This window comes from Pseudoalteromonas sp. A601 (genome assembly GCF_002165575.1).
Lineage (GTDB): Bacteria > Pseudomonadota > Gammaproteobacteria > Enterobacterales > Alteromonadaceae > Pseudoalteromonas.
The window spans coordinates 1-57671 of record NZ_MXQF01000013.1 but is presented as its reverse complement, the minus strand read 5'-3'; the positions used below and the strand labels follow the sequence as shown (position 1 = coordinate 57671).

At 37.0% G+C, this 57671-nt stretch carries 36 protein-coding genes; 11 read left to right on the top strand and 25 right to left on the bottom strand.

Features of this window, described 5'->3' with window-relative positions; genetic code table 11:
• Positions 1-215 precede the first annotated feature (215 nt).
• The 7 genes from B5G52_RS12480 to B5G52_RS12445 form a co-directional block, all read right to left on the bottom strand.
• Complete coding sequence (locus tag B5G52_RS12480) at positions 216-2324, bottom strand: multiheme c-type cytochrome (protein ID WP_087532978.1); 2109 nt, start codon at positions 2322-2324, stop codon at positions 216-218.
• 18 nt (positions 2325-2342) lie between these two features.
• Positions 2343-4109 carry a sulfatase gene (locus B5G52_RS12475; protein ID WP_087532977.1) on the bottom strand — a complete coding sequence of 589 codons (1767 nt, stop codon included), beginning with the start codon at positions 4107-4109 and terminating at the stop codon, positions 2343-2345.
• A 394-nt stretch (positions 4110-4503) separates the two neighbouring features.
• Positions 4504-5682 carry a hypothetical protein gene (locus B5G52_RS12465; protein ID WP_087533043.1) on the bottom strand — a complete coding sequence of 393 codons (1179 nt, stop codon included), beginning with the start codon at positions 5680-5682 and terminating at the stop codon, positions 4504-4506.
• Positions 5683-5700: 18 nt separating this feature from the next.
• Positions 5701-6633 carry a hypothetical protein gene (locus B5G52_RS12460; protein WP_087532975.1) on the bottom strand — a complete coding sequence of 311 codons (933 nt, stop codon included), beginning with the start codon at positions 6631-6633 and terminating at the stop codon, positions 5701-5703.
• Positions 6634-7062: 429 nt separating this feature from the next.
• Entirely contained in the window at positions 7063-7701 is a 639-nt protein-coding gene (locus B5G52_RS12455) for an RpiB/LacA/LacB family sugar-phosphate isomerase (RefSeq protein ID WP_087533042.1), read from the bottom strand.
• Positions 7702-7941: 240 nt separating this feature from the next.
• A complete protein-coding gene (locus B5G52_RS12450) occupies positions 7942-8211 on the bottom strand; it encodes a hypothetical protein (protein WP_087532974.1) in 270 nt (89 codons plus the stop codon).
• Positions 8212-8484: 273 nt separating this feature from the next.
• Complete coding sequence (locus tag B5G52_RS12445; RefSeq protein WP_087532973.1) at positions 8485-8709, bottom strand: helix-turn-helix domain-containing protein; 225 nt, start codon at positions 8707-8709, stop codon at positions 8485-8487.
• 97 nt (positions 8710-8806) lie between these two features.
• Between B5G52_RS12445 and B5G52_RS12440 the strand changes: the two genes are divergently transcribed.
• The 4 genes from B5G52_RS12440 (at position 8807) to B5G52_RS12425 (ending at position 14865) form a co-directional block, all read left to right on the top strand.
• Positions 8807-9316: a hypothetical protein gene (locus B5G52_RS12440; RefSeq protein ID WP_087532972.1), complete on the top strand. Its 510-nt coding sequence runs from the start codon at positions 8807-8809 to the stop codon at positions 9314-9316.
• Entirely contained in the window at positions 9313-10734 is a 1422-nt protein-coding gene (locus B5G52_RS12435; RefSeq protein WP_087532971.1) for a DEAD/DEAH box helicase, read from the top strand. Before B5G52_RS12440 ends, B5G52_RS12435 begins: the two co-directional genes overlap by 4 nt.
• Before the next feature lie 2621 nt (positions 10735-13355).
• A complete protein-coding gene (locus B5G52_RS12430; protein WP_087532970.1) occupies positions 13356-13631 on the top strand; it encodes a helix-turn-helix transcriptional regulator in 276 nt (91 codons plus the stop codon).
• Positions 13612-14865 (top strand): type II toxin-antitoxin system HipA family toxin, encoded by a 1254-nt coding sequence (locus tag B5G52_RS12425; RefSeq protein ID WP_254911199.1) that lies wholly within the window; start codon positions 13612-13614, stop codon positions 14863-14865. Before B5G52_RS12430 ends, B5G52_RS12425 begins: the two co-directional genes overlap by 20 nt.
• Positions 14866-15043: 178 nt before the next feature.
• On the opposite strand, the gene B5G52_RS12420 is transcribed toward B5G52_RS12425, so the two are convergent.
• From B5G52_RS12420 to B5G52_RS12395, 6 genes are all read right to left on the bottom strand, one after another.
• Positions 15044-15460 (bottom strand): VOC family protein, encoded by a 417-nt coding sequence (locus B5G52_RS12420; protein ID WP_087532968.1) that lies wholly within the window; start codon positions 15458-15460, stop codon positions 15044-15046.
• Positions 15461-15708: 248 nt separating this feature from the next.
• Entirely contained in the window at positions 15709-17199 is a 1491-nt protein-coding gene (locus B5G52_RS12415; protein ID WP_087532967.1) for a sulfatase, read from the bottom strand.
• Between the two features lie 100 nt (positions 17200-17299).
• Positions 17300-18763 carry a sulfatase gene (locus B5G52_RS12410; protein WP_087532966.1) on the bottom strand — a complete coding sequence of 488 codons (1464 nt, stop codon included), beginning with the start codon at positions 18761-18763 and terminating at the stop codon, positions 17300-17302.
• Positions 18764-18867: 104 nt separating this feature from the next.
• Positions 18868-20424 carry a BNR-4 repeat-containing protein gene (locus B5G52_RS12405; RefSeq protein ID WP_254911198.1) on the bottom strand — a complete coding sequence of 519 codons (1557 nt, stop codon included), beginning with the start codon at positions 20422-20424 and terminating at the stop codon, positions 18868-18870.
• A gap of 277 nt (positions 20425-20701) precedes the next feature.
• Positions 20702-23266: a heparinase II/III family protein gene (locus B5G52_RS12400; protein ID WP_087532964.1), complete on the bottom strand. Its 2565-nt coding sequence runs from the start codon at positions 23264-23266 to the stop codon at positions 20702-20704.
• 52 nt (positions 23267-23318) lie between these two features.
• On the bottom strand, positions 23319-24536 hold the full coding sequence (locus tag B5G52_RS12395) for a glycoside hydrolase family 88 protein (RefSeq protein ID WP_087532963.1): 1218 nt from the start codon (positions 24534-24536) through the stop codon (positions 23319-23321).
• A 410-nt stretch (positions 24537-24946) separates the two neighbouring features.
• On the opposite strand from B5G52_RS12395, the gene B5G52_RS12390 reads away from it, so the two are divergent.
• Both B5G52_RS12390 and B5G52_RS12385 read left to right on the top strand, forming a co-directional pair.
• On the top strand, positions 24947-25708 hold the full coding sequence (locus tag B5G52_RS12390; protein WP_087532962.1) for a hypothetical protein: 762 nt from the start codon (positions 24947-24949) through the stop codon (positions 25706-25708).
• A gap of 144 nt (positions 25709-25852) precedes the next feature.
• On the top strand, positions 25853-26512 hold the full coding sequence (locus tag B5G52_RS12385) for a hypothetical protein (RefSeq protein WP_087532961.1): 660 nt from the start codon (positions 25853-25855) through the stop codon (positions 26510-26512).
• 130 nt (positions 26513-26642) lie between these two features.
• On the opposite strand, the gene B5G52_RS12380 is transcribed toward B5G52_RS12385, so the two are convergent.
• The 5 genes from B5G52_RS12380 to B5G52_RS12360 form a co-directional block, all read right to left on the bottom strand.
• On the bottom strand, positions 26643-29555 hold the full coding sequence (locus B5G52_RS12380) for an alpha-L-rhamnosidase (protein ID WP_087532960.1): 2913 nt from the start codon (positions 29553-29555) through the stop codon (positions 26643-26645).
• A gap of 48 nt (positions 29556-29603) precedes the next feature.
• Positions 29604-30473, bottom strand: a complete 870-nt coding sequence (locus B5G52_RS12375; RefSeq protein WP_087532959.1) for a hypothetical protein — start codon at positions 30471-30473, stop codon at positions 29604-29606.
• Positions 30474-30658: 185 nt separating this feature from the next.
• Positions 30659-33478: an alpha-L-rhamnosidase gene (locus B5G52_RS12370; RefSeq protein ID WP_087532958.1), complete on the bottom strand. Its 2820-nt coding sequence runs from the start codon at positions 33476-33478 to the stop codon at positions 30659-30661.
• Between the two features lie 145 nt (positions 33479-33623).
• A complete protein-coding gene (locus B5G52_RS12365) occupies positions 33624-34877 on the bottom strand; it encodes a glycoside hydrolase family 105 protein (protein WP_087532957.1) in 1254 nt (417 codons plus the stop codon).
• Between the two features lie 299 nt (positions 34878-35176).
• Positions 35177-36583: a sulfatase-like hydrolase/transferase gene (locus tag B5G52_RS12360; protein WP_087532956.1), complete on the bottom strand. Its 1407-nt coding sequence runs from the start codon at positions 36581-36583 to the stop codon at positions 35177-35179.
• A gap of 636 nt (positions 36584-37219) precedes the next feature.
• On the opposite strand from B5G52_RS12360, the gene B5G52_RS12355 reads away from it, so the two are divergent.
• Together B5G52_RS12355 and B5G52_RS12350 are read left to right on the top strand one after the other, a co-directional pair.
• A complete protein-coding gene (locus tag B5G52_RS12355; RefSeq protein ID WP_087532955.1) occupies positions 37220-39028 on the top strand; it encodes a glycoside hydrolase 43 family protein in 1809 nt (602 codons plus the stop codon).
• A gap of 304 nt (positions 39029-39332) precedes the next feature.
• The gene (locus B5G52_RS12350) at positions 39333-42431 is read left to right on the top strand and encodes a metallophosphoesterase (RefSeq protein WP_254911197.1); all 3099 of its coding nucleotides are present in this window, start codon (positions 39333-39335) and stop codon (positions 42429-42431) included.
• 57 nt (positions 42432-42488) lie between these two features.
• On the opposite strand, the gene B5G52_RS12345 is transcribed toward B5G52_RS12350, so the two are convergent.
• From B5G52_RS12345 to B5G52_RS12320, 6 genes are all read right to left on the bottom strand, one after another.
• Positions 42489-45320 (bottom strand): TonB-dependent receptor, encoded by a 2832-nt coding sequence (locus B5G52_RS12345; RefSeq protein WP_087532954.1) that lies wholly within the window; start codon positions 45318-45320, stop codon positions 42489-42491.
• Positions 45321-45354: 34 nt separating this feature from the next.
• Positions 45355-46350, bottom strand: coding sequence for a FecR family protein (locus B5G52_RS12340; RefSeq protein WP_176372543.1), 996 nt, complete (start codon positions 46348-46350; stop codon positions 45355-45357).
• 16 nt (positions 46351-46366) lie between these two features.
• Positions 46367-46870: an RNA polymerase sigma factor gene (locus B5G52_RS12335; RefSeq protein WP_087532952.1), complete on the bottom strand. Its 504-nt coding sequence runs from the start codon at positions 46868-46870 to the stop codon at positions 46367-46369.
• 460 nt (positions 46871-47330) lie between these two features.
• A complete protein-coding gene (locus B5G52_RS12330) occupies positions 47331-48398 on the bottom strand; it encodes a replication initiation protein (RefSeq protein WP_087532951.1) in 1068 nt (355 codons plus the stop codon).
• Between the two features lie 1827 nt (positions 48399-50225).
• Entirely contained in the window at positions 50226-51632 is a 1407-nt protein-coding gene (locus B5G52_RS12325) for a HAMP domain-containing sensor histidine kinase (RefSeq protein ID WP_087532950.1), read from the bottom strand.
• Positions 51632-52306, bottom strand: a complete 675-nt coding sequence (locus B5G52_RS12320; protein WP_058429029.1) for a response regulator transcription factor — start codon at positions 52304-52306, stop codon at positions 51632-51634. The genes B5G52_RS12325 and B5G52_RS12320 overlap by 1 nt, the downstream gene beginning before the upstream one ends.
• Positions 52307-52478: 172 nt before the next feature.
• Between B5G52_RS12320 and B5G52_RS12315 the strand changes: the two genes are divergently transcribed.
• The 3 genes from B5G52_RS12315 to B5G52_RS12305 are packed head-to-tail and all read left to right on the top strand — an operon-like array spanning position 52479 to position 56464.
• Positions 52479-54434: an LTA synthase family protein gene (locus B5G52_RS12315; protein ID WP_087532949.1), complete on the top strand. Its 1956-nt coding sequence runs from the start codon at positions 52479-52481 to the stop codon at positions 54432-54434.
• Positions 54435-54436: 2 nt separating this feature from the next.
• Positions 54437-56065 (top strand): phosphoethanolamine transferase, encoded by a 1629-nt coding sequence (locus B5G52_RS12310; protein WP_087532948.1) that lies wholly within the window; start codon positions 54437-54439, stop codon positions 56063-56065.
• 12 nt (positions 56066-56077) lie between these two features.
• A complete protein-coding gene (locus tag B5G52_RS12305) occupies positions 56078-56464 on the top strand; it encodes a diacylglycerol kinase (RefSeq protein WP_087532947.1) in 387 nt (128 codons plus the stop codon).
• Between the two features lie 432 nt (positions 56465-56896).
• Here the strand turns inward: B5G52_RS12305 and B5G52_RS12300 are convergent, their stop codons facing one another.
• On the bottom strand, positions 56897-57502 hold the full coding sequence (locus B5G52_RS12300; RefSeq protein WP_087532946.1) for a short chain dehydrogenase: 606 nt from the start codon (positions 57500-57502) through the stop codon (positions 56897-56899).
• Positions 57503-57671 lie beyond the last annotated feature (169 nt).

The following is a 57671-nucleotide window of genomic DNA, read 5'->3' as shown; positions in this document are numbered from 1 at the left end:
GGGCATTTATTTACTTATTTAACAGTTTCTGAGGTGTTACCAACTTAATTAACAGGCCGAGTCATGGCATATACATCAAAGAGCCAACTAGCCGGGCATAGAAGAACAAGTATTGAAAAGTTATTAGTTTAAAATAGCGCTGTGCGAAACATCTAAATCTGGAAATTAAGGTCATCCCCGATAAAACAATCTTTTCGCACAGTCGATAGGTAATGTTATTCGCTCTTTCTTAGTTTATTTTCAAAACTAAATTTGAGCTCAATAAACTGTTCTGAGTTATTATAATTTTTTAAATTACTTTTTAATTCATTAAGCGCTTTTGAAGTGAAACCGGCATTATCTAAGGCAAGGTAATATAAATAAGCATACTGTACATTATCACTTTGTAGTTCCATTGCTCTTTTAAAGTAACTAACCGCTTCGACCTTTTTATTACTCCTGATTTGCGCCATTCCGTTTGCATAATTCAACGCAGCCGAGCGAGGTAAAGCTGTTAATCCTTGTTCAAGTACTTCATTCACTTTGTCGGCATAACCTTGGCGGAAATATATATCAGATAAATTTATATAATTAGGAGCGAAGTAAGGATCTACTGCAATGCCTTTTTGCAATGAATTAATTGCAGAGCTAACATCCTGCTTATTGAGTGCTAACATGCTCTGATTGATGTGGCCTTCTCCACGCCATGAATTAATTTTATTAGACTGCGCGAGTTCAACAATTGCGTGGCTCAATTCATCTGATAGATTGTTATAGTGGCTTAAGTTTTGTGCAGCAGCAACTCGGACAGCTTTAAATTTATCACCTAATAATTCACTATAACTTTTTAGGCGCTCTACCTCAGGTAACATATATCCTATTTTAGCTATGGCTAACCTGATCAAAGGTAACGGTGAGTTTACCCACTTTGTTATAGTCGAATCATTTAATTCTGAGCCAGAATTCGCTAGATATGTAATAGCGCTAGCTCTGTCTATTTCGCTCAATGAAATATCATTAATCAGTTCTAAATGGATATTCAAGGGCACCCTATTAGCTGATCGAAGTTCTAACATAGCACGCTGACTATTAGACAGTTCTGGAGCTTTACCGTGCCACTTTTCTAAACTGCTCTTAGCCCATTCGTTAGTTTTATCATCATGGCACTGAGTGCATGCATTAGGTGTATCATAATCAATAGAAATATCAGGGCGAGGAATTTTAAAACTATGGTCTCGCCTATCGTCCACGCCCATATAGCGGTTAGTGGGCATATGACAATTAACGCACTGACTGCCCACTGATGTTTCTTTATGGCGATGATGCTTTGGCGCATTATATTCACTACTTTTGTGACATTGAAGACAAAGGCCATTCGTTTGCGATTTAACTTTCATAGTATGTTTATCATGGCAATCAACACAATTTACACCTGCCTGATACATTTTACTTTGTTTGAAAGAGCCAAATACATAAACTTCTTCTTTAATTTGTCCGTCAGGGTAATACAAATTAGGTTCTAAAAAAGAAGGACTAAACTGGTCTAAAAAACCTTTTTTGTTGTTAAAACCATCTGTAAGTGGACTGCGTAATGAATGACAGGCATAACATGTTTCCATAAAGCTATTGTCACGCTCTTCACCATGCCAAGTAGCAATGTTGTTATTCCCTGTTATTTTCCAACCAGATGTATCTGTGGGTTTTACTCTATTTGACTTTGCTAAGGGGTTTGTTTTGTGATCTTCAGATATATCAGCATGACAAGAAGCACATCCCACATTTATGTTTGAAAAGTGCGTATCAAACACATCTTTTTCTACGTCATAATTACGCTTTAAATTATCGGAATGGCAATCTGCACACATCCCGTTCCAATTTTGTAAGGGCTGTAACCAATGCAGACGATCATTAGGCTTTACGTCTTCGTTTTCATAATTTGCATACCAGCGCTGCCCACCCTTTTTAGCCTCTCGGCTATCCCATGCGAAAGGAAAAACTTGGTATTTCCCCTGCTCTACTTCAATAAGGTATTGCTGAAGTGGGGTAAAACCAAATACATAGCTTACTTTATAAGTCTGCTTTGTATTGTTCTCAGTTAAATCGATTAAAAACTCATTATCTTTAGTGTAAAACAATGCTTTTTGAGAAAAATGTTCAACAATTGCACCACTAAAGTCACCTAATACTTTATCTGACGTGGCTTGCGCCATTGCGCCGGCATGGTGAGACTGCTGCCAATCAGACACCTCCTTGCTATGACATGAAGAACACTCCTCATTAGCAATAGAAAAAAAGCTGCCCATCAAAAGCGTTACAACTACTATAATCTTGAGTATTTTTATCATTTTTTTCTACTTAAAACACTAATGATGTGAGTTAATAATTGGGTCATAATCGTATATAGTACTCTCGCTTTCGCTAAAACCTATTCTATGAGCAACGGCTTTAACAGATTTTGCTCGCTCCAATTTAAAAGGTCCTTTGTATAATTGCCAAAGCTCAGGTGTATTGGTGTTGCTTAATTGATAAGAAATCACCGCACCAGGCGTTGGACTACTTAAATGCATTATGCCATTACTAAATTTAAATTGTGGCTTTGCGGTTTCTGGCTGTAACTCACTTCCTGCCCAGAGTTTTTGAATAAGTTGAGCTTCAGGAAGGCTTGGATCATCGTTTATTTCATTTAACCAACGGTCCATTTCATCACTAAGCTCAGAAACCACTTCTTTATAGCTAGGGTCGGTAATAATATTATTTAGCTCATGGGGGTCATTGTTTAAATCAAATAATTCTTCAGGGTCTTTTTTATCTCTAAACCATAAAGCTTGTGCCGGTGTAAGTTGATCTGCATCTCGTAAACGCAATAGCTCTTGCATGGTAGGTATTTTTTCACGATAAGCCACTGGCAAATAATAGCTTTGCTCTGGTCGGTAGTTTCGAATGTATTTGAAACGTTCATTTCTTACGGCACGAATAACATCTGTAAAGCCATCAAATCTATCCGCCGCAGCATGAATATACTCTCGTTTGGCAGCTTGTTGTTTGCCTAAAAAGTTTCTACCTTGCATGTGTGTAGGTTTATCTATACTAGCTAAGTTCAAAAGTGTTGGCGCAAAATCAACAAAACTGACAAGTTGATCATCTTTTTCTCCTGCGTTTTTAGCATTGGGATAACGAATTATAAAAGGCACCTTGAGGCCACTGTCGTACACTAATCGTTTTTGTCGTGGTAAGGGGCCACCGTGATCTGAATAAAACATAATAATTGTATTATCGTACAAACCATCGTCTTTTAACTGCTGCAATACGGCTGCAATCTGATTATCTGTCTCTGCTAAGTTATTGTACATTTTCCATAAATCACGTCTGACGATTGGCGTATCTGGTAAATAAGGAGGGATAGGAAAATCAAGATCTTTGGCCACTAGAACCGGTGTGTCTGCTTCAGATGATTTTACCGCATGGTGTTGAGGCAATTGGGCAATCTTTTTCCTATCATCAGAAAAATAATGACGTGATTCTATTTTTCTAAAGCCATAAGGTTCAAATAACCCAGACTCATGAGTCGTTGTAAAGTTGACCACTGCATAAAATGGTTGTCCAGCTTTGCGATTACGCCAGTGGGCGTAAGGACCGCTTTCATCCCATGCGCCTTTTGGTGCCTGAAATTGATAATCTGTTTTTAAGTTATTCGTCGTGTAATAACCATGTTCACGCAGATATTGACTTAACATCTTTGCACTGGCTGGTGGTACCGCTTCATACTTTGGTAAACCAGTTTCTTCTGTATTTGACGTTGTACGCATATTATTCGCGCCAACAGATGAAGGATACATACCAAGGGCTATTGCAGCTCTACTCGGAGCGCATACACCCGAGGTTGAGTAAACATTCGTATAAGTTACCCCTTGATTGGCAAGTTCAGTGATTGTTGGCGTCTTTATAGTTTTATCACCATACGGCTCAATAATAGGGCTCATATCTTCTAACACTAGCCATAAGATATTTGGCTTAGTAGCGCTGCTTTTCTTACTGTCGTTCTCTTTTTTTGCCTCTGCAAATACAGTATTTGCACAAAATAAAAGTACCCCAGCCATAATAACTTTATAACTAAACTGAATGCGACTCACAGGCGAACTACCTCCTAATGTTTAAAAAAGCAAAACCATTGGATTAATAAAATGGCTATGCACTTTCGATAAATTACTCCATATTTATATTAAATATGTAACAATTCGCTCTCACAACAGTCACAATATATCATTTTCAATCAAATTCAATTGAAACTATGGCGTAACAGTAAATATCGCCACCTTAAATAAGTATTGTCTCTATTTATGTTTAAGAATCGTTTTAGCCCTTTTTTGTGCCAAAACTCCTCGCAAAACCAGACTATTATTATGCTTGATCAAGGTGAATCGATGGTAATGTTGCAAAAACAAGCGCAAGCATTACCTGATTGGAGTAAAATGGTATTTCGATTTGCGCCGCGCACAACAAATCACGGCAACAATATATACGTCATTAATTAATTCTGCTAAGTACTAGCGCACGCCATCTGCCTCTGGCATATGCGGTCCCTCCGTTTTCAGGAACTTTACCATTGGTGACGGCTTTAGAAGAAACGCTTATTATATCTCCTGAAGTTAGTTCAACCCTTTGCATGCTAAAGTATATTTCTTGGTAATCATTACTCGTTTCAGGGTTAGTAAACTCGCCAATCACTTTGTCGTTTATTGAAACAATATATGTCGACTCGCCGTCTATTTCTGCCAATGTTACTAAGTTAAGAATATAGCTTCCGGCTTCTTTGGCTTGCACAATATATTCTGCACGCGCAAATTTATTTCTGTAAGCAGTTTTCACCGCATTTATAGCCAAAGCATTCTCTGCTTTATGTTGGTAATAGGGAATTTCACCCGTATTTTCTATCTTAAAGTCGTCTATGGCGTGTAAAATCCGCGTGTAATCCGATATCTTAAACAGTTGTGTTTTTTCTTGTAATGGCTTGGGGTTGCTGAGTGTTTCTGATTTATCTTTATCCGCAGGTATGTAACTCTTATCTTTAGTTAAGAGCAGTTTGTCGAGCTCAAAACCATCTTCACGCATTGATACCATAATGTTATGAACACCTTTATGGGGTATATCAATATAAATGGTATTGGGTGTACCGCAATGATTTGTTTCAATTCGCTGTGCAGAAGACCATGTCCAAGCATGTTTACCCTCACATAATTGCAAGCGCTGCGATGATTCTGGCCATTGCCCATTTATGCCTAAATGCACACCATTATCTTCACTTCCAGTGCTGTATGCTCTTGCCCAAGCGTAATATCTTCCGGGCGTTTCAAAATAAACCGGATAACTAAGCACAGCCATTGTGCCGGCATTGTTTGTGAAGTTATCGTTTCTAACTAGCGTTTCATGATGATTGCTACGGGTGTCGGGAAGTATTTCAATATAAGCCCCGTTACTTGCATCATGGTAATGAGCTTGGTCTGCATCAGCAAAATTATGAGTAGCTGTATTTTTTGAAAACACCAACCACCGCCTCTTATCATCTAGGTGTTGGGCTGAAAAATTTTCTGCTTCAATCACCACGAAGCCTGAATCTTCATGATAAACCTGCCCCGCATTAATATTTGTTGCTGACGCTGCAAAACTAGCGATTACTATTGGTAAATTAAAAAGCTTAGATTTCATGTTTGAGAGTCCCATGCTTTAGCCTTTACTAATCGTATCTAACAGTAATACTTCTTTTATTTCTTTTGGCGTTGAATGTTTATTGCCGCCATTGTCAGCACCTGTTATCCACCAATAAATCATTCCTGCATCCGAGCAATCAAATTTATTAGTCTGAAATGGCACAACACCGTCCTTCTCAGCATAGGCCATCATTTCCCAAATAAAGGCAATACCACTGTCTGGATGATTTTTGGCCCAATCCCAATCAGCTATAGGCCCTTGGAGTCCAACGTTTTGATCTCCTATTTGGTGTTCTTTTACTCCAAAGTCTAAAATTTGCTGCCAAGTGAAAAAGTCACCACTGTTATCATTTGCAGGGTGATGCGAAACAACATGAACATGTTGCACCTTACTTTTTTGTGCAGCTTCCAACGCATAACCTATAAGATCAGGTTCGCCCGCTTCAATTATCCAAAGCGGATTCTCAATAGACGATGCGTTGATTGCATCAACTAAGTCTTGTGTTGCCCCTACTTGATCAACCCTGCAGTTATAAAAATCACGTAAATTATTAAATGGTCCAAATAAACCAATACCTCTGCGACTTAGTTCGTCTAGTTTATTTTGTCGACGCATTTCATTTTCGGCATCAATTTGATATCGAGCTTTGTTTCTAAAAGGGTCTAAATCACAAGAGTGAGATAAATGAACGAGTCGGCTAGATAAGCCCGTATCTTGTAAAAGTGCCAACATGACAGGTGTTGCACCAATATCATCTGGATCAGGAGAGTTCCCATCTATTACTATGGCCAAGCGGCCCTTAGGGGGGTTCAGTGCTTCAAATTTGACTTTTATCGTTTGCTTGGGAGAATCTTCTTTTGTTTCACCCTCCAAAAGTGTTGCGTTATGACTACATGCTACGCTTAAAAGAGTGCTTAAAATAATAAAAGGTAGTAAAAGTTTTTTCATATTAATTTCTCTATCTTGATAAAAGTCGGTAATTTGTAATAGCTATTTTACTGACCTAAATTGAACCAATATGATTGTAATTGAATATTAACAAATTAACAAACTGTCAATATTCATCTTTTGATCACCATCTTAACTGGCCAGCTTCCTTAAGCCCAAATTGCACCAATGAAAATAACTGCGTAATGCAGACTAAGAAGCTTGAGGCAAGTGATTTTGATTTAACAACAAAAAGGTGGGGAGAATATGCAGGTGTTATTAAGTGATTCGATAAGGAAAGTAATTGCCAATGAAGCAAAGACATACCACCATCTGAAATCAGTAAAGACTGGATAAGTGATCAAAAGCGCTGTAAATAAAAATAGCCCTTAAGTTAGTACCAACTCAAGGGCCATTATTTACCGTCAGCAATTAAATGCCAACCGGTTATTAAGCTAATAAAGACTTAACGTAATCAATTAGGTCTTGGTCTTGGCCATTCTCAAATAAACACGCTTGGAACCGCTCACCAGATACTGCGGTTTTAACCAGTTCTTGATCAAGGTTCTTCAATGAATCAACATAGCTGCGATTCACTAAAGCAGACTTCACTTGAGTTAGAATTGATGCATTCTGAACCTGAGGCTCTCTACGTTCAACAGGGTAACCTGCTCCACGCTCACCTGTCAGAGCTTTTTCAAAGATATAGCGCGCATTTAACTCAGCGCCCCAACCAAACCCTTTAGCAAACGGCAGTGCTAATGCGTTACCATTATTAACTTGATTAAACAAAAAGGCATCTGAAGGGTCAATACAATAGCCACAGAAAACACCATCATGAGCATTTAAAGACATCATTGCACCTTGACCAGTTCCACATCCTGCGAATACAAAATCAACGGCTTTAGCATTAATTAAAATCCCTGCCATAATACCTAAATGTACATATGTCAGGTGATGATCGTTTTCGCTATTCATCCCCACGTTAAAAACACTATGCTCTAACGGTAAGGCAACACTTTCAAGTTCGTTTAAAATTATTGGATTTTTAGCCGCTTGGCTATTTTCAAACATTAACGCTATTTTCATGACTGATTTTACACCTTTGTGAGTGAATATGATTTTAAGTGTATCATTAGTTTCTAAAGAAATTAACATATAAAGGACGAAGAAAAACTCATTAAAGCGTTTATCTTATTTTAACCCCTTATTTCTTGAAGCTATAGAAGCAGTTGTAATGAGGATCTGTAAAACACTTAATGCTTGTGTTCGCTAAAGAAAAATTAGCTTTTATGTCATTCAAAATATGCTTCTTAAATAGTTTTTTATCTAAATAAATGAATGACGTTTGCAAATTAGAATTAAACACAGTACGGCCTCTGGGGAAGTTGTAGTAGTCTGTATTGAGCTGACACAGAATTTTGAACGCCCTCGACTTAAAGCAAATTGCTCATATAGTAGATTTTCTTCCCATTCGATTTGGTGTTGCAAAGAACTATCAACAAAGCCAAGTAGGTCAGGTTTTAAATCTATGGCATTTTGAGTTTTATAAACTAATGTGTTTTCAACAAACCAAAAGATACCAACTTTGCTATTCATGAAGAGCTCCTAAATTTATATCTCCCAACACTACTCGGAAAAATACGGTTTAGAGCCCTATTTGGCAACTTTCTTACACACCCCAATGAAAGGAGCATATAAAGTAATCAAGTGCAGCAATTTATATAACAGCACTAAATTTACATTCGTATCTATATCAATGCCATGCACTCATACGACATCTTTATATGACATTACATGTAAATTATTTGATATCTAGAAAATAATAATAAACCCATTCTTAGGTTGTCATGAGTGGTATAAAATCAATTTTCAAGTCCCTGAACGCTCGATAAATAACTCATCAGTTGAGACTTCAAGAATTTGTGCAAAACGCTTAACTTCTATATCGGTAACTCTTCTAACATTAGATTCTATTTTGGCTAATGTACTCCGCGTTATCTCCCATTGTTCTATCTGACATTTAGCGACTAGAACCTCTTGTGTCCACAACTTATCTTCTCTAATTCGCTTTATATTCTTTCCAATAATATTCATAACATCATTTGCTCCGAATGCGGAGCTTGATTGTTACAAAAAAAAACCTTATTATTGCTCCGAAATAGGAGCAACTCAATTTTGTTTAGAGGTTATTTTGAAAATAGATCTTAGTGTTGCAAAAATTATAAATGCGCCAAATTTTGATAATTTTACAACCAGTGAAGTCCGCTCATCTTATATTACTTTAAAGAATGACCCCTCCTTAGATCCTATAGTGGTGAGAAAAAAGTTATATGCTGAACTTCTAAAGCTTGTAAAAAAAGGTTGGCTAGTTAAGAAAAATACAAATAAAAAAGGTCAAACCCGTTTTAGTAAAACGAAATCATTTGATGTTCAGTACCTCAATTCCATACAAAAAGCACCACCAGTGAAAGCAAGCTTCAACGAAAAAGCACATAACACTTTAGTTGCAAAATTGAATCACTATAAAGCAGAACTATTATTGAATATCGGCGAGTCAGAAGCTTTCAAAGAGCTTTATTCCGAGCACCCTGAGTTAGTTGAAGATATACAGCCTCTGTTTAATACAGCTAAAGATAATAATAGCAGAATACTTGGAAAGATAAGGGCTATAGAGGAATTAATGAAGCAAAATAAACTATGAAATTAAGAAAATGGCAAGCTGAATGTATTGAACTAGCGTTAACTAAATATATCAACGGTGCAAGACACTTTTTAGCGTTAGCAACCCCTGGTTCGGGGAAGACGGTAATGGCTTCAGAACTAGCCAACCAATTGCTGAAAAATAACCTTATTGATTTAGTTATATGTTTTTCTCCTTCTACCCTGGTTGCTAAAGACTTTGCTGAAAGCTTACAAGAGATAACGCAGATGCAATTTGATGGAAAAATGGGGGCTAAGGGAAACTCTCTAACATATCAAAATTTACAATATTTTGATGACTCATTTTGGCAATTATTCAACCGATTTAGGGTGTTCGTTATTTTTGATGAAATTCATCACTGTGCTGGCTCTAACCTTGGAAACTCTAATGCTTGGGGAGAACAGATAATATTAAACATTCAAAATAAGGCTAAATATACATTAGCATTAACAGGAACTCCTTGGCGTTCAGATGAAGCTCCAATTGCTCTTTCTAGCTATGTGCAGTCAACTAATAAAATTTCATGCGATTATATATATGGGCTTTCTGATGCTCTAAGAGATAATGTTTGCCGAATACCACAGATTATCGCTGTGGATAACAGCAATATCTCAGTCGTGAATGGTGATGAGACCAAAACATTCAGTAGCTTTAAAAGTTTACTTAGTCAATCAACTGTTCCCTATAAACACATTATCAATAACGAAAATGTTATTAAATATATAATTTATTCAGCTCATAAAAAATTAAAAAGTATACGAACTTTTAACCCTGATGCTGCAGGGTTCATTGTGGCATCATCTGTCGATCACGCTACAAAAATAGCTGCAGTAATGCAAGCATGCTTTAATGAAAAAAGTGTAGTAGTGACTTACAGAGAAAGTAACTCAATGGGTATTATTCAACAATTTAGACATTCCGCAAGTAGGTGGATTATTTCAGTTGGGATGATTAGTGAAGGTACTAATATTCCACGATTACAGATTTGCTGCCATTTAACTAATATTAAAACAGAAATGCACTTCAGGCAGGTTTTAGGTCGGATTTTGAGAATAACAGACTCAACAAACCAAGAGGCTATAATGTATGTGCCCGCGGAACCTAAACTTTTGGAGTATATTTATCGTGTTAAACAGGATGTACCTTTTGAAGCTGATGTAGTCAAGTTTGAAACTATGAAACCAGAAGTAAATAATGACACAAAAGATGGAGTAGTAACTATTTTATCTAGTGATATTAGAATGGGGATTTTAGAAACACCGCCTAAGCTAATTGCTCTAAATGCTGACGATATAACTTTTGAGCAGCCTAAAGAAGTACCAGAAAAGCATTTAACAACCTCTTATGAACAGGTAGTAAATATATTTGGTCGCTTTAAGCAAGAAGCTATTGCACTAGGCTTAATTGAATTAAGATGATAATTGACGAAATATCTCGGCTGAATTTTATAGCCTCCTCATTTCTATCAATAATACCGCAGAACGCACAATAACTTACTTAAGACCAGATCTGTGTTTGATATACCATCTTCGTTTATAGATACAAAACAGCAAGCCCATGTTAACCAAATATATTTTATTACTTTAGGATAAAACATTTAAGGTGTTAATTCCAAAACGAAAATGTTAACGCAGTAACTTAGTTTCTTTATGTATAGATTGAATCCGCTCGACTTTTTGTTTTCTTCTCAAAGTGACACAGAATAGCAGTATGGTGTTCCCTCATTTTTTGAGCAATACTTTTGAAATACTATCAATTGCATGTTTTCATTCAATATGAGTATTCCTAATTAGCTCAAATAAGGGTTAATTTAGGGCTAATTTAGGGTCAATTTGGTACTCGAAGTATTAATTGGCCCAAAGTTCAAATTAGCCTCTTAAGCCATGAGTAAAAAAAAGGTCAATTTAAGGCTAATTTAGGGTCAATTTGGTACTCGACGCATTACTTGGCTTAAAGTTCAAATTAGCCTCTTAAGCCATGAGTAAAAAAGGGTCAATTTAGGGTTAGTTTAGGGTCAATTTGGTACTCGAAGTATTACTTGGCTTAAAGTTCAAATTAGCCTCTTAAGCCACGAGTAAAAAAGGGTCAATTTAGGGCTGTTTAGTTCCCCTTGTGTAATTGAGATCAAAAACATCGCATATCTGGCGGGAGCAGTATCGTCACATCAACAGGAAATACAAACTACAACCTATGACTGCTGATACATTACTTCTAGTGATATTGTCTTTTCGGCACACATTTCAGTCAGTATTGTTATGTTTTTACCCAAACCAAGTCACAGGCAACGAAGAAACAATATCAGCTAGGTTACTGCCCCTATTAATTGGGGGCAGTTTTAGTAAAAAAACCCCAATGTGCGCTTGTAAAAAAATGCACTTTAGATATTACCCCTATTAATTGGGGGCAGTTTAGGGAAAAACGCACCAACTATGGGCAGTTTTTCTTTATTTATATTACCCAGTTCTGCTCACACGCAATGAAGAAAAAGGCCTTTAAGTTAACTACCCCTATTAATTGGGGGCAGTTTTAGTAAAAAAACCCCAATGTGCGCTTGTAAAAAAATGCACTTTAGATATTACCCCTATTAATTGGGGGCAGTTTAGGGAAAAACGCACCAACTATGGGCAGTTTTTCTTTATTTATATTACCCAGTTCTGCTCACACGCAATGAAGAAAAAGGCCTTTAAGTTAACTACCCCTATTAATTGGGGGCAGTTTTAGTAAAAAAACCCCAATGTGCGCTTGTAAAAAAATGCACTTTAGATATTACCCCTATTAATTGGGGGCAGTTTAGGGAAAAACGCACCAACTATGGGCAGTTTTTTTAAAAATAAAGCACGTCAAAAACAACATTATGCAAACAATAAATTATGCCCCTATTAATTGGGGGCAGTTTCAATACTTTTTCCCTGTTGGGGCATTTTGTGGAAAGTGCCCCCAATTAGATTTGTGTGCACTTTATGCTTTTTTAATCCCGCTGATTAGGCGCGAATGTACAGCCCTCAATTTAACCCTCTAAAATTTATCACCTCTTGACGTCTGTCAGAAAATATAAACCTCAGAACAAAATGGAGAATCCAAAGTCCACCAAAGTACCTCAAATCGAACAGCATCTATTGAAGCTAAAAGAGGGAGTCGTTGCTAAGATTGAATCATAGATTGATGAATACTGGATAAGATACAAAGTTGCAGAATAATACGATGTGGAAGTTTGAATAGCTGGTCTCAATTAAAATTTGAGCCCACCCTTGTGAAGGTTTCAACCATAATTAAATCAAGCTCAAATATTCAAGCGATGCATTTAACCCCTGATAAGCCGTAATATAATATCTACCATAAAGCGAAATTTATATATCGAGTCGGCCTTCACCTTCGACCTTTCCTGTTTATCTTATTGATATGTGATTATGTGCACAATACTGATCAATTAAGCATAAAAGTAACAAGCGCGGGACCATAAATCCAAGATGGTTAGCTTCTGGGGATGCGCTATAGAGTAAGTGAATACCTGTACTGAGCAACATTCTCGTGAGAAGCAACTATTCTTGTCTGTAATACGCAAATACAACCCAGATAAAGAAATGGAATTTATATATGCTCGATAGCCTATGTATCGCTTTATAAAAATTGATATATGTTAAAACTTACACATGAAGACTACGACTTAAATAAGGTTCCCCCCTGATGTGGTAACCGCCTAAATTATATACAAATATTATGGCTAACTAATTCCGGATATTGAATAACAAGTGAGGAACACCCGCGAACTTTTTAAGCCGACATTTCAACTTAGCTCAATGTTAGACTCCTAGCTTGTATACCAGAAAGGCGTCAGCCTTAATATCTGTTACCATGATAGCAAATAAAAATTAAAAACCTTTTAAAATGTTACTACTGTAGCAACACAAAAACATAACGTTAGCTCTATCATTTATGCTATAAAACAACGCCAGCCACAACCGAAGCTGCTACAGTGATAGCAATAAAATCAATATTTGTGCTATAATCGACAAGATAATAGCAATTTTTAGAGGACTGTATGTTATCCCTTTATACCGCTTATGACTTGCAGATGGATCTCAAAGAGTTTATCAAATCAGCTCGAAAAAAGGATAAACTCAGTGTTCAAAAGCTGGCTGATCTCTCTGGCGTACCTTACGCGACAATCCGCAAGTTTGAATCATCTGGCAACATCTCATTGCGTCAGTTCCTCATGCTTTATGAAACAGTCGGTGACTTGAAAAAAGTGAAAGAGCTAACAAAGCCCTCTGAGCCTGAATTTAAATCAGTAGAGGATGTGCTCAAACATGCTTGAATCAGCACTAACCGTAAAACGAACGCTTAGCACAGGTGAAAAAGTACTTGTTGGCAAGCTCGTTGAAAATAGAAAGCAAAGCTTTTTTCAATTTGATGAGGATTATTTAGGTGCTCACCCAACCTCTCTAGCTCCATTTAATTTAAAGGCAGATACAAGCCTGCAAGCTGCGCCTAGAGAGCCACATTACGGCATTCATGGGGTTTTTGGGGATAGTCTCCCAGATGGTTGGGGTCTTTATCTCATGGATCGTGTATTTAGACAGAACAACCATAACCCAAAGGAAGTGACCGCGTTAGAGCGTTTGGCTTACCTAGGTGACAGATGCATGGGTGCGTTGAGCTATGAGCCAGAATTAGATTTACTTGATGAGTCCAAGGAGTCAATTGATATCATTACCCTTGGCCGCGCTGCGATTGAAGAGTTTGAAGGCACCGAGTCAGCTCTGCTTGAGCACTTAATGAATACTGGTGGTTCGGGTGGTGCTAGGCCCAAAATGAACATAACACGTTTATCAAATGGGGAATATTCAACATTAGATGACGCACCAGGTACAAAGCTTATCGTTAAGCTGACGTCTGAAAAGTTTGACTTGAAGCATTCTGAATCATTAGTCGAATATTGCTACATGCAGATGGCCCGTAATGTCGGCATTGAGGTTCCTGATTTTAATTTGATTGATACGGGTAGTGGACGATTTTGGCTAGAGCAGGAACGATTCGATTGCACCGAGCAAGGCGGTCGAGTCCATATGATTTCTGCGTGTGGGTTGTTAGATGCACCGTTTCGAGAGCCTTCTCTGGACTATATTGATTTGGTTAAAGCTACGCGCATCATGTGCAGTGTCACTGAATCTCAGAAGCTCATTAAACGCTGCTTGTTTAATTACCTGACTGTTAACCAAGATGATCACTCCAAGAACTTCAGTTTTCTTGCCAGTGACGCCGATAACTGGACGTTATCGCCTTTCTACGACATTGTTTACAGTCCTAATCCTTACAAAGAGCATATGACGGCATTTGGTGGTAATGGCCACACACCCAAGAGCGCACTTGATCAGTTAGCGGCTCAGTCGGGGTTATCTTCAAAGAAAGCAATTTTGCTTATGGCTGAAGAAATATTTGAAACATTACGTTCGTTTAGCCATGAAGCCAAACATCTAGGCTTGTCACCTAATCTAATCAAGGAGATTGATCAGGATATGGTAAAAAAATATAAAACGCTGCAAGTTTAATTTTGTCTGACCTATGCAACTGAGTCAGTCGCATTTAATCATTCCACAGTGTGGAATGATTAATTTTATCTCTACACTTCAATAACTTTAAAATTATAATCATCGATATAGGTGATTATATGTATTCCAAACAACTATCACGACAAAACTGTCCGAAAATACCACTCAGATATTAGGCTCAAGACTTAAATAGCTCGTCATCACTCTCAAATGACTTAAACTCTAAAGGGTTTCCACTATAATCGAGCACAAACATTGTTTTTTGCTGACCGCTTTTGCCCTCATATCTAATTTGAGGTTTTATAATGAACTTCACCTTTGCTTTCTCCAGCCTTTCTGCCAGCTCATCAAATTGAGCTGAAGTAAGTATGCAACCAAAATGTGGAATTGGCACCGATACTCCGTCAACTTTTCCACAATAGTCGAGCTCTTTATCTACAACACCCACATGTGCAGATAATTGATTTCCATACAAATCAAAATCAACCCAGCTATCAGTCGACCTTCCCTCTGGACACCCTAATACTTTTATGTAGAAGTCTTTTGTACTAGCAATATCTTTAACTTTAAAAGCATAATGAAAGCAGTTACTCACTTTAATTCACCTTATATTCTAATTTTAAGTTTTTCAGGTTTCCAGCAACCCTATTCGAGGGTTAAGAATTGTTTATCTAAATGTTGAGAAACACAAACAGCTGGTTGTTACTGCGCAACTTTACCGCTTGGTGCCCATATACCCTAGCTTATACCGTATCAAAAGGAGCCTTGCTAGTAACCAATAATCTGGGCCAAGCAACAAAGAGGATATAAAAGCACTATATCAACTTGCCCCTTCGGTTGTTTTTATTTTTTATTTTCCCAATGCTCGATTACATAGTAATCCTCTGGCTTTAATATATTTTGATGCTCTTTACTCACACTGGTTCTCAGTGGCGGTCTATTTTGATCTAACTTAAATAATGGTGCACTTATGATAGGCAGGTTTCCAAGTCGCTCATCCAAGATATCACCCTGCTCTGCCATCCAGCTGAATAATTGTGTTTTTAGCCGTTGTTTTACGTTTTGTAATTGAGGGTCATTAATTAAGTTTATTTGCTCAAATGGATCGTTGTCTAAATCATATAACTCTTCAAAAGATTCATCTTTATGCTTCATAGCACCTTGGAGAATAAACACATTAATATTAGGGTTATCGGTTAAGTTTTTATCCAAAACTTCAAGTGCGTTAAAATTACGAATGTACTTATAGCGTTTATCACGGATCATACGAGATGGAAAAATATGCGCGTTGATAATATTTTGATTAGTTCGTATGCCGTATACATACTGATGAATTGGAGCATCATTACCTTCAAGAATAGGTAAGAAGCTTTTCCCATCCATACTTGAGTCTTGCTTGCCACCAGCAATATCCATAAAGGTAGGCAATACATCTGTATAGTGGATCAATTGCCCTGAAGTAGACCCAGGTTTAATAACCCGCGGCCATCGTGCTACAAATGGTATATTTAAACCGATGTCTTTAACTGTAAATTTACCAGATACCCCATGATCTGCGCTGTATATAAATAAGGTGTTGTCTGTTAAGTATTTATCAACCATTTTTAAGACGTGTTCGATTTGCGTATTATCCTCAGCAATACTGCGATAATAGCCTGCTCTTTTCTTAATATAGGCTTTATCTGATTTAAGGTGACTATCAAATGGGTGAAACTTAATATCTTTTACTTCTGGGTTCTTTACATCAAAGTACTTGCCATGCGGATACTTAGAGGTAATAAACATAACAAATGGTTTTGTAGCAGATTTAAAGTAGCGTTCAATATTTTCAAGTGGAATATAGTCTCGCGGAACACCTTCTTTTGGTACTGGTTCCCACTCCTGATCCCAATCATACACACTGGCTGGCTTTACGTGGCTTTTACCCGCTAATACAACTTGGTAACCTAACTCTCTCATTTGCTTAGTAACAGAGGAAATATCTGGCTTAGTTGGAGTATGGTTTGCAAATGCACCATTCTTTAAAGGGTATTTACCAGTAAAAAGTTGCGTTCTACTTGGCGCGCATATGGCTTGTGCTGTAAATGCTCGATTAAACAGCATCCCCTCTTGTGCCAACTTATCAATGGCTGGTGTATGAACTTTCTCGTTACCATATACACCGTAATCTGTAATGTCTTGGTCATCAGCCAAGTAAAAAATGATATTTGGCTTACTGTTGTTCTCGATATTAGTGCTTTGAGCAACTGTAGTGTTCGCATGTACTTTAGTTGTATTTATTAGCATTAATACTAATAAACTAACCAAACTTATTACTGTTGATGATTGTTTCATGTTCAACTCTAGTTATTTTATGGTATAGAAATAAAATTTGATTTAACTCTTATATTACCGTTGCCTAGGAGATTCACTAGACAACGGTAGCATCAAGCCATTAGTTAGTTTTGCAATTACGTAGCGTTATACAAGCTGTTAACTGCTCTCTTAACGCGGCAGCTTGTTTTTGATAACGCGGGTCATTAACGACGTTATTTATTTCGTGAGGATCTTCTGAGTGATCGTATAGCATTTCCTCAACCTTGTTATCTTCTGTGATATAAGACGAGAAAATATAATTATCTGTGATGATAGAGTCCCCTGTTTTAAAGCGGCTATATACTTGTTTTTTATGTACACGATCTGGCTGTTTTAGGACATCAACAAAGCTTTCCCCATCAATTTTTATTGATGGATTGATATTAGCTATTTCTGTGATAGTAGGGAAAATATCAATGAGCTCAACTAATGCATTAGTTTTTTGATTTTTCACTGCATGTGGCGAAGAAACAATCATAGGTATACGTAATGACGTGTCCAGCAAAGTGTGCTTAGTCCAAAAATTATGCTCGCCAAGCTGAAAACCATGATCACTGAGCAACATGATTGTTGTGTTATCGCGTAAACCAAGATCATCTATTTTATCAACAATGTCACCCACTAATGCATCAATGTAACTGACTGAAGCATAATAGCCTTGAATTGAAGAAAGGTGGAATGCATCACTATTATACTCATAATCTTTAAAGTGATAGGTGTGAATCTCACCTGAGCCACGTAAAGAACTAGGCGCTAAATGAGGACGCTCACGAAAGAAAAAGGGAGTGAATTTTTCTTTTGGGTGCAAATCGTAATACTTTTTCGGTGCATAAAAAGGTAAATGTGGTCTGATAAAACCCACACTCATAAAAAACGGTTGTTGTTCTGCTGATAACCGCGTTAGAGCTTGTAATGCTTTTTGCTTAACTTTTCCATCTGGGTATGCTTCATCAGGCACATCAGCGGTTTCATACCAAGGACCATTTTTTAGCCATTCAACGTGAGCATTTTCTTTGATATAGTTTTTCGAATCTGGGTTTAACATTGTTGCATGAGGCATACCAGATACCTGTATTTTTTCACTCCAGCTCACTGTTGCTAAATCTTTAGCATTATGAAAAATCTTACCCAAACCAATTGTATGGTAGCCAGACTCTCTTAAAACTTGCGGCAGTGATTTTGAATTAGGCGCATCTTTCTCTGCCATCGCTTTATAGTCGATGAAACGGTTTTTTGTTGGTCTTAAGCCAGTCAACATACTTGCTCGAGATGCTCCACACACTGGTACATTGCTATATGCATAGTCAAACGTAACCCCCTCTTTCGCCAAAGCATCAATATTGGGGGTATACGCTTTTTCATCTCCATATGCGCCAAGCACCGGTCTAAGGTCGTCAATCACTATCATCACAATATTTTGTTTTTCTGTATTTTTGGTTGTTCTGACTTCCTCAGTTGCTGCGCCTTTAGAACTAATACACAACGAGCTCATAAGCAGTATAAAGCTGTAAACTAGCTTGCTATTTTTAAAAATAATTTTCATAGTAATTATCCTTTAATATTTTAATCTGCAACACTGTCGTCTTATACAAGCAAAGGGAATGAATACAACTCATACGTCCTCTGCAAATAAAGAGTATGTATTAATTAGCGTGGACGAAACTGACCATCACGCCATAGATACAGACGCTGTGCACTGCCTTTTTTAACGTTGAGTAAAACAGCCACTCCTTGACCATTGCTGGCTTTTACAATTTCCATTTCGATTCTTGATTTAGCTAGATTTAAGTAAGTTTGGTCAATGCGCCAACGTTGAGCATCAGCACTTTTTGCAATAGCAAAAACTGCTTTACCTTGCCGGTCTTTATAAGTGACAGCCGCTGTATAGCTATTAGGTTCTTTAGTTAATATTTCTAGCTTTCCTATGTTTGATATCGTGTTGTTTTCACTGTCAACTAAGGTTCTGTTAGCAGTGCCAGGCATGGGTTTACTATGCTCCCATTGACCATCTTTAAAGACTGTCATTCGCCATTCTCTGTAGTCTTTAGTTCGCGCTTGATAAGCAACAGCTGGAACTTTGTCAGCCAGAATAAGAGGGGCTGTAGTAAAGGGAGTCTCTTCTCTTTGCGTAGAATCAAAGGCAAGTGTTTTTTGATTTGCGACTTCTAACGTAATTGGTAATGTTAACTTTTCGTTTTCGGCGTTATAAAATGTGTCAGTTGTAGTATCCAGCTTCATATAATAAGCGTTAATACGACTATACGTTGACTTGTCATGCACCTCTAAGAAGTTGCATTCATGCCATAAAGAACTGATCACTATTTCCGTATCCGACACTTTCATGGGATTAATATAAAAGGTGTCTACATTAATAGGGTTTTCTACCTGCGGGGTTGGTATAGTGATAACGACGGGAGGCTCAAAAGTTTGCTCACCATTTTTCATTTTGTAATATACCCATGGCGATTTATGCGTGCCCGCTCGAGTAAATAGATAAATATCACCATTAGCCATTTTTTCACTCGCGGTATATGAAGCGAACGGTGTGATGTCATTCACGTATACAAACTTACTGATATCATTTGGTTTTTCTGACATTACATGCAGCATCCTACCGCCAGCATGCGGCGTATCAATTGACAACGGATTTAACCCGTCCTCTCTTTCACCGCCATGTCCCCCATAAATAATATGAAAGTGCCCCTTGCTATCCTGTTCAATAATTGGCCGACCGTGGCTATCAATTTTTCTATCGCCCTTGGAGAGTGTACTTTCTGCCGCTTTATAAGGTCCATCCCATCGATGCGTTTTCAGATCATAGCTGGCAATATATGGGTCTGTTAAATGTCCTTGATAGGTAATAAATACTTTATCACCAATTACATCACGCCATCCTGTATGCGGGTTTCCTTGTAAGTTATCGGTAAAGTACCCGTCGGGGAGCTTTGGTAGTGATGACGGTAGTACTTTTTTTGGCCCAAGATCTTCTTGAGGTAATTCGTATATCTGATGGAATGTTTTACCTTCGGTATAGTTATCATAAATAGCTTGATACTCAGGGTAAGCCCCATATAAGTACTGATCAATTCTCCAGCGCCAATATTCACTACTTTGCGGATCATTCGGGTCAACTTGATTTTCTAATGTTGAAAACACGTTATCAGTTACTGAGTATTTTTTTATTAATTCAGATCTTTCACTCATAAACGATTTCTCGGTAGTCGCTACCGAATTGGATGAGCAAGCAGACGTAAGAAGACCGGCTGTCAGCATTAAATTTAAAATGATGGTTTTTTTACTCAGCTTAAAAGCTTTATGAGGTGCTAATAATTGCATAGTGTGTCTCGGTGTGTTTGTATCGAAGCTGAATCGCAGAGCGTAATAAATAAAGTACTCGATAGCGATTCATTTAGTGGTGGCTTATTCTTAACGATATGAACAAACCACACTGTTTGATTTTTAAATAAGAAGTATCTGGCTGTTACAGTTCCAAATAACCTGACTTTTCGTACGATGTATTAAGCGTATGTTCTTTATACTGCAAGCTCTTACCGTGCCCGATGTACATATCGACAAGTTTGTTTTGCTCATCCGTAGTTATAACAGCAAATTTGCCTTGGAAATGAATCCCTAAACTATTGTCTTCATATTTATCGTTGATATTTTCCTGAACAATGATGTACTGCGTCAACGACTTGTTATTTATTGTTGCGCTTACTTTCATGCCTTTAAATACACCTTTTGAGTAAAGTCGTTCAACAGACGTTAACGCATAATCCTCACCTTCGGTAATCGATTCATACGCAACCACAAATGGGTTACTCCACGTTTGGCCTTGGTGGCGCATTACAAACGTTGGCAATGGTTTTTTATTATAAGATGCCGACGCGCCGTAAGCTTGCGGAGCATTAACAGTAGTAAGCTCTACATCTAGCCCTGCTGGGATCAATGCGCGCATTACAATTGATTTATCCCCTAGTTTAGACGCTGTAAATGTTGCCTCATACTGCTGTGAAGACGTTTTAGCTGTTTTAACATCTTCAAAGTAATGCCACCCTGGATGTTGATAGTCTTTATGCTTAACCCAAGGGGTTTTAGCAGCAGCTTGATAACGTTCAGCGTCTGATTGTAGATTTACTTTTTTAGAGTCTGACGTTATATCAACTTTGTCGCCAATGTTGTGATACACATAATCATGAAACTCATCGTTATAACTACTTTTAGCTCTAAATATGTCAAGGTAATACCCTTTGGTATCTGAAAGCTTTATTAAAGCTAAAGTACGTTGGTGATCAGCCGGTGCTATTTTATTAAATTCATCATAAAACGATGACATATTAAATGAGTACTTATCTGACACCCCTTCTTCACCGGCAGCAGGCTCCATAGCGATAGACTGCACGCGGTTAATACCTAAGTTGATCCAATCACCGCTAGAGGCAGATGCACCATTACTTATCACTGAGTTATGTGCGGCAAATAAACGATAATAATTTTCATGAATTGGTGTTCTGTAAGTGCCTTTACCACCATCAACGCCAAGTACGTGACCTTGACCATATAACTCCATATCCATACCTGAGGCATGACCATGAATATACGAACCACCAGCAACAAACGCCATTAGGCTATCTTTTACAGGATTTTGCTTACTGATATTTCGTTGAATATTCATTCCCGCATATTCTAAACGCTTTGTTCTGGGGCGTGGTGGTGCTACGTCTACTTCTTGGCTGCTTTGTATTTCTTTGGTAAACCATAATAACTGTAATGGCGTGTAATACGGGCTCGCGCCATAAGAACGCTTATGCAGATGCCCACGATCATATACGCCAGCATTTATGCTTGAAGCGAGGTAATTACTAAAGTCATTTATCTGTTTTTCGTTGTTATTTAATTTTGCTAACAACAATGACATTTCTAAAGCAGAATACTCTGGTTTATAAGTACGGTGACCATCACCAATATAGGGGTATTCATTATTAGGATATTGAAGATCATAATATGATGTAAATGCCGCAGGAATATTGGTATATTTTTGTCCCAATTTTAGTGTAGGGTCATAGCGGTCAAGTAAAGTCATTAAATACACCGAAAACGCTGCAACATGTTTTGAATACTGAAAAGACTCCGGCCAGATATCACCTTCATTTTCAAACTTTCTTGCAACCGTATTTAACGAAGCTTGATGCTTTGTATCCACATGTGTGTAATACGGCAGGTTTTTAGCAATTTTATTTGGATCATCTAACGCTAGGATATTATGCACTAAGCTTGATGATTCTAGTACAGGCCAATTCGAGTCTAATAACCCTTTGTTAAGTGCCAACCACACATAAGTTTCAAAAACCTGTTGTGCTTGCATGAAATCAAACGTTACTAGGTTATCTGATTGCAGATCGTAAACCTTCCCCCCTGACTTCAGATACGGATAAACAAAATCATAAATAATCGGTAATTGAGCACCAATAACACGTGCTTCATAAAGGTGATCACCCGGGAACATCCAACTTGAGTTCATTGCGCCTTCTTTATGAACTTTCATTAGCATTAATGCGTTGGTATATGTATTAAGTATGTCAGCACCACAGGCGGCGTATTTATCTTCCTGAGTTATATAATACATCACACCACAATCAACACCGTCTTGCAGCGCTTTAATAACCAGCTGTAACTGCTCTTTAGTGCCACCATTTTTAACTCTAAAAAGTGGTAACGTAGGTGCTTGCGACTGATCTTTATTCCAAATTAGTGGTAATTCTTCAAGTGGTTTTAGACGTTGCTCTTTGTTAAGTGCAGCGATTGGCTCGACACGATGTTTAAGCTCTTCAAATAATGACTTAGCCCAAGGTTCTGTTTTAATTTTATTTAAAATTTCTGGACGTTCAGATTTTTTAACCCAAATTGAAGGGCGTTCTACTTCTGTAGCCGACGCTCTAAATACGATGAGTGTTATAAAAAGGATAAAACAAGTTGCGACTGCGTTAGAGCCCCAAAAAGTACGCACTGGTATTTCCCGTTTTATTTTGCTGTTGATTACAAACATTGTCGGTAATTCCTAAATTATTGTGTGTTTATTGTTGCAAGGGTATTTAAAATTAGATTATATTTTTACAGCGATTAAGCGCTTCTAAAAAATAATAATCGCCATAATTTAACGCGGCATTTAGCTCTTTACCGGCGGGGTAATTACCCGTAGCTTGTTTAAGTAAGAAGTAACCATTTTCACCTTTTTCAGCTAAGTACTCTGGTGAGCTTAAGCTTCGTAACATTGTCATCGCGGCTTTGCGATAACGTGTAGCTTCTTCTTTTTCAACATAGGTGGCCAACTCAAGTAGTCCACTTGCAAGAAGAGATGCAGCTGACGAATCGCGATAGTTATGAATTTCAGGATCATCTGGTGCGTTATAATCAAAATACGGAACTAGATCTTCAGGCATATTCTTATGTGTAAGGATATAGTTAACAATATTTCGTGCATGGTTTAAAAATTTTTCATCTTTTGTGTAGCGATAAACCATTGTATAGCCATAAGCACCCCATGCTTGGCCTCGAGACCAAGATGAGTCATCAGTAATGCCTTGAAAGGTTTGTTTTGAAACTGGTAGCCCTGTATCTCGGCTGTAATTAACTAGGTGGTATGAGCTGAAATCATCCCTAAAATGATGTTTCATCGTCACTGTGGCATGACTTACAGCAGCGTTATAATAGGTTTTGTCCCCTGTCGCAATTGACGCATTAAATAACAATTCTAAATTCATCATGTTATCGATAATGACCGGAAACTCCCAAACACCCCAACTCCATGAGAATGTAGCACCAATTTTGGGGTTGTAACGCTCCATCAATGTTTGAGCTGTACTAACTAAAATAGGAGTATAACTTTTATTACCCGTTAGTCTTACCCCATTACCAAAGCTGTTATTCATAATAAAACCCACATCATGAGTTTTACGATTAAAACGCATATCTTCTAATGCACTCGTCCACTCTACGGCGGTGTTTAGCCAGCTTTGATCTTGATTGTGCTCATACATATACCAAAAGCTGCCTGCGACAAAGCCACTTGTCCATCCCATTGGAGTAATGAAATTGACTTTACCGTCACTAAAAGAGGTAGGGATTTTATTTGGGTTTGTGTACGCTTGTCTGAAATCGTCCAATTGCAATTGGGCTTTATCAAGTGTGGCACGACAAAACTGAACATTTTCATTTAAAAGAGTACCTTGCTTACTATTCGTTTCAACCGCATCACATACCGGTAATGCAAATAAAACAGCAGCAGCCAAAGCACTTTTAGTTGTTATTTTTCTCATTAAACCCTCTTTTAAAAATCAGCCACTACATAATGATGTAGCAGACGCGCCTTACATTGACGCCTGTTCACCTGTTGCATATCGACTGAACAAAACATTCACAATGACTGATATTGACCCACTTTGATTGATAATGTCAAATAATAAATTATTTTGCTACATTTTACTTACACATTTATTCTTTTCTACTTAATTGAAGGGCTAAATATTATGAAAGGAAGCTTATTAAACTATAGGGCTTAATTTGTTTTCTCAGGCTTAAAGTAGTAACAGGGATCAAAAAATTTTAAAAGCATCTATTAAAAAGCAACTGTTTTACCAAAAAAATATCATTGATAATCACAGTGTTATATTTATAATGCTCCCCCGCCTGCTTCAGGTTGTCAGTATTTTATAAAGGAGTAAGTAGCTTGACTGTTAAACAAGCTTTAGTTTTTGAGAGTTTAATTAATGATATTACTCTTGATGAGGGAAAAGAAATAATCGAGAAAATTTTCAAAGCTAACTCTCAGCAGATAAATGCTTTTTTTGAAAAACTTCCGGTTTTTAGGGCCTCATATCAGCGAGCAAAAGACTATCAACATATTCTCAGACAAAAAGGGATCATCACAACACTAACAACACCAAACACTTCGCCGAATAGTGTAACAATTGAGCAATTGTATAAAATCATGCTTGAATTAAAGAAAGGGCAAGAAATAATTGAAAGTAAATTAGAAGAACAAAATAAAACTATTAATTCTATGAAGATAAGAAGCTTTCCTGAAACTAGTAAAAGTCTTGGTCAAGCTTTAGATTCAATCAAAATTCCCAGTTCTGAAAGCATAACTGGAAAGATGATGGAAAATTTATCACCAGCAAAATTAAAGGTAAAACCTTTTAAGCTTAGTTACCCAAAAAAGTCCATAGAATTCAACTGGTGGGCCTTACTTTTTGGCGCTAGTTACGTTTGTGGTTACGGTAAACTAAAAAAAGGTATTTGTTTAGCCGCAATATCAGGTGTTCTACCTTTATTTGCAGTAATCGTTGCTCTCTATTGCGGATTTACAGCTAACAGGACACTCCCCGTGAAACAAGCCCCATTTAATTGGAGGCATGTGGCATTAAGTGTTACGACTAGCCTTATAACAGCTTTATTTTCTTACGGTTTAATCAAACAACTTTCATCATAGATGTAACTATAACAAGCATTGGAGATATTTATTTTGTTATGCACAGTAGCCTCATTCTTATTATACGGTATTTTAAACTGTAGTGATTCAGGAGCTAATATAACTCGAACTGCCCATATATCAGAAGAGAAAGTAATCAATTTCATGAACAGATTTTCTGATCAAATGAAAATGCAACCCAAACATCAAAAACGCAGTGAAGATGAAAACCGAGAATTATTATCAAAATATTTAATAGACGCACAAAATTATTCTGAAATTTCAATTGGTACTTCATTAGCTTTAATCAGCTCAGATCATTGCCTTGGTAGCTTTGATGTGAATTACGAACTTCATTACAAAATTATGGTATTTTTTAAAAACGTAGGATTATTTAACCATAAGCAAGCTTTAGAATACGGAGTTATTGATGAGGAATCCTATGACCTGCTTAATTCGATAGCTTCAGGAGCCTGCCCTGCCACTTATTCTGAGCTTGCTCCCCTTAACGAAATAATATCCGTTTTAGGCGAAAGCTTTGTACTTTCAAATACCACTATGTCTGATAACTCTCTAGCTACAAGAGAAGAAGAAACTATTGGCACAGGAAATTGGCGTACAATGATGGAGATGTTAACCAAAGCGAGAAAAAATAAATTAATCAAGGTAAAAGATAATACAAATAAAAAACACGAATTTTTATGGTATGAGTACTTCGAAGAAGAATTTAACTTTAGCATTAACGTCACAAATAAATACTCTGAAATAATGAATAAAGTAGAACCCACGAGGGAATCTATTGAAGATTATTGGGCTCATATTTAAAAATCAACGCATACCTTATAAGAACGATGGATGTAGCTTGATTTATTGACAATCCGTGAGAAATTACGAATTCAGGTGTGACTCCTAAGCAATACCTAGCGCCATCTATGATGGCGCTAGGTTGTACTCATTAAATAAAATTACCTTTAATTTCATAGTTACCAGGTGGTAATAAGTCAGTACTTTGTACATTCATGGAATCATTACGAATAATACTGATGTTTTTTATGTCTGGAAGTACCAATGACGCCTCAGTATTTTTTGGCACAGTTAAATACATACTAAGTTGCTGATTTTTTATCGACCAACTAACTGCAATTTCACCTTGAGGGGTTGGGTGACTACCGCTAACCTCTGACAGTTTAGTAGTAAACTGCGGCTCAACTTTAAAATGTTTAAAGCCAGGCTGAGTTTGTTCAATACCTAGCATTCCACGATAAAACCAACTAGCAATAGCGCCGTAAGCATAGTGATTAAGCGAATTCATTTTCTCACCATTAAAACCAGTTTCTAGCGAATAAGAATCCCAACGCTCCCAGGTGGTAGTAGCGCCGTTTTTTATCGAATAAAACCATGAGGGATAGCTTTCTTTAAATAAAATCTCATACATGAGATCGCTATGACCAAATTTTTGTAATACTGGCGCTAATAGTGGCGTACCTAAGAATCCAGTGCGTAAGTGGCGGTCGCTCTTGTCAATTAAAGTAACCAACTGTTCAACCGCTTGATTTTGTTCTTCAACAGCAAACAGATCAAAAGCGAGGGGCAGCAAATAACTGGTTTGTGTTGTTTTAGGTGATATTTTTTTTGTTGGGCCTTGTCTTTCACTGCCATTATTGTAGATCGGCGGTTTGATAATATTGGTGCGAAGTAACAAGTTTTCATCAAAGAAGTAATCTCGAAACTTGCGTTTAATATTATTGAACAAAACGTCATATTGATCAGCATCAGTGTGGTAACCTAGAATGCGAGCCGTTTTAGCAACAATATCTGCTGAATAGGCGTAATAAGCCGTTGCAATTAAATCTCTGTGAGTGTCGCCACCATTATTACCATCACTGGTGAAAGGTTGTAGCCAGTCTCCATGGCTACTCATGGTAGAAATATGCTGATAACTGTTAAATGTATGATAACCCAACCAACGTTTCATCATGATGTAGTTTTCTGCAAGAATAGTTTTGTCGCCAGTAAATTGATAAAGCTCCCAAGGTACAATCGTTGCAGCATCGCCCCATGCAGAACCTGTTAAACTGGTCAAAAAATTACGAAAAGGAACAAAGTTTGGAACCATACCATCAATACTTTGTTCTTCACGAACACTTTCAAGCCATGCGGCCCAAAATCCATAAACGTCGGCTTTATACATCGATGTCTGAGCAAATACTTGCGCATCACCTGTCCAACCTAAACGTTCATCACGCTGTGGGCAATCGGTTGGTATATCTAAAAAGTTACCACGTAATCCCCACGATACATTATCTGACAGCTGATTTAGATTAGCGTTAGTACTGGTGAAATTATCGTAAACGTCAAAATTAGAATGCAATACTTTACCTTTAATCCAATCAAGGGAAGGTGGTTTGGTTTGATCGTATCCAGATAACTCAACAAACTGATAACCATGAAAAGTAAAGGTTGGCTGATAACGGATCACGCCTGTTTTACTCGGAGTATAAAGATCGGTCGCTTTCGCTGAGCGTAAGTTAGTTACGGCAAACTCACCTTTATCAATAGCTTCTGCAAAACGTAATTTGACTTGCTGATTTTTAATGACAGGAATATTGATTTCTGGCACTCCCACCATATTTTGCCCCATATCAAAAATTGTTATGCCATTTTTCTGGCTAACAATTTTTACTGCTGGAATAGTTAACGTTTCACGAACCGTAGAATGACGCTTAGGCTTCAATAACACATGCTGTTCAAGTGGTTCCGTAATAACCTTTTGCCATTTATCTGCATCTTGATTTTTATCAAAGTCAGCGCTGTGCCAATTAGTTAGTTCAAAATTAGCATCATAAATTTCCCCATCATAATTACTCGCTTCGCGAATTGGGCCTTGGTCAGTCGATTGCCAATCTTTATTTGATGCAACGATTTGTTGAGTGCCATCTGTAAATGTGACTTCTAATTGCGCCAATAGGCGCATAGGTAACATATACTGCTGCTCTGTTGGGTGGAATATTCTTCCGCTGTGCCAACCTTCAGCAACAATTGCAGCTAATGTATTTTCACCTATTTTTAAATGTGATGTCACATCATAAGTGAGTGTTTCGATACGTTTGTGATAAGGAGTCCAACCGGGAGTCATCACATCATTACTAATGGCTTTACCATTTATAAAAGGTTTAAATACACCTTTTGATGTGATGTATAACCGTGCTTGATAGATGTCTTTATCTAAACTAAAACCCTTGCGTAAGTAGTGTGGTCGGTAGTATTTATTATTAGGTGCGGGGAAACGCCCACCTTTGACGGTTCGATTAAACACACTATCTTCATCAAACTCATTAGCATCTGGATGGCCTATCCATTTTGCTTGCCAGTCATCATTATTCAATAGACCTATTTCAAGGTGGTTAACCTCACTCCATTTAGAAGCTTGATCATTTTCATCCCACATTTTTACTCGCCAATAAACCTTTTGACGAGACAATAAGTTTTTACCTTGATAGCTTATCCAAGCGCTATTGTCTGAGACAACCTTTTCGCTATCCCAAATAACTTGGGTATCAAGAAATTTAGCTGAAGTCGCAACCTGAATTTGATAAGCAGATTGAAACTGAGCTTTGCCGTACTGGGGTATTTTCCAACTAAAACGTGGCCGTTGTTCATAATAACCAAGTGGATTGACAAACCCTTCCCCCACTTTTAACTGTATCGGAGCAGCTACTTGCGCTACAACTTTGCTAGATTCTGATTCAGTAGAGTGCTGATTATGTTCTGCACAACCTGCTAAAAATATAAAAACAGAAAATAGACTTACATGAACTTTAATTGCCCTATTAACAAAACTACTTAATGATCTTATCAATTTTCTCATGGTGATATTCCTCTAAGATACGTTATATAAGCATTACTTTATAAGTGCTTATCGCATTGTTACACCGGTAGCAAAAAGCATAATGTCATCTGTTACTTCGCTACGACCAACATATATCCCCCAGCGGAAACCTATTTCTTCTGTACGTGGCCATTGGCCATTACCAACTTTATTGCCATCAATATAAACTTCGTAATCTATACCGTTATCCCTTACTCGCACATCAAAGCCTTTACCATTCATATTTTTAGCTACTATGTACTTGTTATTTCCTATCTCAGGCTGCTCTTTTCGCGGTACATACCAAATATTTCCGTGTTCATCTAAGCGGATCATCACAGACCAGTGGTCGACATTATTTCCTTTAGCTTGAAATATTGAGCACATGTGCGGTAGTGCACATCCAGCTGACTTTATAATAGTGAAACGCCCTTCCCACTCTCGCCATACGCCGTCTTGTGGCGCCCACTTATCGGTCACGCTAAAGCTTTCTATGCGTGCTGCATTTTCACGTTGATTTCGAAGATTTTCTTCATCTTTAAATAAGCGGAAAACTTGTGTATTACCGTCTTCTTGGTACCAACGAGTCCAACGTTCGAACTCATTACGACGAATTGACGCATGGCCAACAGTATGAATCGCTAAATTGTCTTGGATGATTGAGTTATTCGCATAAGGACCAACTTCAACAAGAGCGTTATTTACATCAATTTTAGAGCCTTTAAACCCCTTATTAGTATTAGTGTGATGTGGTCTTAACGCGTCACTGTCTTTAACCATTTGCCAATTTGGATCATCACCCAATTGTGTGTACAACGCAGAAGCTTTACTCTCTAATTGCACATTTTGATTTTGCGCATTACAAGCACAGAGCGTTAATACTGCTGTCATTGAAATTAATACTGTACGGATAATCATTGTTTATTACCTTTATAGTTTGTGTGTTAAATTAGTCTTTAGGCTTTGTACTGTTGATAATTAATAAATACATTGCAGTGTATGGGAGCTAACAAATTTAGATACCCAGATAGCGATATCAATGCGATTTGAGAATCCATCCACAGCACACTGGTATCAACGTCGACTTGGTGTGTTAGTAATAACTAACGGCTAAATTCAAAAGTGTATTCACCCGCCTCAAAAAGCGCCTTTGGCTTATTAGGAAGTGTTACGTAAGCACTGCTGTTATTAGGAATTTCAAAGCTCCACTTAATAACATTTTCTTTTTGAGCCCATTTACTTTTTATCTTGCCGTAACCAGACTCGTAAGTAACATCAACCCATTCAAGCTCTTTTGGGAAGACAGGGCGTAATTCAAAGGTTTGATAGCCTGGTTCATTATCTAAAGGCCGAATCCCACCTAGTCCTTCGTAAAACCAACCATCGTAGCCACTGTGAAATGGGTGGTTCAATGAACGCCCTGGTGCATTTCTTCGCTCGGGGTCAAGATCAGGATCTATAACGCCTTTTCGCTCCCACAAGGTAGTAGCATTCAGCTTATCGAATTGATATGAGTAACCGGGGTAGCCTTTCGCTGTGAAAATATTAAATGCAGTATCGCCATAACCATAATCGCTCAGAGCTAAATACAAATAAGTTTGCCCTAGAGCACCAACGGAACCATGCCCATTCCACTTTTCAACAACATCTTTATTAAGGGCGTCTGCAATTGATCGGCGTAGCAGAGCTGGCGCAATACCAAAACGAATCGCCATTGCATCCGCTGTTTGACTGCCATAATGTCCTGTTTCAGTGTTATAAAACTCTTTATTAAACTGCTTGCTTATCGATTGGAATAGGTTGGAGTAGTATTGTTCTTTTTGAGGCTCATTAAGTAATTCTGCAATTTTACTCATCAAATCTGAACCATGAGCGAGTAACGCTGAACTAGTAATAGTTGGTGACGTATGTTGGGGGTTACAACGCTTTCTGCCCATTCCGGGCTTAAGAACTGGGTCGCACCAATCTCCATATCCAATACGAAGTAAACCATTATCTAATTTAGTTTCAGCTAACTCCATATATTCAACTAAACTATTAAACTGCGCTTTTAGAACTTGTAAATCACCGTGGTGGCGGTAATGTTCCCAAGCAATCATGATTTCAGCTACAGCCCAATCAAAATTACCACCGTGAGTTCTCTTACCCGGCACAACAGCAGGAGCTTGAAAAGTGGCCGTTTTAAAATCGCCCAAATATTTCTGCCAAAAATTACCCATGTTGTAATTGTAATTTCCAGTAATAAGAGCTGCATGTGCATCCCCCGTCCAACCAGCACGCTCGCGAATAGGACAATCCATTGGTACTGCCATTAAATTGCTTTCGTAGGTCCATAACGCTAAATCATGAATACGATTGATCAATTCATTTGAGCTTTCAAAAGTACCTGCTATTTTTACATCGCTTCTTACTAAATGAGCGGTGATTGCGTCAATAGTGGGCGCTTTTTCAAGCCCTGTAATTTCTAAATAGCGAAAGCCATGCCAAGTGAATTCAGGAGTCCACGTTGATGCATCTTCACCCGATGCAATATATCCATCCACTTGCTTTAATAATGGCGCGCTCCCCCCTGTTTTTTGGCTAATATTGCCCTCAATATCGGCCCACTCAGCATATCTAAAATAAATAGCCTGCCCTTCTCGTAATCCTAATTTATCAAGATCAAATGTCGGCACGCCAGTAAAGTTTTGCCCAAAATCTAACACCCAAACGTTTGGTTTAGGTTGAAATATTTTTCGTACAGCCATGCTTTTTACTGGGCGAATAGCTGGTAAAAGTTGCGGTTCGAGCTTTTCTGTAGGCCACTGTGCGAGTGCTTTAACTGGTACCCAGCCTGATAGGTTTTCAGTATTTACATTCCAATCGTTAACCACTTTATTAGCATCATACAATTCGCCAGAAAAAACGCCCTCTTTCACAACGGCTGAAGGGTGGCTTAGCCAATTTTCATTAGATGCTACTAACTGTGTAGAACCATCATCATAGGTAAGCTCTAATTGAGCTATAAATTTAGGCTGACCATAAGAGAGGGTTTTTGATGGCTTATCCTTTGACCCGTCAGGGTTTTTCCAGCGACTAAAAGCAATATTTTCATCATACCAGCCACTCCCTAGGTGAACTGCGATTGTATTCTTACCAAATAAAAGGAAATTCGAAACTTCATCAGTGTTGTATAAAATACGTTTATCGAAATCTGTTTGACCTGGGTCCATAATGCGATCTGAAACCCTCAAACCATTAAGATAAACTTCGTAATATCCCGCAGCAGTACTATGAAGCTTAGCTTTAACTACGCTTTTATCTTGCTGGGTTGCAAATGTATGACGAAATAAACTTGCTGTAGCTTGTGCGTTTACTTGCTCTACAACTAGCTTTTGTGTTTCAGCTTTTTGTTTTGGTAATTTTTGTAACCCTTCTTTGTGTGTGCCTGTTGCATAAAGTCCCCACTGTTTAACATTTTCCGTTAATGGTGTGGTTATTTGTTTTTTTACTTGCAACCACTTGGCTTGCCAATCACTTTGCTCAAGCAGCCCCATTTCCCACTTACTAGCCTTACTCCATTGACTTGCATGCTCTGTATCTGGCTGCCATACTCTTACACGCCAATAAACCTCATCATTAGTATTTAACTTAGCGCCTTGATACGCAATATTAAGTGATTGTTTCGATTGAACCTTACCGCTATCCCATAGCAATGCTTTTGAACTGAACTGGCTGTCTAGGCTTACCTGAACTTGATAATGAGATTGGTTTCTAATATTTGAATGCCATGACAACCTTGGATTAGTGTTATGGACATTTAAAGGGCTCGCTTTACTTTCCACTAATAAGTTATCAGGTTGAGCTAATGAACGCTCTTTATCTTGCGGCGCATTACATGCCGATAATAGTATTATTAAAAAGAGAGAGAAAATTTTTTTCATTACTTCGTACTCCCGATAGGGTCTTCTTCACAGTACGTAAAGCCTACGGATAAAAAAATTCCTATTAATAAAATTTTATTAATAGGAATAAAAACTTAATCCTCTGAAGAGGTAAAGTGAAGGGAATTACTTTTTAAAGAAGAGTTTAGTCTTCCCATTTAACCATTTCAGATGCCGCTAAAAGCACAGCACCAACACCATATAATTGTGAATCGGTCTTTTTAACAGGATCTGGGGACTTACCAACATGCTGCACCCAGTTAACACGACCATTTGGTTCTACAGCGTCTTCAATGGCATGCCAGCCTTTTTCTACAATTTCTTTTGATCTTGCATCAGTCAAAATTCCATTGTTTACACCCCACGCTAGGCCAAAGGTAATAAATCCTGTTGCACTAACTTCTGGAGTTTTTACAATATCAGGATCCATCAGCGATGCAGGCCAATATCCGTTCTCACGTTGTAGTTTCATTAAACCTGCTGCATTCTTTTTATATAATTCAATATAGCGGTCTCTTGAGGGGTGGCCTGCAGGTAAATCATCTATAATGAGTGGAATAGCAGCAAAAACCCAACCATTACCGCGTCCCCAAAATACAGGCTTACCGTTTTCACTTTTCATGTCAAAGTAACGACTATCCCGGAAAAATAAGCCATATTTGTCAGAAAACAAATAATCAGCACTTGCCCAAAATTCCTTATCTGCATATTCAAAGTATTTTGGATCACCAGTTACATTACTTAATTTTAACCACGTTCTTGGTGCCATATATAAGGCATCAGCCCAGCACCAACGGTCTTGACAATTACCTTCGAAATGAGAGCCATTTTGAGTAGTACTGGTTTCATCAAGCATTTCTAAACCAACTTTAGGTGGGTTAGCTAAGATCTTGTCGAATAATTCTTGAGTCGGCTTATAAGCGTCTTTATTACCTGTTTGCTCGGTTAACCATAAGTATGTTTGGCCAATTGTATGGTCATCTGCGTGATAAGGGCGATCCAGAAGCAATTCATAGTTTTGCTCTTTCGCCATTTCTTCAATGTATCGTAAGTAGTCTTTATTACTTGTTGTTTCAGCCCAACGAGTTAAACCTATATAAAATGATGCTTGAATCCAAAATTTAGGGTTCTCTGACTTAGCGCGGTGAGATTCAGGTATATAAGATAAATTGCCAAGTTGCTCTAATTGCCAGTTTGCCGCACGATCTGCGACGTCTCTTGCAGATACAACAATAGAGCCAGCTTCTAGAGTTGCTGAAGGTTGTACCGTTGAAACCGCTTCTGTTTTAGCTTTTACAGCAGAATCTCCAGCCTGAGCAGCCTTATTTGACTCCCCACATCCAGTTAACAGTAGACTGACAGCAAGTGGTATCAGTGCTAACTTAAACTTTTTATTCATATTAAAATCCTAATTATTATTGTGTGTTCATCACGAAAGCTGTCAGCCTTACGTATTGAAGTGTTGTTGAGTGATAAATCACCAGTGGTTATCACTGCACTAACCCTTATTAACGCTTAGGGTAATTATTTATAAAAATTTAACTTATTTGCAGCAACAATAAATCAATGTGATTTAAAATGCAACATTATGAGCGAAAAAGATTGAAGCGAGTTGAGCGGCTGCTTGCTGGTAGTTTAAGGTAGTTGTGACGCACTATGTATTGTGCGCCACAATAGTATTTAATATAAGATTGTTAATTAATCTTTATATTTTTCAAAAAGCTCGAAGAACTCTTTTGTCATCGATTTATAATTTGATGCTAGGTTTTTTGATTCACTCGGATCTTTAATAATGTTGTAAAGCTCAACATCTGAGTCAACACCATAACGCACAGCTTTAAAGTCTCCTTTACGTGCTGCTTGGAAAGTATCACCAATAACACCTGAGTTTGGATCACCCACTTGTTTAGCAAACTCCCAATATAAAACTCTTTCAGGTTGTGACTCTGGCGAATCTTGTAATAACCCTTTTATTGATACACCATTAGTTTTAACGCGAGGAACCAGATTAAGATCAACGCCAGTAATATCAGCTAAAGTAGGTAAAACATCTGCAAACAACCATGGTGTTTCATCTACACGAGGTTTTTTAATTTTATCCGGCCATTGAACTAACATAGGTACATGTATACCGCCATCATACAGGTCGCGTTTTTGCCCTTTATACGGTGCCGCAGCTTTAAGTGCCTTAGGATCAGCACCACCTTCATCATGCGGCCCATTGTCAGATGTAAATACAATCAGTGTATTATCTAGAATTCCTTTTTTTTCTAGTGCTTTAGTTATCTGTCCAATGTAATCGTCTAACGCGCTGACCATACCAGCTAAAACAGCATTTGGCTTTTCTACCGGCTCAGGATAGTAAGCGGCATATTTGTCGCTCGGTTCACCTGTAGACATGCCCGTATATGGTTTTTCTTTGAAAGAATATTGTTTGCTGTATTTCTCAGGTACCGCTAGTTCAGCATGCGGAGAAGAGAAAGTTAACATAACAAAAAACGGGTTTTCACGATCTTGCTCAATATAGTCAATCGCTTCATCAGCAAACAACTCCTGAGCATATGCTCCTTTTTTGCCACCCTCATTTTCTGTAATGCGTACTTTTTTTCCATCACGCCACAAAATTTGCGGGTACTGTCTATGACCTTCTAAAATTGAATACATACCGTACCAAGTATCAAACCCCATCGCCAGCGGATCGGTTACGCCCATTTGAGAGCCAATAGAGTATTTACCGAATAGGGCTGTGTCATAACCTGCATGCTTTAAAACATGCGCAACCGTAATGTCACTTTCGACTAATTGCACCGTATTCGAGTTATTAGTCATATAGCGGCCATCTCGACCTGTAAAAAGTGAAACTCGAGAAGGTGAACATACCGTATTACCGGCATAAGCCTGATTAAATCGAATACCTTTATTCGCTATATTATCTAAATTAGGTGTTTTGATTGGCGTGTTGCCATAAGCACCGACCTGATTAAAACCAAGATCATCAGTCAAAATAAATATGACATTAGGCTTTTCTGATGCAATAACTGGTTTCGTTAAACTTAAGAGTAGAAAACCAAGAACCCCAGCTAATTTGTGTGTGTTTTTTATCATTTTTTCCTCTACCTGCGTTTGCAAAATAAGAATGTAGATAAAGAAGTGATTTCCCTACTCTTCTTTTCACATTTAAATATGTGCGTTAACCCCCTGCACTTATTGAGCATTTTTATTCGAAGCTTTTTAATAATCCTCAAACTAGCATTAGCTACCCAATCACTCTACGGTGCTAAGATAAATAAACCAAATAGCATATGCATCACTCTTGTAACTATAAAACAATCACAAAAGATTAGTATTGAGCGATATTGACGATTTTCACACAAAAAACACAATAATGACAAGTAATATTAACTAAATGCTCTCCTCATCTTATGAAAAAGTTAAATAAGTCATTATATAACAATAGGTAAATGTAACTCATGATATAAATAGGAACCAACCAGTGAACTATTTCATATTAATTCCTCTTATATCTATACAGCTTAATTATTCAAATCACACAGATCTATATTATCCATTTCGTATTATTAGTAAAAAAACCAAACTAAAGAGCTCTATTCTAAGTTCAAATTAAGTCTAACTATGACATTTCATAAACTGAGTCACTATAAAAGAGAGGTTGACTTAGGTTTTCATCAAAACTAATCTAATTAACTCAAAATTAATCATCAACACACAATAAGTAAAAATATGAAACTAACGCCACGGAAAATAAAACTGAGTACACTAGCTCTCACTCTCGCAACAATCTTAAGTGGTTGTAATTCTCAAGTATCCAATCAACAAACCAAGGCGCCTGAAAAAGTACTTCAGCCAGCACAAGTCGGTAGCTTTGGTGATCAAGGTGATGGCACCTATATTAACCCTATCTTAAATGCTGATTACCCTGACTCTGATATAGAGCAAGTTGGTGATACGTATTACATGATCACTTCTAAACAGCATATGTCACCGGGTATGCCTATTTTAGAATCTAAAGATATGGTGAACTGGACCAACGTGGGTCATGCATTCCCCAAACTATCTTGGGCTCCAGAGTACAATTGGGACCGTATGAACGGTTATTCATTTGGTACTTGGGCTGGCGATATCGCGTATCATGAAGGAAAGTGGTACGTATACCAAATTGATTATCAACATGGATTAATGGTCACAACTGCAGACGACATCGCGGGTCCCTGGAGTGAACCAATTATGATGCTACCTAAAGCTGATGTGTTAGATGACCCAGCTGTTTTTTGGGATAAAGAAACAGGAAAAGCCTATGTGATCATCAATACAGGTGCAAAACAAAAATCTGAAGATAATGAAATTGAAGGCAATGAAAACCGTATTTATGAAATGAGCTGGGACGGAACAAAAATTCTTGATGAAGGGAAGCTAGTTTATACAGGTATGGGAGCTGAAGCAGCCAAAATTTATAAAATTGACGGAACTTGGTACATTTTTATGGCTCAATGGACCATGGGTGATAAATCGACTAAGCCAGGGGTTAAAAACCCTAAAAACGATAGAAAACAACTTGTTCTTCGCTCTAAAGAAAGTATTTATGGTCCTTATGAGGTAAAAACCGTTTTAGAGAAAGGAACTGAGTTTAATCATCGCAGTGCGAGTCAAGGTGGCTTGATGCAAGCCCCTGATAAATCGTGGTGGTATATGCATCAACTTATTCAAAATGACGATATTCCTTTTCAAGGCAGACCACAAGCACTTGAACCTGTTACATGGGTAGATGGGTGGCCTATTATTGGTGTTGATGAAGATAATGACGGTATCGGCGAGCCTGTTAAACGTTATAAAAAGCCTATCAATGGTTACCCGATCACAGCGCCAAAAAGTGACGATGATTTTTCATCAGCAAAATTAGGCCCACAATGGGAATGGAACCATAATCCAAGGGATAGTCATTGGTCTTTAACAGAGCGTCCAGGTTGGTTGCGCCTCAAAGCGAGTAAGGTATTACCAAATAAGCAAGGGCATGGCCCAAAAATCAATGAATGGACCAATAATGATGGCTCTGATGGTGATTTTTGGAGAGCAAGCAATACTGTTAGCCAAAGAATGATGGGGATCACAACAGGCACAGCTGTTGCTAAATTTGATATATCAGGTATGAAACCAAATCAATTAGCTGGCTTTGTTCGATATGGTGGGGTTTTTAATCTTCTAGGTGTTGAAATGGATGAGCATGGCAAGAAGCACTTGTTTTACATGAATGGCATGAGTGAAAAAACCATAGGGCCAGAATTAACCAGCGATACATTATTTGTTCGAACATCTAACGCTCGAAATCAGGCTACTTATGAATACAGCTTTGATGGAAAGAGCTTTAAAGCATTTGGACCAACATTCACTATAGCTTTTGGTAAATGGACTGGTGACCGTTTAGGTTTCTTCTCATGGAATGAAAAAGAGGATGCTGGTTACATAGATGTTGATTGGTTTAAATATGATTACGATGGCCCTAAAGCGGCATCTTCACAAATATTTAAAAATTAATAAATTTCATTGCTCCCTTTGTTTTTCAGAGGGAGCTACTTCAACTTTTAATCTCTTTCCTACCCAAAAATGTATTTTCCACATTGTGGAATGCACTATTACTACCGTGTCATAAATCTAATTTTTCCCTTTCCTAATTTTTTAATCGTGACTAAAAATCAACTTTTCTTTATATGACTATTATTTCATTTATATGAAATTAAAGAAGAAAAATAAAAAATATAATTTGTCCACCTAAATGAGTTTTCGAGGTCGAGTTGTGTAGTTGAGAAATTTATCTCTTCACTTTTATCAAGGAAACGTAATGAAACTACATAAGTTTACCCTCACTTTAGCCGCTGCAGCAGTGCTATCTGCCTGTAGCTTTGACGATAATAAAGACGAAATTAACAGCCTAGAACAGCAAGTTGCTCAATTAGAAGAAAGCCTCGCCGCTGTTAATGCAGAAAACTCTTTAAGCGATGAACAAGCATCAGATATGTTATCTCAAATTAATTCTTTAACAGCTCAGTTAGATGGTTTAACACATCTGCCTGACGAAGAAGTTGAAGCGTTAAAATCAGAGCTAAACTTATTAGCAACGCAATTAAGTGAAAGTAATGAGCTAACTCAATTAGAAAGTGAATTAATACAAAAAAATATTGCTGAACTTACATTAAAGTTAAACAACAGCATTACAGCGTCAGATGAAGATGTGACCGCATTAAAAGAAGAAATTGCTGCGTTAACAGATCAACTAAGTTCGCTTACAACAAATTCAGATGCTGACATAGATGCCCTTCAAGCTAAAATTGACTCATTAACATCAATCATTGAACAGCTTACTAAGCAAAAACCAGTTTTAGGGCTTAATAGCACATCGGGCGCTAATATCTTACCTGAAGAGAGCGATAAAGTTTGGCGCTTTGCTATTTTTCCAGATACCCAAGGTCGTGATGATGACAATATGAAAGCCTATGTGTGCGTGGACAAAAATGGCAATGATGTTAGCGTAGATGGTAGCCCAATATGTGAGTGGCTTGGTGTTGACTTTAACGGTGATGGTTTCTACGATGCAGGTACTGAAAGCCAAGCAGACAGTGTCAAACCAGGTGATTGGGATGAAGATGGCATTAGCTATTTAGTCAATGTAGAAGATCCTCTCCAACCTTACATTGAAACTGACAGTGCAGGTGCAGCAATCGTTGTTAGCCCTGAAGATAGAAAAGACTTTGGACCGGATTGGAAAATATTGCCTGTACCACTAGTGGAAGCTGTAGCTGATAAAATGATAGAACTAGATGTTGACCTTGTTTTAGCAACGGGTGATATCACTGAATACAGAGCAGAATCAGATTATGTTCAATGGATGGATAAAGTAGCTTCGCCATTACAAGATGCAGGAATTGACCTATTCCCAGTGCGAGGAAATCACGAGATTGTTAATGGACGTAATTGGCCTGCATGGTTCAAAAATACTCAAGAGTGGGAACGTCAATCTGTAAACAACGTTTACAATGATATCAATCCATATGAAGGTAAAAACCAAGTAGATTTTGATCAGGGTTATGCATTATACCAAGCTTATACTGGTAAAATTATTCAAGGTTACTTAGATCAGGGTGTTATTACTGGCTACCCTGAGTTAGAAGATCTGGTTTATTATTTTGTTAAAGATAATACGCTATTTATTGGACTAGATTTTTACTTTGCAGATATCCATAACAGCACTTTTAAAGGCACATGGTTAACTTTATATAAATGGCTACAAGAAGTAATTACTGCAAATGCTGAAAACGTAGATCACATTGTAGCGTTTGGCCATGAACCTCTTTCAACTAAAAAGCGCCCACAAACTTACCAAGTAGAACAATATGAAGCATATGAAGCGACTGAAAGAGCACTCCAAGCAGCCGCAGATCTTGCTCAAGCAAACTATGACGCAGCAGTGAGCAGTAATGTTGAACAAGCAGAGTTAACTCGCTTATCTGCAATTTTAGAAGAAGCCGTCAGTGCACTAGAAGAAAACCAAGAACCTAATGTTGACGGTTATGATATTGGACAATTAGGTTACTTGTTACTTCAAGATGACTCTGCACCAGGATTAGCAAATGACGTATTAACTCTATTTAATGACTATCAAGTGACTTATATTTCAGGACACGATCACCAATATACACGTAGCCTTATTCATACTGATAAAGCACACAAAGATACTTCCAATGGTTTCACACAAATTGTTGGTGGAAGCGCATCATGGAAGTCATATGAAAACCTTTATGGTAGTCAAGAAGAGTATGAAACAAGCTTATATATTGATAACTTTGTTCGTGAAGATACTGTTCAGAGTTATGTGAATAGCAATGGGTTGAAATATGCAGAGTCAACCAATGGATTAGCTGCAGGTATCTCTTTTGTAGTCGTTGAAATAAACGGCCGTCAAATGAAAACAACTAACTATTATGCTAATCATAATTTATCTGAAGTAGATATGAACCTAGGCGCTCATTACGATAAAGACACAAACCAATGGTGTCATTATGAGGGTGACTTCATGGTGAAAGGCTCTGTAGAAACCACCAAAGTATGTGAAGACATACAATGGGTAGCGGTAGATGAAGCCTCATATACAAAAGATGCAACTAAGCGCGTTGTTGAGCCTAATGAAAACTACTTTTTACACAGTAAAGCCCCTTCTGAGGAAGGCTACATTGGCACTGAAGCAACCATCATTGATGGCTACAATATGACGTACAATACCTCATATGCTGCAAACATTGATCGCGTGGAAATGTTGAGAGAGCTTGTAACTCTTAGCTGGTTTAGTGATACAAGTGACGTGACATTATCTGATATTTTATATATCAGCGGTAACCAAAACCAAGATGGTACTAAATTTAACGAGTTTGGCTCTATAGATCCAGCCGCACCAGAGTCACTTACTTATATTAACCGCAGTGGATGTGAAGTATTAAACGCTACACATGTCTCACGTGATGGTGTACTTAATAAAGGCCGTGATTTAGAAGCTTCGTTAAGTGGTGATACCAGCACCAGTGACTATCAAGCTGGCTGTAGTAATAGCGACTCATGGAACAATAGATATAATGACGATAAACTAGATTTTGCAGATGCAATGGCTATCAGTATCGTGGCACCACAAGGTAAAGATTTAGAAACATTAACTGTTGGCCGATATGACAGTGAAATCAACCAATGGGTTCCAGCATTTAGCCCTGAATGCTACGTTGAAACTGGTTATTCTGATCATTACTCAGTTCACTATAGACTGACTGAGCAACACCCAGAAGGCAGTTATGCTATTAATGGCTGTCAGCAACGCTACTGGGGATACTCTAAAAACGCTAATGTGATTTGGGGTTTCGTCCATACAGATGGTAAGTTTGCTGTAATTGAAAAATAAAATAATACAGCCCTGGAGTTAGCTTCAGGGCTTTTTTAACTCACTAAAACTAGCCTTTTATCTGTAAGTGTAACTAAAGCCTAAATAAACACTTCTCCCACTCGTTGTCGTGTTATTCGCACGGTAATTAGAATTACTGTATTGACGAACTTCTTCGTTAGTTAAATTAAATGCACTCAACTTTACTTGCCAGTTATCTATGAATGAATAACTAAAAAAGGCATTAAAATAGGTCGTTGGTAAAAATCCAGTTTCATCTTCATCAATTAATATTTCGCCCGCTCTTTCTATATAGCTGCCGCGATAGACTGAAGATATCTTAAACAATGCCTTAGGACTGTCATAAAAAATTGTTCCTGATGCTGTTACGTCTGACAAGTAAGGAAGTTGTTTTTTAAAAAGCGGTAACCCGGTTGCAGGATTGTAATATGTTACTTTTCCTTCGTTATAAGAGGCATTCATACTAAAACCCCAATAAGTATTTTGTAGCAAATACTTAAAGCTAACCTCGCTCCCCCATTGATAGGCACTCTCTGCATTATCATGCCAAATAAGAGTCTCTGAGCTAGTGTTATAGCCCTGCCTGTTATCACCATCTATCAACGTTGTAACAATGTAATCTTTTATATCTTTATAAAAAAATAAAATGCCCAATGCTTTATTAGCACCAACTTGTCCGTTAAAAGATATATCAGTGTTATTAGAAATATAAGGCTTTAGATCAGGATTAAACACATACTTTGAATGTTCTGTTAAGTGGGCATTACCATAAAAATCTAAGGATTCTAACGTAGGTTTTGAATAGTTTTTTGAGTAACCCAAATATACCTGCCAATCATTATTAATAGCGTAGGCCGTATTAACGGTTGGTAAAAACACCCCATAAGTTATCGGCGTAGACGGTGCTTTAATTGAAGTTATTTGATCAGATTGGTAACGAAAACCAACATCGGTTATCCAGTTTTCCAGTGAAATATTTAACGATGAGTAAACACCTTTGCTGTACTCTGTGACAGCCTCATTTTCATAACTAGTTTGACCTATGTTTTGTTCAATGCGGTAAGGGTCAAGCCCAAAAAACTGCAATGTATCATTGGTGTGTAGTTTTAGCCATTTAAGCTTTTTATGTGCGTTTTGAGCATTAATAAAAGCACTGGGTACTTCATTCAAATGCAAAGGAGAACCAGACTCCCTATCAAGCGCAATATCGTTTAATTTTTTATTTGCAACTTTGCTCTTATGTGCAGCCCAATCAGCGCCAAATTGGATCTCAAACGTGTTGTTTACAAGGTAATTGAAATCTACTTGAGCAAAGTAGTATTTATTACTTGAGCTATACGTTTCCAAATCACCATGATCGAGTACCCACATATCTAATGATTCTAAGTTTTCACTATATTGGATATCCGCATAATAAGGGGTATTTCTATAGTCTATAGAAACATCACTTACCCCTCGGGTATAAACCTTATTGCTATAAGGGATGTTATATTTTGATAACTCAACACCTAAAAGAGCATTCATTTTCAGTTTGTTTGTTAAGTTTTTACTTATAGAAAGAGTGCTTTGCTCATACGTGGTTTCAATTGACTGAGCTCTGTTTTCGGTAGAAACGTTTGCCTGCTTGTAATTAGCATACACAAGCTCGTTATACTCATTTACCTCAACATCAGTGATCACTGATAAATTTTTAACAACAGGCGTTGAGTTTTCACCTCTAGGATAAACGTGAAATTCATATCGATTGCCTTTCAGATAACCAGTAAGAATATCTAAGTCAATATGAGTATCTTCAGTATTATATTCTAAGGATAAGTTAGCACCGAGCCGTTCATGGCTTGCCTGCCATACAGAGTAACGGTTTCCTCTTGGAATTATATAATCCCCGTTTACTAAACTATCCCTATCATGCTGTGACAGCGCTGATAAATCTACATCGTCAAACGGTATATTTCGCCACCTAAAAGTATTTGCGCCCTGCTCTTCAGAGCTTCGTTCTGAATAAGTAATGCTTGCAAGTACCCCCCAATTCTCCCATGAGTTAGAAATAATAGAAGAAATATTTTTAGCCAGATCAGTAGAATAATCATTAAAGCCAATTTGTGGTGAAATATAGAAATAAAAGTCGCCTAAATCTGACGGATTAATCAAATCAAGCTCTATCGTCCCAGAGATGCCACCGGGCAAAGATGGTGCAGAATATGCTTTTTGTATACTCACAGATCTAAACAACTCTGCAGGTAAAATATTTAAATCAAAGCTACGATCTTTTTCTTTTTGAATACGACTATCCATAGGTGAATCATTATTTGCTAACACCGGCATGCCATTTAATGTAGTCAAACTAAAGTCAGGGGTGCCACCACGAATTGATGTCTTTTTTCCTTCACCTAGTTCACGAGTAATTGTAACTCCTGACATTTGCTGTATAGCCTCAGCTAAATTAGTACTTGGGCTTCGTTTAATCTCCTCAAAAGAAAGGTCATCAATAATATTTTTGGGGGTGAGTGTTAGTTCTTCGCTAATTTGATTAAAACTACTGGTAACTGTTATTTCTTCAATAAAAGGTTGAACTGATTTGCTTGGTTTTCTATAAAGAATAAAGCCACTATTTTTAAGTTCGTATGTAATGTTATGCTCAGATAAAATGAGCCTTAGTGATTCATCTAATGTATAGCGTCCATTTAGTAACACATTGGATTTACCCTTGATTAAAGCAGGGTCGTAACTAAATGAAACCCCAAATTTGATAGCAATTTCTTGTAATATTTGACCCAAGTCACCTGCGGGAAGATATAGTGATCTGGTATTTGCTTCAGCGGAGTAAGTGAATAGCGAGCAAAATAAGATGAAATAGATTTTACAAAACCCTTTAATTTTAAAATCCATTTTCCTGCCTCTTAAAGAGCCAATTTACGATATTCTATGAAGATTGGATGTAAATATGAGTATCATCTTCAGACACAGACCAATCATAAGTTGCAGCAACTAATTGAATACTTTCATATGGGGTATCTAGCTTAAATCGCCCACTAACTATTGTTTTATCAAGTTGGCTACTAATAATAATTTTTTTAGCACTATAACTTTGCAGTTTATCAATAAGAATAAAAAATGGTTGCTGGTTTAATTCAATCCACCCTGTTCTCCAAGCTGGTAATTGGTTTAACTTGAGGTTATTTTTTACAATTATCTCATTGTCTTTAACTATGGCTTGCTGTGGTGGAATTAAAGTAACTGTTCTTCCTGATGTTACCGATACCTTACCTTCATACACTGTAACTACTGTATTTTCATGATCTTTCTCAACATCAAAAGATGTACCTAATACTTTAATAGTTGCTTGATTTGACTCTATTATGAATGGCCGTTTAGAATCTTTTGCGATATCAAAAAAAACTTGTCCTTTATTAAATTCTACGTATCTCGAGGTTTTTTTTAATGTAACGCTTATGTCACTATCTGCGTTTAGATGTACAAAAGATCCGTCTTCTAATAGTGTTGATTTTCTTTCGCCTAGCTTAGAGTTAACGACAGTACTTTGTTCTATGGTATTTAAAGCTGATACTGATTGATTTTTTAAGGTATGTTGTTCAGGAGTAAGGGATAAATAAGAAATTACTGTTAACGCAGCGACACATGCAGCAAGTCCAATTCTCACAGGTAATGTACTGGATTGTGATTTTAATCTTTTTTTGTTGGTTTTACTTTCCACAGAATAAATATGTAAAGCGTTTTTTATTTCATCATCTCCAAAGACTTTAGCAATTTTATCGAAAGCGATTTTATTATCTTTATTCTGTAACCAAATGGTTAATTCCTGTTTTTCATCATTATCTAATTCATGCAGTCTATCAATCCAGTTAGCTGCTTCTTCTAAATTATTTTTTTTCATCGCTAGAGGTCCATTATGATTCATTGTATGTATGCCTAGCTTAATTATATCTATCAACATGCAATGTAATCTGTGCCATGGCTCTAGTTATATGTTTTTTTATAGCATCTTGGCTTATCTCAAGCTGCTCACTTATTTCATCATAACTTAAGCCTTCAACACGACGTAATATAAATACTTTTCGTCTAAGTTCAGGTAGCGAGTCTAATACACTGTGCAACTGTATAATTTTCTGTTGATTTATAGCAATTAATTCTGGATTTTCATTATTACTAACTAGCAGATCATTACACTCTAAGGCTTCTTGCTCTTTTGTGCGTTCCCAGTTATCACAAATAACTGATTTAGCTACTTGGTTTATATAAGCATTAATGTTTTCAATTTCTGTGGTTTTTTTTCTACTTAATGCTTTAACCATTGTTTCTTGAACAAGGTCCTCAGTATTACTAACATTTGAGTTTCTGTGCGTGATGAATCTTTTTACACGATCCATCATGCTTTTATCGAAGATTTCTTGAAATGATAGGTTAGAGTTGAATGACATGAAATTTCATTATTTTTATAGTTAGACTAAAATCTACATTATTAATTTTAGCCTTAAAATATGAACTTTTAATGACACTTTAATCTATCCGTTAAGTAAGGTCGGAGAATTAATTAGTATAGTCTTTTTGTTTTTTAGCCTATGTCAGTATTAGCAAAGTAAGATGCTAGCTATATCGAATGAAGTATTTATACGTGGTTAAACCTGAGTGGATGTAGTTACTAACATATCCACACACCCTATAAATTCTATTATTAATATAAAGAACTATAAATAGTATTAGATCTATAGGGTTTATAACGTATTGATTTAAAAAAACTTAAACGCCTTTTTAGATCACATTTATGGCGTTGTTGATCACAAAACTCGTGTTTTAGATCATTTTACTGGTCAAGTTGATCATAATATTGGTGTTATTGATCAGCAAATTGGTATTAAGATAACACCTTTATGGTGTGATTTAATACTCTATATCTTTTGTTAATTGCATTATTGATGCTAACTCGTCTTTAACACCCTTCTCTTCTTCATATTCCTCAAATTCAGGCTCTGATTTTTGAAATGCTTGCAGTGCTTTTTCAACTCTATCAGCTTCTTCATCTTGGCCTAAATACCTATACGCCAACATTAATTGCGTTAACTCAGCTGGTGAAAGTTTTTGTTTGCTGGTTACTTGTTTAGAAATAAGCTCTTTAACTATTTTTAATGCATCATGTGTATTAAGCTCTTCTATAGTTCCCTTGTCTACCCAGCGAACTAAAAATTTAATTTCTGATATTTTTTTACCCTGAGTCCTTAACTCATACCCTACTTCGTTGTTTTCACTATTTAAAAATAAAAACTCTTTTCTGGCTATAGGGTGATTACTCAGTTTTTCAATACTGTCTCTAATACAACGTTTCATAAATACGCCGTTATTAGCGAATGAAGCTTTGTTTTTCTTTAATTTACCTTTCTCATCGAGTAGCCCAAACAGTCCCTTAAGCTCTTCAATTTTAATGAAATGCATCTCGTAGCCATCTTTCTTAAAGCGGCTTAGAATCTCATACAGGCGCTTTGCATACTCCTGTTTAATATCAAGGTATGTTTTTGTTGTGATCAATGCAAAGCCTTGTCGATATTCGATATACTCACTTTCCAGCATATCGTTTGGTACCATTGTCAGTAGCCCTTTTTTATACCTAATACGTTTAAATAAGGGTTTGTAATCAAAGTCTTCGTCGCCACCTTCGTTTTCGACTTTAATACCTATCTTATAGCTAGAAAGGCGTTCAGCAGCTGGTGATAGAATCGAACCAACATGCTTTGAATCGATATTGAGCCATTCAGATAACTGACTTGCAGTAAATGTATATTGTGGTGTTGTATTTGCCCAGTCGCCGCTTTTCATTTGAGCCATCATTAACGCAAACAAGTCAGCTTCACGTTGAGATAGATCTTTACGACTAAACACGAGTTTATGGCCCTGTTTGATATGTTTTGGCAGGTTATTTCGTGAAATTGGCTTATTACTTAACTGTTTGGTCATCCGGCTATCACCACAAATCTGTATTCATAATTATTGAGTGTACACAATACTGGTTTTTTTCACCAGAAATATGTAAGCACAAAGCTTATGAATACACTTTTATGGTGTTTTTTATGTTGTGAACACATAAAAGTGGTGATCCACACCATAAATATGTAATGAAACCTTATTTACACCATAAATATGTCATTATACTCGGTTGAGAACATGATTCTAATAAGCAATTTTATTGAGTTAGATAGTTTTAAAGCTCTATTTTTACTGTAGTATATTGTTTTTATTGTAAAATGTAATTATTGTGAGCAACGGCATTCTGGTTTTTATGTTTACATTAAAGTGGTGTTCTATGCCAGTTTTATGTAAATTAAACGCACCTATAAAGCCCTCCTATAGCCTTTTTAAGCTAATAGAAGGTAATGTTTATCGAATTAAATATATTAGCGATGACAGATTTATGGTGTTCCAGACCAGAATAGTGTTGTTTATATAGTTGTAATTACATATTTATGGTGTTTTTCATCATTTTACTTGGTTTATTTCCCTATTTCTGACTAGCTTATAATGAAAACCAGCCTTAAATGACACTATTCTGGCTTTTAGGTTGTTTTAGATTACATAAATCTGGTGTGAAATCTTAAGTTCTACTGAACATAATTGCATTTGATAACACGATTCTGGTGATTTACCTTTTGAGATAACTGGATTCTGGTGTGATAACCAGTTTTATGTAATTGGAAAATCCCAAATGGATAGATTTTAAACTATCAATGACATATTACTGGTTATTATTTATTAAGATACCCGAAAAGTGGTGTTTGTCATTGGTTCAAGCCATAGGGATTATTAATGGTTACTCTATTCTGGTGGTAGATAACAACATTCTGGTATTTGAACTAGTAAGTAACTCAAAACTGGTGTGTAACACCAACTTTAAGATATGTTCAAAAGGAAAAATACATAATTATGGTGTTTTGATAAGGAGGTAGAGTTATCAAACCCCAAATCAGCAATTGAATTGGATTGTATAAGTCATAACTCATTTCAAGATAACAGTATTCTGGTGTAACACACCAGAATACTGTTATCTTGAAATATGGATAAGGTAAATGCTGCCATTTTTAGAGTTTCATAAGCTGTAGTGCTACAGAGGGTATGTTTAGTACAAAGATATATAGTTAAAAGCGAGTTAAGTGATTCCACAATGTGGAAAGCTTATTTATAACTTGATAGTTTTTAGTACCCTCCCCTATTTTGAAATCGTTTTAGATATTGAAGTTCACACTTATATTAATAAATAAGTACATAGTGTTAATCAATTACGTTTAGTTGGAATTAACTACATTCCACAATGTGGAATAAACAACTTCATACCCAAATGTGACTATTAAAATTATGGTGAGTAGTAATATCGGAAGTAATTTAACGAAAAAATGGTCAAACACAGCAAGCCTTATATTAAGGCCTACAACCCCGTACCAGACTCTATCTCGATAAGGGCTCTGCTGGTTTGGTATAAAACGTGATATTTATACTTGGGTAGTATATTTGTTAAAGCTTTTGATAAAGTAATTACTGCATATAAGCATTAAGGTAATTAAGGTCATTAAGGTAAAAGGCAAGATTGAGCGAGAAGCAGACGGTCGAGTAAACTCGTTTTTGGACAAAAACGAGTTAGAGGCTCTGTACCATGTATAGAGATAACAACATCCTGCTAAACCGCAGAAATGGAGTTGATTGTTTGATAGCTGCCAGTAAAATTAAGTATTTAGGAGTCTCATTACATAATTGCACTCCCCAGCCTTTATTTCTATGTAGGTGCTAAATAAGCTAATCCGTGTTTAAGGCTAAAGAAAATGTGATATTTTTGTCACTAACTTCTGCACTTAATTGCGCATCAATTGCTTTGCTAAGCGTTTTAGCGATTGATAACCCCAATCCAAAGTTATTATTCGATGTTCTTGAAGTGTCTTTTTGCCATAAAGGGTCAAATAATTGGTCTATATCATTATCACTCAAAGGTTCAATAAGGGAGTTAGTAACTGACAAAATTAAAAGTTTTTCTTTTGCAGTCTTCGTGGAGACTAAAATTTTTGAATCTAGTGGACTGTATTGTTTCGCGTTGTTAACTAAATTACTAATAATTGATTCGAGGGCAAACAAGTTGCTCATAATTGCTGGTGCATTCTCATTCAACTCCAAATTTACACGCGATAAATCACTGTTTTCTATGACTCTGGTAATAACTTGATTTAAATCACAAGCATCTTGTTTTATTAGCTTACCATCACTGTATTTATGTAATAGCAATAAGTTCGACACGATATTTTTAAGCCGTAAACTTATTTTCAACGCTTCAGGTTTAAAATCATCATTGAGTTCTTTCTCATTTGGAAACCTGATAGCAACTTCTGCCATATTTATAAGTTCGGCAATGGGCGTTTTTATTTCATGGGCAATATCGGATGTAAGTCGCTTTTCCCTTAGGTAAAGTTGTCTATTCTCTTTAATAAAGGCGTTTAAACTTTCAACAATAGGCAAGAGCTCTTTAACTGGCTCTTGTATAAATATCTGTGAACCTTCACTAGTAATACTTAACTGACTGATATCTTGGTTGAGTTTAATTAATGGCGCAAGTGATGTATCTATCGCCTTCCTGACAAATAATCGAATAAATACAATAACTGTAATTGTGGTCACTATAAAAATAACGTCAATCAACCAAAGTACAAAATCAACTTCCTCAGAAGACGCTGCATAAGCTAAAGTCAGTGGCTCATCATTTGTTTTTTTATATGTATCTTCTGATGTATTGTCTTTTCCTTGTGGTATAAAACGACTATAAAACACACGACCATCTCGGCCATCAGGTAATTGTAAAGGGCGTATTTTTGATTCGCCAATCTCCAAGTCTTCAAATGGTAAGTTTTTAACCTCAAATAAATCTAAACTTTTGGAGCGGGTAAAAATACCTTCTTTGCTCCATACTAGAAAGTACTCAGGCTCTATTTCCCCTGCGAACTCAGGCATAAACTCACTAGAAAAACTAAACGAAAAACCTTCATCAGTTTTATGTACTAAGGTCATTAACATACCTGCTTTGGATTGCAGGCTGCGATCAAACTCATTGTCTATCCAACTATCAACAGCAATGTCGGTTGCTAACAAAATGCATAAAACAAAGCCTGTTATAGTTACCGAGAGTGTAACAACTAATTTACTGCGAATAGATTTCATTATTGTCCTTGTACAATATAACCAAAACCACGTTTGGTCTGAATTGGCAGCTCCCCTCCTGCAACTCTTACTTTTTTGCGAGCAGATGATAAATGGGCTTCAATCGAGTTCTTTGATATCAAATCATATTGCCCTGCAAGGTAGGTACTTAGCTTCTCAGCACTAAACACTTTATTTTGATTGCTAAATAAACATTCGACAATTTTGTACTCGTTGGGTGTTAAGTCAATAACATTGTCAGCCACTTTTAGCAGTTTTAACTGTAAATTCAGTGCTAAATTATCAATAGTTATGATATCACTCATCATCTTCAATCCACCACGGCGCATTAAATTTAATAGTCGAGCGTGGAGCTCATCAAATGAAAAGGGTTTAGTAAGGTAATCATCCGCTCCAGTTAAAAGCCCTAAAACACGGTCTTCAGGTTCTTGCTTAGCTGACAAAATTAAGACTTTAGAATCAAGCTGTTTGGTTCTTATGGTTTGCAATAAAGTAATACCATCGATACTCGGTAACATAATATCAAGTATTATAAGCTCATACTCACCCGTCATCGCCATACTCAGCCCTTGTGCACCATCACCGGTGTCATCAACCGCAAAGCCTAGATTTGCTAAGCCAATTCGTAAACTACGCCTTAGTGACGCTGAATCTTCAATTATTAATAACTTCATGTGTTACTCATTCACCTGAAATGCATCTTCATCATTAGGTTACGCCATATAGCTTAAGTTTTACTTAAGACTTGCTTAAGTTTCCATAGTTTAGCCAATATTAAGTTTAGACTCAGGATTTCTTAAGTTTCGGTTTTTAGTATTGCTGCAATTATTAAGATCGAGCACAACTATGACAGCAAATACTTCCGTTTTAAAACCCTTGTTGCGTTTTACTATTATATTGATATCAATCTTTATAACTTCCCGCATTGCTTTATTGTTTTGGCAACATTCAAGATTAAATGATGGTGATATCTGGCCGATCATATCAGGAGCTATCAGAATAGACTTAAGTAGCATTGGATACTTAGCAACTATTGGGGTTTTTATACTGATACTGAATGTAGTTGCACGCCCTAAAACAGAGCTGTTCCAACGTATTTTTACACTTTACGGTAGCGTTGTTGTAACTGTAGTTGTTATTGTTGAAGCATCAACACCTGCATTCATCAATCAATATGATGTAAGGCCTAACCGATTATATATTGAATACCTTGATTACCCACAAGAAGTCTTCTCAATGTTAGTGCATGGCCATCTTTTAGCAATGCTAAGTACATTGCTTTTGGCTACGTTAACAAGCGTTTATAGCTATCGCTTTTTATGTAGAGCATTCACACAACCACAGTCGCTGAAAAAAGCATCCAATTTATCCATTCTAATGGCTGCTTTAATAATCTGCTTATTTTCTGCCAGAGGTACATTGAGTCACCGGCCGCTTAACCCTGCATTAGTCTATTTTTCTCAAGATTCACTAGTAAACTCACTTGTTCTTAACTCCACTTACAGTGTTGCGTTTGCGCTGAAAAACATGGGTAACGAAAAAAGTGCCAGTAATTTGTATGGCACAATGCCTCGTCAACAAATTATAGATACGGTCAAAAAGGCTTCTTATCGAAAACAGTTTGTCGCTGGAAATATTCCAACCTTGGCGCACAACAAGCCTTTTGTGTCTGGTGTTAAAAAAAACTTAGTTATAATACTTGAGGAAAGTTTAGGTGCCCGATTTGTTGGAGAACTTGGAGGGTTAGATATTACACCTGAACTTGATAAGCTATATCAACAAGGGTGGGGGTTTGACAACCTTTATGCTACGGGCACGCGCTCCGTAAGAGGTATTGAAGCAATTACCACAGGTTTTACACCATCACCATCTCGCTCAGTAGTTAAACTATCTAAATCACAGCATAACTTTTTTTCACTAGCGGATGTCTTGAGTCAAGAAGGTTACAAAACACAGTTTATCTACGGCGGTGAAAGCCATTTTGACAATATGAAAAGCTTTTTTCTAGGAAACGGGTTTAACGATATTGTTGACATCAACCATATTGAAAATCCCCAGTTTATCTCCTCTTGGGGGGTAAGTGATGAGGACTTATTCAATCAAGCAGATAAAGAACTGACTAAATTAAGTAATTCGACAGAGCCATTTTTTAGTCTTGTATTTACTTCTAGTAATCACGATCCGTTTGATATACCACAAGGCAAAGTATCGCTACCCAAAGGACATAACCCTGAAAACTATAAGCGTGATCTTGCAATAAAGTATGCCGATTACGCACTAGGAAAATTTATAAATAAAGCAAAAACACGGTCGTACTGGGAAAACACCGTATTTTTGGTTGTGGCAGACCATGATGTGCGTGTTTTTGGCTCTGAACCTGTCCCTTTGAAGTCTTTTCATATACCCGCTGTTATTTTAAACAGCGATATGAAAAGTAAACGCGATCCAAGACTCGTTAGTCAAATTGATCTACCTGTTACTTTGTTGTCACTTTTAGGAATTGACCAAGCAACCCCTATGCTGGGCTTTGATCTAACTAAAAGTTATCCAGTTGAACGTGCGATGATGCAGTACTACGACAATTTTGCATACCTAGAAAATGATCGCGCTGTCATCCTAATGCCAAATCAACAAACCAGCTATTGGCGCTATAACAAACAAACCAAAATACAAGAAAAAAATGAACAGCAAAATGTTGATCAAACGTTGGCAGAAAAAGCACTCGCTCATGTGTTATTTAGCAACTTAGCTTACACCGAGCAGCTTTATCGTTTAGCTGATAAAAGTAGTGATAAGGAATAACTATGAAAATTGCTTTTAAAAGATTTTGTATTTCGTCTTGGCAAGTAAGTTACTGTCAATTTGTTTGCTTAGTTTCAATGTATATCGTTATCGCATTTAATGGCTTTTTTTTATACAATACTTTTATGGCTGCAACACAATCAGGGCATATAAATTGGCTTTTTATCGCGTCGATCCCTTTATTGCTTTTCTCATTGACTGTTTTAGTTTTAAGTTGGTTGTCCTTAATTACTTTTGTTAAACCTATACTTCTATTTAGTGTTTTAGTTTGCTCATTGTTGTTTTATTCAACACTTAATTATGGCGTTATTTTTGACAAGAGCATGTTACAAAATATTGTTGAAACAAATTCAGGTGAAGCATTTTCATACTTAAACTTTCAGCTTGTGTTATTTATTTTTCTATTGGGGGTTGTACCTACTTACTTATTTTCCAAGTTCACAATTATTGGGAGTTTTAGAGTACGTTTAAAAAGTTTTACGAAGCTAAATCTATCAGCTTTGCTCTGTTGTGCCTTAATCGCTGTACCCTTTTATAAAGAGTACGCTTCTGTTGGCCGCAACAACCGACAGCTAACAAGTTATATCACCCCGTTTGCATTCTATACAGCAAGTTATAAATACCTGAGGGATAATTACTTTTATCCACCATTACCTTTCAAGGTACTCGATAATTTGCCCACTTTAAAAAATAAAACGAGCACCTCGCTAACTGTAATAGTTGTCGGGGAAACAGCTCGGGCGGCTAACTTTTCACTACAAGGCTATAGTAGAGCAACGAATGCTTATACTCCCAAGTTAGGCGTAAAGTATTTTAGTGATGTTTCATCATGTGGAACGGCGACGGCTATTTCAGTCCCTTGTATGTTTTCACGACTGAACCGCAAAGAATATGATTCTCGGCTTGCTAGTAGTCAAGAAAATGCTCTAGACATAATTCAACGTAGTGGTATTGAAGTAACATGGATTGATAATAACAGCAGCTGTAAAGGAGTGTGTGCTCGCATTAAATCAGACAACATTGAGCCAAATAAAGAACATCCATTATGTGATGGTCATTACTGTTTTGATGAAATATTAGTTACGAAACTAGCAGACAAGATAGCGACTAGTAATGCTAAACATAAATTGGTTGTTCTACATATGATAGGTTCACATGGACCAACTTATTATCGTCGTTACCCTGAACACGAAAGTTTGTTTAAACCTGATTGCTCTCGAAGCGATATTCAGAACTGTAGTACAACTGAACTAACAAACACATATGATAATACTATCGCATACACAGACAAGGTGTTAAGCCAGTTGATAAAAGTATTACAAGCAAGTAACGAAATAGAAAAATCACTCTTGTATGTGTCAGATCACGGTGAGTCACTTGGTGAAAAAGGCTTATATCTTCATGGGTTTCCTTATGCATTAGCACCAACCGAGCAAACTCATATCCCAATGATTTTTTGGAGTAATAAGCTCGCTAACTCTAAATTTAATGATTGTATTGAGTTACAACGCTCAAAAGTATTTTCACACGACAATATTTTTGACACTTTACTTGGCTTAACTCAAGTAAGCAGCAGTCAATACCAACCTGAATACGATATTTTTAACGCCTGTAAGGCCCTAAGTCTATAAAGAGAGTTTCCAATGCAATTTGATAGTGCAAATAAGCCGTCAGGTATTAATCGAGTAGTTTTAGCTTTTAAAAATTCACAGCGTGCATTTAAATGGCTTGCTAAAAATGAAGCTGCTTTTAAACAAGAGCTTTTTTTACTCGCTTTATCGCTAACTATTATTTCTATTTGGCAGATAGGTATTTACGAAAAGGTCATGCTACTAATCTCTGTTTTATTTGTGATATTCGCAGAGGTTGTTAATACAGCAATAGAAGCAACAATAGACAGAGTTGGCTTAGAGATTCATCCATTGTCAGGTCTCGCTAAAGATTTAGGCTCCGCAGCAGTATTAATTGCGCTATTGATATGTTCATTCGTCTGGATTGCTGTATTTATAAGCTATATTGGTTATTTTTAAAATTTATCCAATCTCAATGATCGCTTATCGCTCATTTGAGACCGTCGCCTAAACTCGTTTTGGGGCAAAAACGAGTTACGCTTGAATGACCGCTCATGACACTTTGGCGAAATTAGGATGGCACTATATGAATCAAAACTAGATGTAGAGCCTAGTGTGCGTTAAGTGGTCGACAGCTGTTTATTAGACTTTTGTGTCTCAATATTTTTTTACAAACCTGATTGACTTCAGTTTGCTTTAATTTGGGTTCTTCGTCACTAGAGGATTGAAAACTACTACAAGCTGACAGAGATATGCAGATAATTATCAGAGTGTATTTTTTCATGATTTTGTCCTGAGAGTTAAACTTATGGTTGGTATTTAATGCCAGTGAGTCAAACGTTGTTTGATAATTGGAGATCACTTTCTTTTAGTGTCTCCAATTAAATAAAATTAAGCGTCTACTAAAATAACTTCACCGTTAATAAAGCCATCTACTGAACGCTCAAAAGCTTTACCGACTAAAGCTCCTGGTACAGGTTGAAATCCAGGCATCATTTCACCATAAACATCCCAAGCTTCAGATAATACTGTAGGGTTAACAACATTAATTCGGGTATTTCTTGGCATTTCTAGAGATACACATTTAACAAAAGTATCTATTGCACCACTTGTTGTTGCATCAGCAATGGCAAGTGGAATTGGCTTTATATTTAAAATTCCACTGATTAACGTAAATGAACCTCGATCTGCAATATATTCTTGGCCAATACGAACTAGGTTAATTTGCCCCATCATTTTACTCATTACGGTTGTCATCCACTGACCTTCAGTCATTTCAGTAAAGTTGGCATACTCACAAACTCCTACAGTATTAACAACTGCATCAAAATGCCCCACATTTTTGTATAAGTTCCTGATAGATTGCTCATCTGTAATATCAACTATATGATCAACATTACCTGAACGACCCGCGGTAATTACCTTATGCTTTCCTAAACCTGTTAACGCAGCTTGCCCCATCTTACCCAAGGCACCTATTAAAATAATTGTTTTCATTTGTTTTTCCATCTATGCAAGTTTGATTTGGTGGAGTGATATTAAATAAGGTTAAAAACAATTAGAAACAACAATGGTTTGTTAGTGATACAAGATATTTTGGTTATGTGTTACATTTATATTTAATGGCTAAAAGAGAAACTGAATCGCCCCGTGTTTGCCAGAGACT

Coding starts and splice junctions, on each gene's coding strand:
- B5G52_RS12350 (WP_254911197.1), top strand. CDS start 39,333: ATGAAACTACATAAGTTTACCCTCACTTTAGCCGCTGCAGCAGTGCTA.
- B5G52_RS12425 (WP_254911199.1), top strand. CDS start 13,612: ATGTGCTCAAACATGCTTGAATCAGCACTAACCGTAAAACGAACGCTT.
- B5G52_RS12360 (WP_087532956.1), bottom strand. CDS start 36,583: ATGATAAAAAACACACACAAATTAGCTGGGGTTCTTGGTTTTCTACTC.
- B5G52_RS12330 (WP_087532951.1), bottom strand. CDS start 48,398: ATGACCAAACAGTTAAGTAATAAGCCAATTTCACGAAATAACCTGCCA.
- B5G52_RS12320 (WP_058429029.1), bottom strand. CDS start 52,306: ATGAAGTTATTAATAATTGAAGATTCAGCGTCACTAAGGCGTAGTTTA.
- B5G52_RS12305 (WP_087532947.1), top strand. CDS start 56,078: ATGCAATTTGATAGTGCAAATAAGCCGTCAGGTATTAATCGAGTAGTT.
- B5G52_RS12415 (WP_087532967.1), bottom strand. CDS start 17,199: ATGAAACAATCATCAACAGTAATAAGTTTGGTTAGTTTATTAGTATTA.
- B5G52_RS12405 (WP_254911198.1), bottom strand. CDS start 20,424: ATGAGTGAAAGATCTGAATTAATAAAAAAATACTCAGTAACTGATAAC.
- B5G52_RS12445 (WP_087532973.1), bottom strand. CDS start 8,709: ATGAATATTATTGGAAAGAATATAAAGCGAATTAGAGAAGATAAGTTG.
- B5G52_RS12370 (WP_087532958.1), bottom strand. CDS start 33,478: ATGAAAAAAATTTTCTCTCTCTTTTTAATAATACTATTATCGGCATGT.
- B5G52_RS12430 (WP_087532970.1), top strand. CDS start 13,356: ATGTTATCCCTTTATACCGCTTATGACTTGCAGATGGATCTCAAAGAG.
- B5G52_RS12465 (WP_087533043.1), bottom strand. CDS start 5,682: ATGAAATCTAAGCTTTTTAATTTACCAATAGTAATCGCTAGTTTTGCA.
- B5G52_RS12395 (WP_087532963.1), bottom strand. CDS start 24,536: ATGAGAAAAATAACAACTAAAAGTGCTTTGGCTGCTGCTGTTTTATTT.
- B5G52_RS12345 (WP_087532954.1), bottom strand. CDS start 45,320: ATGGATTTTAAAATTAAAGGGTTTTGTAAAATCTATTTCATCTTATTT.
- B5G52_RS12315 (WP_087532949.1), top strand. CDS start 52,479: ATGACAGCAAATACTTCCGTTTTAAAACCCTTGTTGCGTTTTACTATT.
- B5G52_RS12410 (WP_087532966.1), bottom strand. CDS start 18,763: ATGAAAATTATTTTTAAAAATAGCAAGCTAGTTTACAGCTTTATACTG.
- B5G52_RS12480 (WP_087532978.1), bottom strand. CDS start 2,324: ATGATAAAAATACTCAAGATTATAGTAGTTGTAACGCTTTTGATGGGC.
- B5G52_RS12375 (WP_087532959.1), bottom strand. CDS start 30,473: ATGATTATCCGTACAGTATTAATTTCAATGACAGCAGTATTAACGCTC.
- B5G52_RS12340 (WP_176372543.1), bottom strand. CDS start 46,350: ATGAATCATAATGGACCTCTAGCGATGAAAAAAAATAATTTAGAAGAA.
- B5G52_RS12325 (WP_087532950.1), bottom strand. CDS start 51,632: ATGAAATCTATTCGCAGTAAATTAGTTGTTACACTCTCGGTAACTATA.
- B5G52_RS12385 (WP_087532961.1), top strand. CDS start 25,853: ATGAACAGATTTTCTGATCAAATGAAAATGCAACCCAAACATCAAAAA.
- B5G52_RS12460 (WP_087532975.1), bottom strand. CDS start 6,633: ATGAAAAAACTTTTACTACCTTTTATTATTTTAAGCACTCTTTTAAGC.
- B5G52_RS12300 (WP_087532946.1), bottom strand. CDS start 57,502: ATGAAAACAATTATTTTAATAGGTGCCTTGGGTAAGATGGGGCAAGCT.
- B5G52_RS12380 (WP_087532960.1), bottom strand. CDS start 29,555: ATGAGAAAATTGATAAGATCATTAAGTAGTTTTGTTAATAGGGCAATT.
- B5G52_RS12335 (WP_087532952.1), bottom strand. CDS start 46,870: ATGTCATTCAACTCTAACCTATCATTTCAAGAAATCTTCGATAAAAGC.
- B5G52_RS12355 (WP_087532955.1), top strand. CDS start 37,220: ATGAAACTAACGCCACGGAAAATAAAACTGAGTACACTAGCTCTCACT.
- B5G52_RS12450 (WP_087532974.1), bottom strand. CDS start 8,211: ATGAATAGCAAAGTTGGTATCTTTTGGTTTGTTGAAAACACATTAGTT.
- B5G52_RS12310 (WP_087532948.1), top strand. CDS start 54,437: ATGAAAATTGCTTTTAAAAGATTTTGTATTTCGTCTTGGCAAGTAAGT.
- B5G52_RS12400 (WP_087532964.1), bottom strand. CDS start 23,266: ATGTTTGTAATCAACAGCAAAATAAAACGGGAAATACCAGTGCGTACT.
- B5G52_RS12455 (WP_087533042.1), bottom strand. CDS start 7,701: ATGAAAATAGCGTTAATGTTTGAAAATAGCCAAGCGGCTAAAAATCCA.
- B5G52_RS12435 (WP_087532971.1), top strand. CDS start 9,313: ATGAAATTAAGAAAATGGCAAGCTGAATGTATTGAACTAGCGTTAACT.
- B5G52_RS12365 (WP_087532957.1), bottom strand. CDS start 34,877: ATGAATAAAAAGTTTAAGTTAGCACTGATACCACTTGCTGTCAGTCTA.